Here is a 51,424-nt window from a genome sequence, read left to right as displayed (position 1 = left end):
GATCAAACTCTCCAACAAAAACTTGGAAAACTGTCCCGGCAACATAAGTTGCCAAAGGAATCCAAGCCGAAAAAACCGGCCAGGGATAAAACTAAATTGGCACTGGCTTATCAAGCACCCTGTTGAGTTCTCAAAGAACAACCACACACCGAAATCTGCCTCATTTAAGAGGCCCGATCTTGGGGCTTTCGTTCGACCCGTTGAACAGTACACGGTTAGTCACCGTGGCTATCTTCCGGGGTTCCTCCAGGACGGCCGCCGCGGGCCCTCGGAAGGCCCCGCTCGCTCGCCCGTCTCCCTGGCGGCTCGGTAAACATTACAGGGCGGCTCCCTGAACGCCAAATCGGCCCCCTGCGACGGGCGTCACAGGGGGCCGATCATGAAGAAATAGCAGGTCAAGACGCCAATTCGACGCCGGCAAAGGTCCGCTTGCCTCGCCGCAGCACCAGGAAACGGCCGTGCAGCAGTGCCGAAGCGGGAGGAACGGCCTCGCCATCGGTGATGCGCTCGTTGTTCAGGTAGGCGCCACCCTCGGCGATCGTGCGGCGAGCCTCGTTGGCGCTGCTCACGAGACCCGACTCCTTGAGCAGCGCGCTCACGGCCGGGAGCTCACCGCGTACGGAAAGAAGCCCGGCCTCCGAAAGAGCCGACCGCAACGTCTCCGGAGAGAGATCGTCGAGCGAAGCTCGACCGAACAACGCCTGGCTGGCCATGACCGCCTGGCGTGCCTCCTCCTCGCCGTGAACCAACGCGGTGATCTCTTCGGCCAGGGCTCGCTGGGCCAGACGGGCCTGGGGACGCTCGGCGGTCGCCTTCTCCAGCTCCTCGAGCTCCTCGCGGCTCTTGAAGCTGAAGTATTTGAGGTAGGTGACCACGTCGCGGTCGTCCGCGTTGATCCAGAACTGGTAGAAGGCGTAGGGCGACGTCATCTCCGGGTTGAGCCAGACCGTGCCCGACTCGCTCTTGCCGAACTTGGTGCCGTCGGCCTTGAGCACCAGCGGCGTGGTGAAGGCATGCACCGGCCCGGCCTCCCGGCGGCGCACGAAGTCGACGCCGGCGGTGATGTTGCCCCACTGGTCGGAGCCGCCGAACTGCAGCTGGCAGCCGTGCTCGACATGCAGCTGGTAGAAGTCGTTGGCCTGGAGCAGCTGGTAGCTGAACTCGGTGTAGCTGATGCCGCTCTCAAGCCGGTTACGCACCACGTCGCGAGCCAGCATCTTGTTGATCGGGAAGTGTTTGCCGACGTCACGCAGGAAGTCGATCACCGACATGGGGCCGGTCCAGTCGAGGTTGTTGACCACGGTCGCGGCGTTGTCGCCGTCGTAGGTCACGAACGGCGCGACCTGCGTGCGGATCTGCGTGGCCCAGCCCGCCGTGACCTCCTGCGAGTTGAGCGTGCGCTCGGAGGTCTTGCCGCCCGGGTCACCGATCTGGCCGGTGGCGCCGCCGACCAGCAGCAGCGGTTTGTGGCCGCCGAGCTGGAGCCGGCGGGCGGTGACGAGCTGCATGAGGTTGCCGACGTGCAGCGAGGCCGCGGTCGGGTCGAAACCGATATAGAACGTGATCGACGAGTCGTCGAGTGCTTTGCGCAGCTCGGCGGGGTCGGTCGAATCCTGGATCAGTCCGCGCCACATGAGGTCGTCTACGAGAGTCACGTCGCGATTCTCCCGCATGCGCGCGTGCGCCGGACACCGGGTTTCGGCGCGCCAACGCAAATGAGGCCATGCTAGGGCTATGAGTCGCCTGGGTAGTGCCGCTCCGCCGATCGAGATCTCCAAGAAGAAGGCGATCGCGCGCCTGGAAGAGGCGCAGCATCGTCTGCTGCGGTTGCGCCTGATCCTGGGCGGCCAGTACGGGGAGAAGAAGATCGGCCCGCCGCTGTGCTGCGTGTTCGAGGGATGGGACGCCTCGGGTAAGGGCGGGGCGATCAAGCGGTTGGTGGCGCCGCTCGACCCCCGGTTCTGCCGGGTGTCGCAGTTCGCGGCGCCGGACTACGACGAGAAAAGGCACCATTTCCTTTGGCGGTTCTGGCCGAAACTGCCCGGTTGGGGCGGGATGGCGGTTTTCGACCGGTCCTGGTACGGCCGGGTGCTGGTCGAGCGGGTCGAGGGCTTCGCGACGCAGGAACAGTGGCAGCGGGCGTACAACGAGATCGTCGAGTTCGAGCGGACCCTGGTCGCCGAGGGCATGATCATGGTCAAGTTCTGGATGCACGTCTCCCTCGACGAGCAGCAGAAGCGCTTCGAGGACCGGCAGGACGACCCGCTGCGCCAGTGGAAGCTCACCGACGAGGACTGGCGCAACCGGGAGAAGCGGCCGGCCTATGAGGAGGCGGTCGAGGAGATGCTGGAGCGCTGCGACCCGACGTGGGCGCCGTGGCACGTCATCGAAGGGGACGACAAGCACTACGCCCGGTTCGCCGTGGTCGAGGCGGTCTGCGACGCCGTCGAGGCCGAACTCAAGAAGCGAGGCCGCGAAGTCTGATCGCGGCCACCAGAAGGACGACGAAGACGAGGGCCACGCCGCCGAGGGCGGCCGCCTGCCAGGCCGTACGCCGTAGTCGCGGCGCAAGAGCGATACCGAGCCCCGCCAGCCCACCGGCGAGCAGCCCGCCCAGGTGCCCCTGCCAGGACGCGAAGCCGGCCGAGAGCACGAGCCACAGCAGAGTCCCGATGATCAGCTGCTTGGGGTCGAGCGGGCGGTCGTTCATCCGCCGGCTGAGCATGTAGTAGGCCGCGACCAGGGCGAAGCCCGCACCCGACTCGCCGATCGCGCCGCCGGTCGGGTTGAGCGCGACCACCATGACCGAGCTGCCCAGCGCGCCGAGGAAGAAGACGGCCAGGAACCGCAGGCGGCCGAGCCGGTCCTCGAGGATGCGGCCGAGCGTCCACAGCCAGATCATGTTGAACAGAATGTGGGTCAGCCCGATGCCGCTCGATCCGGGCAGTTCGTGCAGGAACGCGCCGGTGAACAGCCGCCACCACTCGCCGTGGGCCACGCCGACCGGGGTGAACCCGGCGTAGCGCGCGCCGTCGGCGACGTAGTACGCGCCGTCGGAGCCGCGCAGGGTCACGCCGATGACGTCGAACCGGTCGATCAGCGCGGGCTTGACCAGTTCGGCCGCGTAGGCGAGCACGTTGAGCAGGATGAGCGTGTAGGTCGCCCACGGCGTGGCGACCGGCCTGCCCCCGAACAGGGTGCGCGCCTGCCGGACCGTCTTGTTGTCGGTCTTCACGCACTCCGGGCAGCGGAAACCGACCGGCGCCTCGCGCATGCAGTCGGGGCAGATGTATTTGTCGCATCGCGTGCATTGCACGGCCGTGGACCGGCTCGAGTGCCGGTAGCAGCTTGTTTCGATATCGGCCGAATCCACGAGCCCAATCCCCCGTCGTCGCGATTGGCCGGTGATGATACTCATAGGTATGACGGTCGTGGTGCTCGCCGTGATCTGCGCCGTGCTGCTCGCCGGGCACCTGGTGGCACTGCTGCGCCGGCGACCGCGCGGCCTGGGCACGGCCGCCGAGCGGGCCACCTTCGACACCCTGCACACGGCTGGGCAGGCGGCCAAGGGGTTACGCGGGGGCCTGACCGCGAGCGGGGCCGAACGGGCGATCAAACACCTGCGGCCGTTGCTCGGTGCGTCGGCGGTCGCGCTGACCGATCTCGTGACCACCCTGGCGGTGGACGGGCACGGCCATTCGCATGCGGTCGATCCGTACGCCCACGGCAGCGTCGCCCTGGCGGCCCGCCGGAGCGTGGTTCTCGGGCCGGAGGACATGGCCTGCCCGGCCGACTGCCCGATCAAGGCCGCGGTGGTCGTCTTCCCGGTGTTCCCGAGGGTCTGAGATGAGCGAGACCCCTCTCCAACCTGCTGCGCGAGGAACGCCGTTTCCCGCCCCCAACCTCGTTCGCCGCGGCGGCCAATGTGACCGCCGCGGCGTACGCGGAGGCCGACGCCGACCGCCTCGCGTTCTGGGAGACCCAGGCGTCGCGGCTGACGTGGGCAAACCGGTGGACCGAGGTGCTCGACTGGTCGCAGGCGCCGGTCGCGAAGTGGTTCGTCGGCGGACGCCTCAACGTGGCTTACAACTGCGCCGACCGGCACGTCGAGCACGGGCACGGCGACCAGGTCGCCTTCCACTGGGAGGGCGAGCCGGGCGACACCCGTGACATCACGTACGCCCAACTGAAAAACATGGTCTGCCAGGCCGCCAACGCGCTGGTCGAGCTGGGCGTCGCGACCGGCGACCGGGTGGCCATCTACATGCCGATGATCCGGAGACGGTCGTCGCGATGCTCGCCTGCGCGCGGCTCGGGGCGCCGCACACCGTGGTCTTCGGGGGCTTCTCGGCGACCGCACTCTCCGACCGCATCCTCGACTGCGACGCCCGCGTGGTGATCACGGCCGACGGCGGTTACCGGCGTGGCGCGGTGTCGGCGCTCAAGCCGGTCGTCGACGAGGCGTTGGAGCGCTGCCCGGACGTGCGGTCCGTGCTCGTGGTGCGGCGCGGCGGCAACGAGGTCGGCTGGACCCCGGGGCGCGACGTGTGGTGACACGACGTGGTCGACCGGCAGACGCCCTCGATCGTCGCGTTCGTCATCCTGCGCGGCGGCGCGGTCGACGACGACATCGCCCGGGTGCTGCGCGACCACGTGGCCAAGGAGATCGGGCCGATCGCCAAACCTCGCCAGATCATGGTTGTGCCGGAGCTGCCCAAGACCCGCTCCGGCAAGATCATGCGACGGCTGCTGCGGGACGTCGCCGAAAACCGCCGGCTGGGCGACGTCACCACGCTCACCGACTCGTCGGTGATGGACCTGATCCGCTCGAAGCTGCCCGCGGCGGCGACCGACGACTAGTTTTTCCGGGCCAGACCGCAGAACTGATAGACGTCGGTGTCGGCGGTCGGGTCGCCCGCCTCGGGACGCCACCGGGTGCACGTCACGACACCCGGCTCCAGCAGCTCCAGGCCTTCGAACCAGGCTTGGAGCTGCGCCTTGGAGCGCAGCGTGATCGGCGGCGTGGCGGTCTCGTTCCACTGGGCGGCCGCGGCCCGCGACTCCTCCGGCCTGACCTCGAGGGTCGGATGGGCGATCGCGAGGTAGCTGCCGCTCGGGACCGCGGCCATCAGCCGCCGCACCACGCCCGCCGCTTCGTCGTCGTCACCGATGAAGTTGAGGACCCCAAGCAGCATCACGGCGATCGGGCGGTCGAAGTCGAGTGTCCTGCGAGCCGCGCCGAGAATTGCCGGGGTGTCGCGGGCGTCGGCGTCGATGTAGTCGGTCGCGCCCTCGGACGTGCTCGTCAGCAGGGCCCGCGCGTGGGCCAGCACCAGCGGGTCGTTGTCGGTGTAGACGATGCGGGACTCGGGTGCGAGCGCCTGCGCGACCTCGTGGGTGTTGTCGGCGGTCGGCAGCCCGGTGCCGACGTCGAGGAACTGCCGGATGCCGGCCTCGACGACCAGGTGGCGTACGGCCCGCTGCAGGAACGCCCGGTCGGCGCGAGCCGACGTCACGATGTCCGGAAGAAACTGCTGCACCTGGTCGCCCACCGCCCGGTCGGCGGCGAAGTTGTCCTTGCCGCCCAGCCAGTAGTTCCAGATGCGGGCCGTGTGCGGCACCTCGGTGTCTATTTCGGAGCTTCCCGTCACGCTGTGATCGTCTCAGCGCGCCGCCGGAACGTCCAGCGGGCCCCGCTCGACCGCCGCCAGGACGAACCGGCCGGCGTGTCAGCCGGCGGGCCGGTACGCCGGGAGGCCGAGCACTTCGCGGATCTTGGCCTGCACCTGGTCGGCCTGCGGCCGGGCATCGATGTCGTGGACGAACTCCTTGCGGCCGAACAACTCCAGCACCGGGCGGGTCTTCTCGTTGTAATCCCGCAGCCGGCCCTCAAGCGCCTCCGGCGTGTCATCGGCCCGAGTGGTCAGCTCGTGCCCGCAGATGTCGCAGCGGCCCTCGACCTTGGGGCGGTCGGCGATCAGGTTGTAGTCCATGCCGCAGTTGGGGCAGAGCCGGCGGCTGAGCACGCGGCGGCGCACCTCGTCCTCCGGCAGCTCGAGGTGGATGACGCCGTCGATGTCGTAGCTCTCCATGAAGAACTCGGCCTGCCGCCCGTTGCGCGGGAAGCCGTCGATGACGAAACCCCAGTTCCAGTCGTGCTGGTCGAGGCGCTCGCGGACGATCGACTCGACCATGTCGTCGCCGACCAGTTCGCCGGCGTTCATGATGCGGCGTACCTGGGCGCCGAGCTTGGTGTGGTTCTGCACATGCCAGCGGAACAGGTCGCCGACGCTGATGTGCACCATGTCGAGGTCGGTGCAGAGCAGCTCGCTCTGGGTTCCCTTGCCGCTGCCCTGCACTCCCATGATCACGAACTTACGCATGCTGGCCCCTTACCGGGTTTCAGTCCGCGGCACCCAGGTGTAGCGGGCCGGGCGCGGTACGCCCGGACAGGGTGGACGGGTCGATGCTCCAGGCCGCGGCGACCCCGAGCACGTCGTTCTCGCCGACCAGAACTGTCGACTCCTCGTCGAGTTCGACGGGAAGCCCGGCCGCTCGCTCCGCCGGGTTGGGCTCGCCGTGCCACGAGGTCACCTCGCCGGTCTGCCCCACATAGCCGAAAGCGCGGATCAGCTCACCGTCGGCCGCACGCTGCCACCGGTGCGACTCGGTCACCCGGTGGGTCGCGAAATATTGCACCTCGGTGTGCAGCGCGGCCGAGAGGCCGATGACGTCGACCGGCCGGTCCGGCCGCATCAGGTAGCGGCCGGTGGCCAGGATCCAGCCGTCGATCGGCGGGGTCACCGCCACCCGGTCGTCGGTCAGGTGGGCCAGGTCGATGCCGTCGCGCCACGGGACCGTACCCAGGTCGCGCAGGCCCAGCGCCGAGATCACGTCGGCCGGAGCCGCCGACCGGACGGCCAGCCACGCCTGCTTGCCGCCGAAACCGGTCATCTGTTCGGTTGCCATGACACCAACGCTATCCGCGGTCAGGCCCACCCGTAGTTACGCCGCAAAATGTCGGCGACCCGGGTGAACCGGGGCGGATCGAGAATCGCGCCCTCGCGGCGGATGCCGTCGTGGTCGATCTCGAGCACCCGGTCGAGCCGCAGCCAGCTGGGATGGTTGTCGCGGTCCCACTCGCCGGGGCCCAGGGCGAGCCAGTTGCGCTGCCCGTTCCGCTCGCTCTGGCTGGAGAGCATCAGGCCGAGGACCGTACGCTCGTTGCGCCCGACCACCAGCACCGGCCGGTCCTTGCCCTGGCGCGGGTCCTCCTCGTAGGGCACCCAGGTCCAGACGATCTCGCCCGGGTCGGCGTCGCCGTCGAGGTTCGGACAATAGTCGAGATGCCGGCCCTTACGGTGTGCCCCGGTCTTGACCTGGGTCAGGCCGGGGGCCAGGGTCCGGCGCCGCGCGCCCATGATGCGGGAGAGAAGATTCGCCACGGCGTGCACTCTAGGCTGATCGTCATGACGCCCGACATCGACGCCTGGGATTCCTGGGAGCCCTCCGTGGTCGCCTCGCGGCTCGAGGGCGTCGAGGTGCCCTGGTACGTGGCCGGCGGCTGGGCGGTCGACCTGCATCTCGGGGGCCGGCGCCGCGACCACGAGGACCTTGAGATCGCGCTGCCGTCGTCACACTTCGACACCGTCGCGGCCCGCTTCGGAGACCTGGAGTTCCACGTCCCGGGCGGCGGCGAGGTGGTGCCGATCGAGCCGGCCGCGATGGCCGCGCACCACCAGACCTGGGCCTGGGATCCGGCGGCCTCCTGCTGGCGGTTGGACGTCTTCCGCGAACCTCACGACGGCAACATCTGGATCTCACGGCGCGATTCGCGCCTGCGCCGGCCGTACGCGAATTTGATCCGACACGACCGCAACGGAATCCCCTACCTCAGCCCCGAGGTGGTTCTGCTGTTCAAGGCCAAGCACCGGCGGGAGAAGGACGAGGGCGACTACGCCGCGCTCGCTCCCGTGCTGAGCGCTTCGGAGCGGGCCTGGCTGGACGAGGCGCTCGACCTCGTGCACCCGGGCGCGCACCATCCGTGGCATTCGTGAGTCACGCCGGCTGCGGTTGCCAGGCCTTGATGACGACGCCGACCAGCAGGAGACCGCAGAACGCCTGCTCGATCTTGAGCCAGAGCGGGAAGTCACCGGGGACGGCCAGGATGACCGCGATCGCGACCAGCATGATCGTGGAGACGATGCGGAGCCTTTTGTAGGCCCTTCTGATCACGAACGACGTCATCAGGGCCGCCGACGCGGCGACGATGCAGGAGCGCACCCAGACCGCGGGATTGACCAGGCCGGCGTGGCCGCGCATCAGGAACACCGCGACCACGGTCAGGACGCTGAGGGTGAGGTAGCCGGCGACGAGGATCCGCGTGGTTTTCATGTGTCTCAGCGTGCTGTCGCCGTTCCTTCCCGGCATCGGCGCCCGGGTGGAACTCCAATCTCCAACCACGGGTTGATGCCTCCTCCGCCCCCGCCCCGTAGCGTTTTCCCCGTGACCAGCGACCCCACCCTCGACGCCCTGCAGGCCCAGCGCCGGGCCGTCATCCGGTGGCTGCGGCCGCTCGCCCCGCTGATCCTCGCCGTGGTCGCGGTGTCCGCTTTCACGTCGTCGCCGCATCCGGCCGGGCACGGCCGCGGGCTCGCGGTCGCGGTGGCCCTCGCGGTGGTGCTGCTCTCCGGCCTGACTGCGGTGGCCATCGCCGACCACGCCATACCGGTCATCGTGCCGATCGTCGTGCTGCTGGCCTCCTCGGCCGTGCTGGCGTGGCTGCAGCCGTCCGGGGCCGGCATAGCCGGCATCTTCGTCGGGTTGTCGCTTCTCGCGCCCCTGTTCCGGGGCCACCGCTCGGTCCCGCTGATCATCGTGGCCACGGTCCTGCTGGCGGTCACGTTCGCCTCGGCCCGCCACGGCTCGATCATCGCGGCGCTGCTGACCGCCATCATGATCGCCGCGTTCTACGGCATGCTGCTGCTGGCGATTCGCCTCTCCGAGGCCAACCGGCGCACCCACGAGCTGTTGGCCGAGCTGGCGGCCGGCCGCGACGCACAGGCTCAGGCGGCGAAGCTCGGCGAGCGCCAGCGGCTGGCCCGCGAGATGCACGACGTGCTGGCCCACTCCCTCTCCGGGCTGATCCTGCAGCTGGAGGGCGCCCGCATGCTGGCGGCCGAAGACCCGGCCGACCCGCGGCTGCCGGCGGCGGTCGAGCGCGCCCACCAGCTGGGGCGCACCGGGTTGGAGGAGGCCCGCCGGGCGATCGGCACGCTGCGCGACGAGGAGCTGCCGGGGCCGGAGAGGCTGGCCGAGCTGGCCCGGCAGTTCGAGCAGGACCGGGGCGTGCCCTGCGTCGTGACCGTGACCGGGGAGCCGCGGCTGCTGGCTTCGTCGGAGGCGCGGTTGGCGCTCTACCGGGTCGCGCAGGAGGCACTGACCAACGTGACCAAGCACGCGACCGGCACCGCGAACGTGGCGATCACGCTGACCTATGCCGCGTCCTCGGCCCGCCTGACCGTCGAAGACGCCGGCGACGACCACGGCATGCCGGGCGACGGAGGCTACGGACTGACCGGCATGCGCGAACGGGCCGAGCTGCTGGGCGGCCGCCTGACCGCAGCACCGACCGGCCACGGCTTCCGCGTCCAGCTGGAGGTGCCGGCGTGATCCCGCACCACGCCGACGAGCCATGGTCGCAGCCAGCGCGGCCGAGCCTCGACGCACGCCCCGGCGCGCTCCGGCCTCCCTTTGCCGCCACAATCCACGCGCCCCACGAAGATCCGGTTGCCGGAGAACCCCGCCCGTTGCGCGTTGCCGTAACAGCTGGCACCGCCGCCACCCGCCGGGCGGAGGTGGAGACCGTCCGCCGCGCCAACGTCGAGCACGGCGCAGCAGTGAACACCGTCGCCCACTCGAGCCTCATCGACCGACCCGGCCCACCGACAAACGCCGTCCCCCTGCGCGGGCACCACCGGCGGCGACAGTCCCACGGCAACCCCCAGACCGCCCACCAGTGCCACCGAGCAAGACCCCAGCACGGTGTGGTTGACGGGCACAGCGTGAAGCGTGACCGAGACGAACCCGTGCTGAATCGCGAGCCCGCCGCGCGGCAACGCCGGCGCAAACCAAACGTCGTTGCGGAATACAACGGCGGCCCACCGCGAGACGGGCGCGGCACCGAGGAGTACGACGTCATGGGCGGACCGGTTCTCGTCGCGGCGATCCTGCCGACAGCCCGGAGGCGCAGCGGGTCGAGGCTGGTGCCGCTTCAGAAGGCCGGCACATGCCCGGAGTGGGCCCAGGCCACGGCACGCGCCGATGCCAGAAGGCGCCCGGCAGAGACGACCCCGCCGACGGCAGACGATCGCCGCGCACGGACGGTGCACTTCGGGACAGTTGCCCGACCTGACCAGCTGACCCGAACGACACCGGCAGCCGCGGCCGGAAGGATCAGGCCGTGAGCGCGAACAATGACGGAGGCCGAACGAGCACCGCTGACCACGGCCGAAAGAATTTTGCCGCGAGCATCTGCGACAACGGCGCCGCGGGGCGGGACGATCCCGCCGTGAGCGCAGACGACGGCGGACGCTGGGTGGGCGCCGCCCACCGAGAGCCAGCCGGCCGCAGCCTGAGCGCAGATGGCGTCCATGAACGGCGCCTCGAGCAGGCGTTGGAAAGAGACCTACGCGGCGCCGAAACTCCGCGCCAGGGCCAGAGCGGCAAAGACACCGAACGGCGCGGCGCCGGGCCGGGCGATGCTCCGAGCGGCAAAGACGCCGAACGGCGCGGCGCCGGGCCGGCCGATGCTCCGAGCGGCAAAGACACCGAGCGGCGCGGCGCCGGGCCGGGCGATGCTCCGCGCGGAGAGCGAGAGGACCGCCCGGGTGGGGAGGGCAGCGTGATCCGGGTGCTGGTGGCGGACGATCAGCGGGTGGTGCGGGAAGGGCTCGAGCTGGTGCTCGGGCTGATGCCGGGCGTCGAGGTGGTCGCGTCGGCGGGGGACGGTGCCGAGGCGGTCGCGCTCGCCGGGGAGCGGCAACCCGACATCGTGCTGATGGATCTGCGGATGCCGCGGGTTGACGGGGTCGAGGCGACACGGCTGCTGCGGGCGCGGTGGCCGGCGATCAGGGTGATCGTGCTGACGACGTACTCGGACGACCGGTCGGTGCTCGACGCGTTGCGGGCCGGGGCCCGGGGCTATCTGACCAAGGATGCGGGCAGCGCCGAGATCCGGCAGGCGTTGCACCAGGTGCTCAACGATCAGGCGGTGGTCGACCCGGCGGTGCAGCATCACCTGGTCGACGCCCTCGTGACCGCGCCCGCCGCACCGGACGGGCTGACGCCGCGGGAGGCCGAAGTGCTGACGCTGATCGCGGCCGGCCTGACCAACCCGGAGATCGCGGTCCGGCTGGTGATCAGCGAGGGCACGGTGAAGAGTCACATCAACCATCTGCTGCCGAAGATTGATGCGCGGGACCGGGCGCAGGCGGTCGCCTATGCCTACCGCAACGGGCTGGCCGGGCCTTAGTTGACGAAGTCCTGGGTCATCCAGGTGACGCCCTTGCTGTCGCGGACGACGCTCAGGCCGATGTGCTTGAAGCCGGTGTTCAGCAGGTTCTTGCGGTGGCCGTCGTTCGGCGGCTTCTCGGCCAGCATGCTGTCGGTCAGGCCGTTCGCGGCCTTGATGATTTCGGCGTCGCTGCCGCCGCTCGAGCCGAAGCCGATGTTCTCGCCCGCCGACGTCCACTGCACGCCCTGCGCGCTGAACCGGGGGCCGATGCCGTCCTCGCCCGAGCACTGGTGCTCCAGGCCACAGCCGTTGATCATGAGCTGGTTGTGCAGGGCGGACGCCTTGGACAGGTCGTCGTCCAGGGTGAGCGCGGAGAGGCCGGCGTCGGCGCGGGCCGCGTTGATGTGGTCCAGCACCTGGCCGAGCACCGAGTCGTCGGTCGCCACCACCGTCACCTTCGACTCGCTCGGGGACTTCGGTTTCGTGGTGCTGCGCTTCGGCGTCGGCGCCTTCGAAGTGGTGACCTTCGGCTTCGGCGTTGCGGACGAACTGGCGGGCGCCGGAGAGGTAGGCGTCACCGCGGTCGACGGCAACAGGTCGGCCGGCGTCGTCGGGACGGTCGCGGCCAGCGGTACGTCGGCGGCGCGCGGCAACTGCGTCTGGGCGTCGGCGTGCCGGGACAGGCCGACCACCGTGAACCCCGACCCGATCACCACGGCGGTGGCGCCGGCCACCAACGTGTAGCGGAAGCGGGCGGCAGCGGACATCGACACAGAACAAGCACCTCAGCGAGTTGCGGACAGATTGACGTCCTCACTATGGGTGCAGGCCCGCGGTGGTTCCCGCTAGCTAAAGAGTCCTTAAGAATTGGCACACGCAGATCTAAGGGTCACGACCTTGCCGTGACCTGCAGCCCGGCCGCCAACTCGGCGTTCCGCTGGGCGAAAGACTGCCAGATGGGCGGCGTACGCGAAAGATGCGGCGGCGGCGCGCACCTCCGCTGACGCCAGCCCGCGAGCCGCCCACCACGCACCGTGAAGGACACCAGCACGCCATCCGCCCAGCCGTGGACCTCGCAATCCTCGGCCGCTGGACGAAAGGCCCGCTGCACGCTGGTCAGCCACTCGACGGCCTCGATCTCCTCCTGCACCTTGCCCGCCCGCTCGAAGTCCAGCGCGGCCGACGCCTGGTCACGGCGCTTGGTCAGCGCTTCCAGCGCCTCCCGAACCGCCTGCGGCCGGCGGTCGAGAACCTCGGCGAGGGCCCGGGCGAGTCGGTCACGGTCCTCCGGGCGTACGCCGTAAAGCGTGGCCATCTCACGCTCGGCGCCGGTCAGGGTCGCCCCGGCGTACGGCAGGGGGTTGATTTTCTGGAGTGCACGGACCGCGACCCGCGTCCGCAGGCCGCCGAGAAACGGGCCGTGCGTCGCCTTTTCCGGCAGGTGCGTGAGGTGGAGGCCGGGCGTGGCCGGGCCGGCGTCGAGGCGCAGGTAGAGCGGGACCTCTTGGCCGCCGGGGGTGCGGTTCCAGCGGGGCATGCGGTCTTCGAGGAGGTTGCGTTCGAGCCAGGCGGCCTCGTGGACGGACGCGCAGGCGACGGCCTCGACGCGGGCGATGCGGCGGACCATGTGGACGAGGTGCGGGCGGTTGCCGAGGTTGCCGAAGTAGGAGGCGGTGCGGGCGCGCAGGTCGGTCGCCCGGCCGATGTAGAGGACGCGGCCGGCGGCGTCCCGGAAGCGGTAGACGCCCGGTTCCCGGGGAAGACGCGAAATCTCGGGCGGCTGCTTCACGCAGCGATTGTGTCAGCCCACCGGCGTCAGCCCACCGGCGTCAGCCCACCGGCGTCAGCCCACCGGCGGGATGATGGAGAAGACGAGGGCGTCCGACGAGCCGTCGTTGAGGAAATTGCGGAGCCGGCCCTCCGGCTCGAAGCCGGCCCGCTCGAGCACCCGCCGCGAGCCCACATTGCCCGGCTCGACCCACGCCTCGATCCGCCGCAACCGCAACGCTTCCCACGCCCAGGGGACGATCAGGCGGATCGCGGCCGTCGCGGCCCCGGCCCCGCGCGCCGGCGGAACCACCCAATAACCGAATCCACCGACGTACGCCTGTGGACGCATGGCCAGCCACAGCAGCCCGATCGCGCGGTCACCGTCACTTTCCACGATGGCCTGCGACAGCCCCTCGCCGTCCTCCGCGCGTTTCCATTGGCGGTGGATGAAGGCGACCCCTTCGGCCGCGGTGTAGCTGGAGGGAACTGTGGTGCCCCGCGGGATCCGCGGGTCGGTGCCGGCGAGCCGAATGCAATCGAGGTCGGTCTCGCGCCATTTCCGCAGCCCGATGCGGCCGTTGCTAAGGGCGGGGTGTGGGTACACGGCTGTCCTGACTGTGGATGACGGCACGACCCGGCTGCTTCGGGGCCCACGCTCGTGCCGGGGGGATGGGACCATGACGCCGTGACGATCGCCGGCGCATATCTCGAGTTCGGTTCGCGGGAGGCCCGGGGCAACTCCCCGACCTACGACAAACTGTGCACTGCCATAGCCGCCGACGACGACCTCCTCGAACTGCTGGCGTCGTTGCCTCCGGCCAAGCAGCAGCCCAACCTGCTCTTCGGCGTCGTCCGCTTCCTGGGCGGCCCGGTCACCGTCCCGGCATTTCACGATTTCGTGGTGGACAACTGGGCAGCGGTCTCGTCCGAGGTCCTCCGACGCGCCGTGCAGACCAACGAGATCGGCCGATGCGCGGCTCTCATGCCGGTGCTCGCTTGCCTGCCGCAGCCGGTGTCCCTCATCGACATCGGCACCTCGGCCGGGCTGTCGCTCTTCTCCGACAAGTACGCCTACCGGTACGGCGATACGACGATCGGCCAGTCGACCGTGACGCTGGACTGCGACGCCGTCGGCATCACGCTGCCGGCCGCCCTGCCGACCGTCGCCTGGCGCGCCGGCGTCGACCTCAACCCGCTCGACATCACCGACCCCTCGGACGCCGCCTGGCTGGAAGCGCTGGTCTGGCCCGAGCAGGAGCACCGGCGCGAGCGGCTGCGGGCCGCGATCGCCATCGCCCGGGCCGACCCGCCGCGGCTGGTGCGCGGCGGCCTCGAGACGGTGTCCGACCTGGTCGCCCGGGCCCCCGAGGGAACGACGCCTGTCGTTTGTCACACCTCCGTGCTCTATCAGGTGCCGCCGGCCGAGCGCGCCGCCTTCATCGAGACCGTGCAGAGGCTGCCCGGCCACTGGATCTCGGTCGAGGGGCCGGACGTGGTCGACGTCGGTGATCTGCCCGCGCCGCCGGACGATTCGGCGCTCAACGTGCTGGCGCTCGACGGGAAGCCGCTGGCCTGGGTTCGGGGGCACGGGCAGGCGATGTTCGGACTCTAGAAATCGAAGTCGCCGTCCCGGACACCGTCGAGGAAGACGGTCCACTGGGTGGACGTGAAGACGAGGGTGCCGCCCGCCCGGTCCTTGCTGTCCCGCACCGCGACGATGCCGGGCAGGTTGACGGCGACCTCGACGCAGTCGCCACCGTTGCCGCCACTGCGCGTGCTCTTGTGCCAGACGGCACCGGTCAGGTCAGCCATCGTTCTCGCTCTCTTTGAGGATCGCACCGATGAGGTCGTCGGAATCGGCCTGGCTCAGAGCGATCGACTCGAGAGCGATCCAGATCGATTCGTACGCCTCGACCTCGTTGAGTTTATCCAGGTAGAGGGCACCGGTGAGGCTCTCGCAATAGATAGTCGTCGGTTCCGGTGAGGTGGTGCCGACGGCCGGGAACTCGAGGATCGTGAATTGCCCGGAGCTGGCCGCCTTGTGGGGGCCGGCCGCGAACGGGATCACCCGCACGCTCACGTTGGGCCGGGTCGACACGTTGACCAGGTGGGCCAGTTGTTTCTGCATGCCGAGCCGGTCGTCGACCGAGCGACGCAGGACACCCTCGTCGAGGATCACGTCGAGCCGGGGCGCCGCCGGGCGGCTGCGCCTGAGCAGGGACTGGCGCTCCAGGCGTACGGCCACCGCGCTCTCGACCGCATCGTCGTCGTCTCCGATCCACTCGCGGAACACGCCTTCGGCGTACTCCCGGGTCTGCAGCAGGCCGGGGATCACGCTGGGGGCGAACGACCGCAGCCGGCCGGCCGCCTGTTCCATGCCGACGTAGAGCTCGAACCAGGCCGGGACGACGTCTCCGTACGCGTGCCACCAGCCTTTCGACTTCGATTCCTGAGCGAGGCCGATCAGCACCTCGGTCATCTCGGCCGACGCCTCGTAGACCGTGCACATCGCGATGACGTCGTGCTTGCGGACGGGGACCTCGCCGTTCTCGATCCGGTACATCCGCGCACGGGAGAATTCGAGTTCCTGGGCCGCGGCCATCAGGGAGATGCCGGCCTGCTCGCGCAGTTGCCGCATGAGCCGTCCCACCTGACGACGTGGAACGGTTGACCCCAAGTCGGACATCGACACCCCTCTGACGGCCTGCCGCGGGGGGACTGTCTCGAACGAGACGATCGGATCGTCTCGAGCGAGACAGTGAGAATTGCTATTTGAGATTCTCACCGCGAACCTTTGCGGCAACAGCCTAGGGCACCGAAGCTCCTCTGTGTAGCGCCACGATCGCTGATTGTGATTCCCTAGGATCGGTCGCGTGACCCTAGAACGGTTCGACACCGGCACCCCGCACCCGGCCCGGCGATACAACTACTGGCTGGGCGGCAAGGACAACTTCGCAGCCGACCGCGAGTCCGGCGACCTGCTCGCCAAGTCGTACCCGGCGGCCCGCCTCGCCGCCCGGGCCAACCGGGCCTTCCTCGGCCGAGCGGTCGGCTATCTGGCCGGCGAGGCCGGCCTGCGACAATTCCTCGATATCGGTACGGGTTTGCCGACCGCCGAAAACACCCACGAGGTGGCCCAGCGGATCGCCCCCGAATCCCGCATCGTCTACGTCGACAACGACCCGATGGTCATGGCCCACGCCCGCGCCCTGCTCACCAGCACGCCCTCCGGCGAGACCCGCTACCTGGAGCAGGACCTGCGCGACCCGGCGTCCATCCTGGAGTCCCTCGACATCCTCGACCTGTCGCAGCCGGTCGGTCTCATGCTGCTCGCGGTCATCCACTTCCTGCCGTCGCAGGACGAGGCCCGCTCGATCGTGTCGACCCTGGTGGACGCGCTGCCGTCGGGCTCGCATCTGACGATGTCGTGCGCGACCACCGACTTCCTGACGCCGGAACTCAAGGCGAACTGGGACGAGTCGCTGCGGAGCGGACGATCCGACGTCCACCCGCGCACCCGGGCGGAGTTCGCCGAATTCTTCGAGGGGCTCGAGCTCATCGACCCCGGGATCGTCGCGGTGAGCGAATGGCGGCCGGACCCAGCCGCCGAGGAGCACCCGACGCCGGTCGAGGCCTCCCTCTTCGGAGCGTTGGCTAGGGTCCCGTAATCAGCGTGCCGAACTTGGTCGCGAGCCACGGCTTGCGACCACCGGCCACCATCCGGCCGCGGGCGATCTGCCCCCACTGCCCGACCCGGCCGAACCCCACCAGCAGAAACGCCACCGGATCGGCCGAGATCCAGCAGTCCCCCCGGCCGCTCCCCACGACGGCCTTTCCCCCGGCCACCGAGATCAGGTGACGCGGCCCGCCGCGCAGCCGCAGTTCGAAACTCGCCTCGACCCCGGCCGCCCGCCTCGGGTCGAGGTAGTCGGGAATCATCGCCACCACGCCGGCGATCACGTCCAGCGCCTCGTCCCGTCCGATCCGCCACGGCTGCCCACTCGCCCGCGCGACGTCCAGCCCGTGCACCAGCAGCTCGCCGAGCAGCGCCGACGTCATCGTCGACCAGGTCATCTGCACGCCGTTGCTGACCAGCACCCGCTCGTCCCGCGCCGGAATCGCCAGGAACCCGTCGACCGCGGAGCCCAGCCGGTCGGCCAGACTGCCGAGGTCACGGTCGGGATCCTCGCGCAGCTGCGCCGTATTCGCCACGGCGTTCCGCCGCGACGGACTCCGGTCGCTGTCGGCGACCTTCTTGCGCCCTTGCGCGTACGCCGTGTAGTCGTCGAACTCGTGCACCAGGTGAGCGGCCGTCTCCGCCACCGACCACTCCAGCCCCGGCACCCGCGCGCCGGGGTCCCCCGCAGCCCGGATCACCGCCGCCGCCCGCCCAGCAGCGGCTCGCATAGTTTCGTTATTTGACATAGCGTCACTATGTCAGATCGCTAGTCGGTGAGCAACGGACACGAACGGCTATACAAACGGGATGACTTCGCGGCCCCGACGCAACACGACCCTGCGCGACGAGCAGGTGGCCCAGACCCGGGCCGCCCTGGTGGCGGCCGGGCGCTCCCTGTTCGGCCGGCAGGGGTACACCGCCACCTCGGTCGAGGACCTGGCCCGCGAGGCCCGCGTCACCACCGGCGCGCTCTACCACCACTTCCCGACCAAGACGGCCCTCTTCGAGACCGTCTTCGAGCAGGTACACACCGAACTCCTGACCAGTTCCGCCGACGCCGCCTCCCAGGCTCCCGACGAGATCGCCGCCCTGGGCGTGGGCTTCGAGGCCTTCCTGGACGGCATGCTGATCCCCGACGTCCAGCGCATCCTGGTCACCGACGCCCCGGCCGTACTGGGCCTGGCCCGCTTCACGGAACTGGACGAGCGCTACGCCTTCGCCACCATCGCCGCCGAGCTGAAGGCAGCCGCCGAGGCCGGCCGCCTCCGCGCCGACGACCCCGACACCCTGGCGCGGCTCCTGCTGGGCGCCCTCACCCGGGGCAGCATGCTGATCGCCCAGTCCCCCACCCCGCACGAGGCCCGAGACGCCGTGGTCAAGTCGCTCCGCCTGCTCCTGTCAGGCCTGACCGCCTGACCACGCAGCCCCACCGGCCGCCATCCCCGCCGCTGCCTGGCCTGAGCCCCGCGGCCCGGGTCGCCACTGAGCCCCGCGGCCCGGGTCGCCACTGAGCCCCGCGGCCCGGGTCGCCACTGAGCCGCAACCGCCCGGCCAGCATCCCTGTGCCGCCGCCTGGCCAGAGCCTCGCGGCCAGAGCCTCGCGGCCAGAGCCGCCCCTGAGCCACAACCGCCCGGCCATCGCCCCAGGCCCGGCGGTCAGGTGGTCTCCGGCGCGATCCGGGCGTAGAGGTAGGCGTCCCGGCGGTGACCGCCGATCGGCGCGAAAGACCTCATCAGACCCTCGCGCTCGAATCCCGCCTTTTCCGCCACTCGCACGGAGCCCTCGTTCCACGGTTCGATGTAGGCCTCCAACCGCGCGACACCCGCCTCCACCAGGAGCCAGCCCGACGCGGTCCGGACCGCGTCGGCCGTCACCCCGGAGCGGCGAGCGGCCGGGCCAGTCCAATAGCCGATCGAAGCGCGGGCCGCGGACTGCGCGACCCACAGAGCGCCGACATAGCCGACCGCCTTCTCCTGCCCCGACGGCACGACCGCCCACGCCCAGCCCCGCCCCGACTCGAACCGCACACGCTGAGCGTCGACGAATGCCAGCGCTCCTGCGGCGTCGGGCCGGTCCGGCACCTGGCTGATCAGCGGGATGAGGGGATCCGTCGAGACGCTCAGAACGAAGTCGACGTCGGTCGCCCGCCACGGACGCAGCAGGATCCGGTCACCGTGGATCTCCGGCTGGCCTGGCATGCCGCGAACCTATCAGCACGCCAGTTTCCTCTCGAAATGAAATACCCGCAGACCGAATACGCCGGGTCAATGGGACCCGCCGAATTCGTGGGAATTGTTGCCGCGGCATGGGCCGACGCGTCATAAAACACCGAGGTGCCGTCGGCCGCGCCGAGGAAAAGCGCGGTCTTGTTCGTTATCGAGGCGACCCCGGGGGATGGCGCCCCTCCATCCGCCGGGTAAACGTGGGCGAGGTCGGCCCGCATGTGGAAGAGAATCATCCCGTCCAGTTTGGTCGGTCCTGTCGGCTCGCCCCGCTCGATACCTTCCACATAGGAGTCGGGCAGCGCCGACATCCTCTTGTAGGTATTCATCCGCGCGGCCGCACCGACATTACCGCTGTAAATTATTGCCGGGATTCCCCAGACGGCCAGGATCACGACGATGACGGCGAACAGTTTTTGCCACTACCCGGTCCCGGGACAGGACCGCGCACAGGAAGCGCGCGACAAACTGATGGCGCCGATCACCGCAGCCAACGCGAGCGCCGGCAACGGGACGAGAAGAATCCCGACCGAGCCGGCACTGCCTCCGCGACCTCGACGACAAGATGCCCCGGCCGGAGCTTGCGGACGGCTACCGCGTGCGGGCCATGAAAGCGGGCGCGACCTGGACCTGGTCGTCGAGGCGGAGGACGGAACCCTCGTCGCGTCGGCCCTCGGCTGGCTCGACGAGGTCACCGGGTCGGACTGCTGGAACCGGTCGGTGTCGGCCCGGGCCACGCCCGCTGCGGGCTAGGCGCCGCGGTCGGCCTCGCCTGCCTGCCTGCATGCATGCATGCCATGCGCGACGGCGGCGCCGCTCTGGCCAAGGTTTGTCCTCGCGGCGACGACGCCTACCCGGTGCCGCGCGGCTTCTCCGATGGCGCCCGCACAGCCACCTACGCCCGGAAATAGGCTTGCACGGTGACTTATGCGTGGCTCGACCTCCCGGCAGCCAAGATCGATGAGGCCGCGCGGGTGATGCTCGGCTGGCGGCTGACCGCCAACGGCGTGGTCGTCCGGATCACCGAGGTCGAGGCGTACAGCGGGCTGGGGGCCGATCCGGCCAGCCATGCCCACCGGGGCCGCACCCCGCGCAATGCGGTGATGTTCGGTCCGGCCGGATTCCTGTACGTGTACCAGATTTACGGCATGTACCAATGCATGAACATCGTCTGCGGGGAGGAGGGCGTGGCCGCCGCGGTGCTGCTGCGGGCCGGTGAAGTGGTCGAGGGCGCCGAGACGGCCCGCAGCCGACGCCCCGGCGCGCGGAACGACCGCGACCTGGGCGCGGGGCCGGGCAAGCTGACCCGGGCGCTCGGCATCAGCAAGGCCGACTACGGCACGTCGGTGGTCGATGGCACCGGCCCTCTCACGATCACCCCGCCGGTCGGCGAGGTCGGCCCGGTCGAGGCCGGCCCGCGCGTCGGCGTCACTTCGGCCCACGACGTCGCCTGGCGTTTCTGGGTGAAGGACGATCCGACGGTCAGCTCGTACCGCCGCCACGCCCCCCGCCGGCAAAAATAGCGAACGCCCGCGCCCGCCCGGCCCGGCCGGTTAGCGTGACGGCGATGGTGACGCAGCGGGGGTTGGTCGTCTTCAGCGCGATGTGCTCGGCCGGCCTGATCTGGTCGGCGATGCTGATCGCCGGCCTGTTCGTGAGCTGGCGCCCGGTCGGCTCCGGCGTGGCGGTCGGGGTAGCCGCGCTGCTCACCCTTCCCGGCGCGATAGCGGGCGTGATCGCCAACCGCCTCTATTACCGCACCACCGACGGCCGCCGCCCGTGGAGCCTGGTCTCCTGGGTTCCGCCGCACGTCCCGCACTGGGCGGCCATGCTCGCCGGTGTCCTGTTCTTCGGCTTCTGGCTGGCCGTGGTCGTTGCCTTCGCCGGCCTCGACGGCAGCGCCGAGCTCCGGGACGGCCACTACGTGATCAACAACCACGGCCGCGTGACGACGGTGACCCAGGCCGACTACGAACGCCAGCTGGACCACGAACAGCAGATCTCGCTGGGCATCCTCGGCGCCACGGCGGTCGGCGGCGCCTTCATGACCGCCGCCGTCCTGACCCACGAACCCCAACACGAAACCCAGGCGGCTCCGACCAACGCACTCTGAGCGGCCCGCCCGTTCAGGCCTGCAAGCTCCGAATGGCCAGCTCGGCGAAGCGGCGGGACGCGGCGGGCGTGGTCGCCCGCAGTCCCGCGTTGGCGCGAAGAAGCAGGATGAGGTCGTCCAGCGCGAAGTCGCGCCGCAGGTGGTTCTTGGCGCGGCCGGCCAGTTCGGCCAGGGCGACCAGCGACCGTTCGCGCGCCGGGGCCAGCTCGGCCACGTAGGGAAAGGCGCGGGCGAAGCCGTCGTCCCGGGCGTGGAGCTCGAACAGCTGGGAGATCGCCGTCCGCAGGCCGTGCCACGGGTCGGGGTCGGTCAGCCCCCGCTCGATGATGGCGTGGCAGGTCCGCAGGCGGTCGGCGAAGGCTTCGGCGGCCAGGGCCTGCTTGGTGGGAAACCGGCGATAGAGCGTGGCCGGCCCGACGCCGGCCCGGTGCGCCACCTCGCGCATCGGCGCGTCGAAGCCCTCGCTGGCGAAGACCGCGCGGGCGGCCTCCAGGATGCGGTCGCGGTTGTCCCGAGCGTCCGAACGCAGCGACTGCCGCAGGCCACGGGCGCGGCCGGCGGAGGCAGAGGCAGAGGCGGACGCGGAGGCGGACACAGAGGCAGAGGCAGAGGCAGAGGCAGAGGCAGAGGCAGAGGGAGAGGCAGAGGGAGAGGCAGAGGGAGAGGCAGAGGGCATGTGAGGCAAAGGTGCGGCCACTCTCCCAACTTAGCCTCCGGCCGGGGCCCACGCCGCTAGCGTGCGGCAGGTGAGAGCTGTGGTGATCAAAGAGTTCGGGCCGCCGGACGGGCTGGCCGTCGTCGACGTGCCGAGTCCGGTGCCCGCGGCGGGGCAGGTGCTGATTGATGTCGAGGCGATCGGGGTCGGCGGTGTGGATGTCGTCATCCGGCGGGGGGACCTCGAGGCGTACGGGTTCCGCCCGGGATTCGTCCCGGGCGGTGAGGTGGCCGGGACCGTGGCCGCGGTCGGCGACGGCGTCGGCTCGGTGCGGCCGGGTCAGCGCGTGTGGGCCGCCACCGGCACCGGCGGCGGCTATGCGGAACAGGCGGTCGCGCCGGTCGCCGACGTCGTTGCGCTTCCCGACGGGCGCACCGCCGTCGAGGCGGTGGCGCTGGGCAGCGCCGGCGTCGTCGCGCACTTCGGGCTGGCCCACGCGCATTTCCGGCCCGGCGAGAGCGTGCTCGTGCGGGGTGCCGCCGGCAGCATCGGGATCATGACGGTCCAGTTGGCGGCCGAGCGGGGCACCGTGTCGGTCACCACTTCGGAGCCGGCGGGCGAGCGTGGCCGCAGGTTGCGTGAGCTCGGCGCGACCCACGTGCTTGGCCGGGACGAGCCGAGCGACGAAACCTACGACGTCATCATCGATGTCGTCGCCGGCCCCGGCCTGCCCGGTTTCCTCGACCGGCTGAGGCCCAACGGCCGCCTGGTGATCGTCGGCGCGGTCGGCGGGCAGCCCCCGGCCGGCCTCGGTGCCCGGCTGATGGCCGCCTTCCAGCGGTCGCTGTCGGTGGCCACCTTCAGCGCGGCGACCGTCGGCCGCGAGGCGAGGAACGAGGTGCGGGCCGAGCTGTTCCGGCGGGCCGACCGGAAGGCCGTCGTCCATGACGTCCTGCCGCTGGATCAGGCCGCCGAGGCGCACCGCCGGATGGACCGCGGCGAGGTCTTCGGGCGCATGGTCCTCATGTCCGGCTTGCCCCGGCGGCCGGGCCCGCCACCCGCTGCGCCAGCCAGACCGGCAGCACCGACAGGACGACCAGCAGCGCCGCCACTACGTTGACCACCGGCGCCTGGTTGGGCCGGAAAAGGTTGTTGAAGATCCAGATCGGCAGGGTGGTGATGCCCGGACCGGCGGTGAACGTGGTCACGATGATCTCGTCGAAGGACAGCGCGAACGCCAGCAGCCCACCGGCGAGCAGCGCCGAGGAGATCAACGGGAAGGTGACGTACCGGAAGGTCTGCGTGGGCGAGGCACCCAGGTCGGCCGACGCCTCCTCGAGGGAGACACCGGTCCGGCGGAGCCGGGCCAGCACGTTGTTGTAGACCGTGACCACGCAGAACGTGGCGTGGCCGACGATCACCGAGAAGAGGCCCTTGCCGAGGCCGAGCGGTTCGATGACCGAGCGCCACGCGCTGTCGAGGGCGATGCCGGTGACGATGCCGGGCAGGGCGATCGGCAGGACGATCAGCAGCGAGAGGGTGTCGCGGCCGAAGAAGCGGAAGCGCTGCACCGCGAACGCGACCATCGTGCCCAGCACCAGCGCGATCGACGTCGCGCCCAGACCGGCCTTGACCGACGTCCACAACGCATCGCGAGCGCCCGAGTTGTCCCAGGCGGACGACCACCACCGGGTGGTGAAGTCGTGCGGCGGCCAGGCGAACGTCCGGTCGCCGTTGAACGAGTTGATCAGCACGAGCGCCAGCGGGACGTAGATGAACAGCAGGCCGAGGGCCATGAACGCGCGCAGGGCCCAGCGGGCGACGGGCGAGAGACTCACAGCTCCTCCAGGGCGCCCGAGCGGCGGACCGCGACCAGGTAGACCACCATGATCACTACCGGGACGGTGGCGATCGCGGCGGCGAACGGGAGGTTGTTGGCGGCGCCGATGTTGGCGTAGACCAGGTTGCCGATCAGCTGCGACTTGCCGCCGACGATCTGGACCGTGATGTAGTCGCCGAGCGACAGCGAGAACGTGAAGATCGAGCCGGCGAAGATCGACGGGATCAACATCGGAAGGACGACGGCACGGAACGTACGCCAGCCGCGTGCACCCAGGTCAGACGACGCGTCGAGCAGCGAGTCGGGCAGTCGTTCGAGGCCGGCGTACACCGGCAGGATCATGTACGGCAGCCACATGTAGGACAGCACCAGGATGACGGCGAACAGCCCGTACCCGGGGCCGCCGAACAGGTCATCGAACGGGCCGCCGTTGGCGAGCAGGATCCGCCACGCGTACGCCTTGACCAGATAGGACGCCCACAGCGGCGTCAAAATAAGAATCACCAGCCAGTGCCGCGAGCGGGGCGAGGCGACCTTGGCCATGTAGAACGCCATCGGCACGGCCAGCACCGTGCAGATGACCGTGACCGAGACGGCCACCCCGAGGCTGCGCAGGGCGACCGTCCGGTAGACGTCCTCGGTGACCAGCGTCCGGAAGTTCTGCAGGGTGAACGAGTGCACCACGTCGCCGGTGAACCCGTTGACCATCCAGAACGACGACACGAGCAGGACCGCGAGCGCACCGAGGTAGGCCACGACCAGCCAGAGCACGGGCAACGAGAGCAGCCCGGCCAGCTGAAGACCGGAACGACGACGCATCAGCCCTTGATCTCGGTCCAGGCCTGGGTCCAGGCCGAATAGTCCTTGCAGGTCACGTCTTTCCGGCCGTCGAGGCACTGTGCGAGCGGCGTCGTCCAGTACCAGACCTTGGAGAAGTACGACTCGTCGGTCGCGTGGAACGTCGTGCAGAAGTTCTTGTCCGACGTCTGGTCGCAGGCGAGCTTGTTGGACGGCGCCTCACCGAACCACTCGGCCACGGCCGCGTTGGCCTTCGGCGAGATGATGTGGTTCATCCAGAGGTACGCGCAGTTCGGGTGCTTGGCCTTGGACGAGACCATCCACGTGTCGGACCATCCGGTCGCGCCCTCGCTCGGCAGGAACGCCTGCACCGGCGCCTTGTCGGCCTGGGCCAGGTTGGTGATGACCTGCCAGGTGGTGCCGAGCACCGAGTTGCCGGCCTTGAACGCCTGCACCTCCTTGGTGTAGTCCGACCAGTACTCGCCGATGTTCTTGTTCTGGGCCTTGAGCAGGGCGACCGCGGCCGAGAACTGCTTGTCGTCGAGGGCGTACGGGTTCGTGATCCCCAAATCGCTGTGGGTCTTCATCAGATAGAGCGCCGCGTCGGCGATGTAGATCGGCGAGTCGTACGCCGTGATCTTGCCCTTGTACGGCGAGTTGGCGTCGAACACCGCACCCCACGAGGTCGGCGCCGGCTTGACCGTGTCGGTCCGGTACATCAGCAGGTTGGCGCCGCGGCCGTGCGGGATGCCGTAGGGCACGCCGTTGACCGAGTTCCACTGCTTGTTCTTGAGCCCGTCGAAGACGTCCGGGTAGTTGGCGACCAGGGAGGTGTTGACCGGCGCGACGTCACCGCCGTAGATCAGCCGCAGCGAGGCGTCACCGGAGGCCGACACCACGTCGTACTCGCCGGTCTTCATCAGCGACACCATCTCGTCGGAGGTGCCGGCGACCTTCGAGTTGACCTTGCAGCCGGTCTCCTTCTCGAAGTCGTGCACCCAGTCCACCTTGGGGTCGTTGGAGCCGTCCTCCACGTACCCGGCCCAGGCGATGATGTTGACCTGACCCTCACCCGCGCCGAGCGACGCCAACTTGTTGACCTTCGGAAGGGCCGCGCCGCCCGGCCCGCCCCCGCCCGATTTATCACTGCCACCGCAGCCCGCCAGCGTCATCGCGCCCAGAACGCCGGCCATCAGAAGAGCCAGTCCGCTACGCCGCATCCGCCTTCTCCTTGATCTCGATGACGTGCTGCTCATCCCAGCTGAGACGGACGATTGCGCCGCGCATCGCGGCGGCCGCCGATCCCGTACGCCGGTTCTGCTCGACAACCACAACCCGCGCGCCGGCCTCGAGATCGACCACGAAGCGGGTCACCGGCCCGGCATAGATCACCTCGGCGACGACTCCGGGATGACCCGTGTCCGAAACGTCGATCTTCTCGGGTCGCACGGAGAACGTTCCGTCCCGGCCGACCAGCTCACGGGCGACCGGGCCGGTAAGGAGGTTGGACGTCCCGACGAAGCCCGCCACGAAACTCGTCGCCGGCAACTCGTAGATCTCCAGGGGCGTTCCGACCTGGACGAGACGGCCGGAGTCGAAGACCGCCACCCGGTCACTCATGGTCAGGGCCTCCTCCTGGTCATGGGTGACGAAGACGAATGTGATCCCGGCATCCCGCTGGATCTGCTTGAGTTCGACCTGCATCTGCTCGCGCAGCTTGAGGTCGAGCGCGCCCAGCGGCTCGTCGAGCAGCAACACCTTCGGGCGGTTGACCAGGGCGCGGGCCAGGGCGACGCGCTGCCGCTGTCCACCGGACAACTCACTGGGCCGGCGGTCCGCGTACCCGTCGAGCCGGACCGTCGAGAGAGCCTGCGCCGCCCTTTCCCGGCGTTCCCGCCGGGAGACCTTGCGGACCTTGAGGCCGTATTCCACGTTCTCGCGCACCGACATGTGCGGGAAGAGTGCGTAGTCCTGGAAGACCGTGTTCACATCGCGCTCGAACGGGGCGAGCCGGGTGACGTCGCGGCCGCCCAGCGACACCGTCCCACCGGTCGGTTGCTCGAACCCGGCGATCAGCCGCAGCACGGTGGTCTTTCCGGATCCGGACGGGCCGAGCATGGAGAAGAACTCACCGTCGGTGATCTCCAGATCGATCCCGGCGACGGCCTCGACCGACCCGAAGGTCTTCCGCAGCCCGTCGAGCCGGATGGCCGGTGTGTCCTTGGTCATGGCCCACCGTAGAGTCCCGCGCTGCAGTGGGTAAATAGATCGATTGACAGTCGTTACAAGAGGCCGGTGGGCTACGGTGGGATAAATGTCAGACGGAAAGGTCGGCTTCCGGTCCGAACGTGGTCCGGTCCTCGCCGCGGTCATGCTGTCGACGGCTCTCGTGGCCGTCGACTCGACGATCATCGCCACTGCGGTCCCGTCGGTGGTCCGCGACATCGGCGGCTTCGCCGAGTTCCCCTGGATCTTCTCGGTCTACCTTCTGGCCCAGGCCGTGTCGGTGCCGGTCTACGGCAAGCTGAGCGACCTCTTCGGCCGCAAGCCGGTCGTGCTGTGGGGCATCGGACTGTTCCTGGTCGGCTCGATCATGTGCGGCGCGGCCTGGAACATCTGGCTGCTGATCGTCTTCCGGGTGGTGCAGGGGCTGGGCGCGGGCGCGATCCAGCCGACCACGATCACGATGGTCGGCGACCTCTACTCGGTGCAGGAGCGGGCCAAGGTCCAGGGCTATCTGGCCAGCGTCTGGGGCATCGCCTCGGTGGTCGGCCCGACGCTCGGCGGCGTGTTCAGCGAGTACGTGAACTGGCGCTGGATCTTCTTCGTCAACGTCCCGCTCTGCCTGCTCGCCGCCTTCATGATCACGACGCGTTTCCACGAGAGGTTCGAGCGCGTCCGCCCGGTGATCGACTATCGCGGGGCGGTCCTGCTCACCGGCGGCCTGACCATGCTGATCCTCGGCGTGCTCGAGGGCGGCCAGGCGTGGGCCTGGGACTCGCCGGCGAGCATCGCGATCCTGGCCCTCGGCGTGTTGATGCTCGTCGTCTTCTGGTTCGCCGAGCGCCGGGCGGTTCAGCCGGTGCTCCCGCTCTGGGTGTTCCAGCGCCGGCTGCTGGTGGTCAGCGGGCAACTGGCGATCGGGGTCGGCGCGATCCTGCTCGGCTTGAGTTCGTACGTCCCGACGTACGCCCAGGACGTGCTCGGCACCGGTCCGCTGGTGGCCGGCTTCGCCCTCGCCGCGCTGACCCTGGGCTGGCCGATCTCGGCCAGCCAGGCCGGCAAGCTCTATCTGCGCTTCGGGTTCCGCACGTGCGCGGTGTTCGGCACCTCGCTGGTGCTGATCGGCTCGGCCCTGATGCTTACTCTCGGCGCCCATTCGAGCGTGTTCATGGTCGGCTTGTTCTGCCTGGTCATCGGCCTCGGCATGGGCCTGACCGCGGCGCCGACGCTGATCGCCGCCCAGTCGAGCGTCGGCTGGTCGGAGCGTGGTGTGGTCACCGCCAACAACATCTTCCTGCGCTCACTGGGCAGTTCGCTCGGCGTGGCGGTGTTCGGCGCGCTCGCCAACGCGGCGATCGGGCACGGCACGGTGACGCCCGAGCACCTGACCACCGCGGTGCACCGCATCTTCATCGGGATCGTGGTCGTGGCCGTGCTGATGGTCGTGCTGGCTTCGCTGATGCCGAAGCCGGTCGACGAGGCGGCGCCGGCGGAGGGTGCGAAGGCGCAAGAGACGGTGGCCAATTAACTCAGTTTGCGGTTTCGGTACTCCAGGATATTGACAGCGGTTAATGACAGCCGACAACGTTGTCATCGAACTTTTTCAACGTGACGGGGGCTCATTCGCCCGAAGTCAGGTTGAAAAAGTTTCGCTCCCATGTCCTGGAGAAGGGGCAACCCCCATGATCCGTGCCCTCGCCGCGACGGTCCTCCTCACCGCCGCGGTCCTGTCCGTACCGCAAGCAGCTTTGGCGGCCGACGCCAACCTCACGCAATACGTCAACCCGCTCGTCGGGACCGACGACTCCAACTCCCCCAACCCGGTCGGCGGCGGCGCCGGTGGCAGCACCTTCCCCGGCGCGATCGTGCCGTTCGGCATGACGCAGTTCAGCCCGGACACGCCGACCGGCTCACCGTCCGGCTACCGCGACTCCGACCGCACGATCGAGTCGTTCAGCCTCACCCACTTCAACGGCGCCGGCTGCCCCAACAACGAGGATCTGCCGATCCTCCCGGTCACCGGAAACCTCGGCTCATCGCCGGGTTCCGCCTGGACCTCGTACGCCAGTGCCTACACCAAGAGCAACGAGAGCGCCGCCCCCGGCTACTACAAGAACAAGCTGGACAAGTACGGGGTGACCGCCGAACTCAGCGCGACCACCCGCACCGGCGCCCTGCGGCTCACCTACCCGGCCTCCACGACCGCGCGCGTGCTGATCAACGACAGCCGCTCGGCCACCGGCGACCGGTCCGGCACGGTGTCGATCAGCGGCAACCGGGTCTCCGGCTCGCACACCGCGGGCGGCTTCTGCGGCGGCCGCACATACCAGATGTACTACTCGATCCAGTTCGACCGCACGCCGACCGGCTTCGGCACGTTCAGCGGCTCCACGCTGTCGACCGGCTCCTCATCCGCGAGCGGCAACCAGACCGGCGCCTACGTCACGTTCGACACCTCGTCCAACGCGGTCGTCAACGCGACCATCGGCATCTCGTTCGTCAGCGTCGCCAACGCGCAGGCCAACGCGACCGCCGAGGCCGGCTCCTTCGACACCGTGAAGGCCAATGCCGGCTCGGCCTGGAACACCATGCTCAACAAGGTGCAGGTGACCGGCGGCGCGACGACCGACCTGCAGAAGTTCTACACCGCCCTCTACCACGTGTTCAGCAACCCCAACGTGGCCAGCGACACCAACGGGCAGTACATGGGCTTCGACAACGCGGTGCACTCCTCGGCCACGCCGGTCTACCAGAACTACTCGGGCTGGGACATCTACCGGTCGTGGAGCCCACTGGTCTCGCTGGTCGCCCCCGACGTGATGACCGACATCGTCAAGTCGATGGTGCTCGACGGCCAGCAGGGCGGCCTGCTGCCCAAGTGGTCCCAGCAGAACACCGAGGACTTCGTGATGCCGGGCGACCCCGGGCCGATCATCGTCGATGAGGCGTACCAGTTCGGCGTCCGCGGCTTCGACACCGCGGCGGCGCTGGCGCTGATGAAGAAGAGCGCCACCGGCGGCGCGACCCAGGGCTACGTGCTGCGCGGCAACGAGTCCGGCTACGAGAGCCAGCACTACATCGCGGGCAACCCGTCGGAGACCCTCGAGTACGCGTCGAGCGACTTCGCGATCAGCCGGTTCGCGCAGGCGCTGGGCGACACGACGGCCTACAACACGTACGCGACGCACTCGCAGTACTGGCGGTCGCTGTTCAACGGCGAGTCGTCCTACATCCACCCCCGCAACGGCGACGGCAGCTTCCCGTGGCCGCTCAACCCGGCCACCGAGTCGCCCTACACCGAGGGCAACGCGGCCCAGTACACCTGGATGGTGCCGCACAACCTGGGCGCGCTGGTCACCCTGATGGGCGGCAGGTCGACCGCGATCCAGCGCCTCGACCACCACTTCACCCAGCTCAACGGTGGCCTGTCGGCGCCGTACTTCTACGTCGGCAACGAGCCCGAGCACGGGGTGCCGTGGACGTACAACTTCGCCGGCAAACCGTCGGGCGCGAGCGACGCGGTGCGCCGGGTGATGAGCGAGTCGTTCACCACCGGGGCGGGCGGCCTGCCCGGCAACGACGACCTGGGCGCCACCTCCGCCTGGTACGTCTGGGCGGCCCTCGGCCTCTACCCGGTGACACCAGGTGCGGACACGTTGGCGGTCCACGGTGGACTCTTCCCGAGCGTGCTCATTCAGCGCCCGACCGGGAACCTGACGATCTCGGGCGGCAGCGCGACCAGCCCGTACGTGCAGTCGCTGACCGTCAACGGTTCGTCGACGACGCACAGCTATCTGAGGTACGCCGACATCGCGGGCGGTGGCACCATCGCGTACGGGATGGGCTCGTCGCCCTCGGCGACCTGGGGCACCGGCTCGGGTGACGTCCCGCCGAGCTTCGGCGACGGCGGCACCCAGCCCGCTGCCGAACCCGACCTCGGCCCCAACCTGGCGCTCGGCCGGACCGCGACCACCGGCTCGGCCGAGTGCGGCAGCAGCGAAACCGCGGCCAAGGCGGTCGACGGCCAGCTCAAGGGCAACAGCAAGTGGTGCACCGGCGGCACGCCGCACACCCTGACCGTCGACCTGGGCTCGGCACAGACCGTGTCGTCGGTCGTCGTCAAGCACGCCGGCCTGGGCGGCGAGAACACCGCCTGGAACACCTCCGACTACACGATCCAGACCAGCACCGACGGTTCGTCCTTCAGCACGGCGGTGACCGTGGCCGGCGCCCGGAACAGTCGCAGCTACCTGCCGTTCCCGGCGCGCTCGGCACGCTACGTACGCCTCAACATCACCGCACCGACCAACAACGGCGGCGACACCGCCGCGCGGATCTACGAGCTCGAGGCGTACGGGTCGTCCAGCGCCCCGACCGACCTGGCGCTCCGGGCGACGGCCACCGCCGACTCGTCCTGCGGAACCGGTGAGTCGCCGGACCGGGCGTTCAACGGCAGCTGGCTGGGCGGCTGGTCGGACAAGTGGTGCTCGCAGGGTTCGTCGAAGTGGCTCCAGACCGACCTCGGGTCGACCAAGCACGTCGGCTCGGTCGTGCTGCGGCACGCCGGCGCGGGCGGCGAGTACGCGTCCTGGAACACCCGCGATTTCGACATCCTCACGTCGACCGACGGCACCAACTGGACCACGCGCGCCTCGGTGCGCGGCAACACCGCCGACAGCACGACGTCGACCGTCAACGCGGACGCTCGCTACGTACGGCTCAACGTGGTCACCCCGGCCTCGGACGGCAACACCGCGGCCCGCATCTACGAAATGGACGTCCGCGGCTGACGTCCGATCTGCCCGGAAGGCCCGCGCTCCCGGGAGCGCGGGCCTTCTTCATTGAAGGTTGTTTACAAATAAGAAGACATCTGGTTCAGTCGATACCATCCCAGATTCCCCCGCTGGTCAGAGGTGCTTCCATGCCCAGAAAAAGGCTCATGGCGATGGTCGTCGCCATCGGTGTCACGGTGGCCGCGGCCATCACCGCGCTCGTACCCATCACCGCGTCCGAGGCCGCCACGGCCTGCGCTGCGGCCTACAACAACAGCTCCGTCTATACCGGAGGAGCCGTCGTCTCGTACAACGGTCACAACTGGACCGCCAAATGGTGGACGCAATACGAGGCGCCCTCGACGGGCGGCTCCGGCGTCTGGAGTGACGGCGGCGCCTGCGGCGGCACCTCCGGCGGTGGCGGCACCGGCAACTGTAACTACCCGAACTGGGCGGCCGGCCAGAACTACGCCACCGGCGCGATCGTCCGCTACCCGAACAACGGGCAGTACTACCAGGCCACGCACGACAACCCGGGCTACGACCCGACCATCTCGACCTGGTTCTGGTCGCCGTTCTCCTGCACCGGCGGCGGGGGCGGCACCACGCCGCCGCCCACCACCGGCAGCGGTGGCTTCGTCGTCAGCGAAGCGCAGTTCAACTCGATGTTCCCGGGCCGGAACAGCTTCTACACCTACCAGGGCCTGGTCACCGCGATGTCGAAGTACCCGGCGTTCGCCACCACCGGCTCCGACACGGTGAAGCGCCAGGAGGCGGCCGCGTTCCTGGCCAACGTCGGTCACGAGACCGGCGGCCTGGTCTACATCGACGAGATCAACACGGCCAACTACCCGCACTACTGCGACACCTCCCAGCCGTACGGGTGCCCGGCCGGTCAGTCCGCCTACCACGGTCGCGGCCCGATCCAGCTGAGCTGGAACTTCAACTACTACGCGGCCGGCAACGCGCTCGGCGTCGACCTGCTCGACAACCCGAACCTGGTCTCCACCGACGCGGCCATCTCCTGGGAGACCGGCCTCTGGTACTGGATGACCGGCACCGGTAACGCCGGCACCACCTCGCACAACGCCATGGTCAACGGCCAGGGCTTCGGCACCACTATCCGGGCCATCAACAGCATCGAGTGCAACGGCGGCAACACCGCCGAGATGCAGGACCGGGTCAACCTCTACAACCGGTTCGTGGGTGTCCTCGGCGTCTCCGCGGGCAGCAACCTGACCTGCTGATTTCCTCTGTCGGCTGAGCCCATCTGCTGACAGCAGATGGGCCTGGCCGACAGGGTCCGCGGCGCACGATGGTGGTCCCATGCAGCTAACCAACGGAGCAACACCGTGGACCGCGGGATCCATCGACGACCAGGTAGCCGCCCGGCTACTCCACCAGCGCATCATCGTGCTCGGGAAGGAGGTCGACGACGAGATCGCCAACCGGCTCTGCGGCCAACTGCTCCTGCTCTCGGCCGAAGACCCGCGCGGCACGATCAGCCTCTACATCAACTCCCCCGGCGGCTCGGTCAGCGCCGGCCTCGCCATCTACGACACGATGCGGCTGATTCCCAACGAGGTCAGCACCCTCGCGCTCGGGCTGGCCGGCAGCATGGGCCAGTTCCTGCTCACCGCGGGCGCCCCAGGCAAGCGGTTCAGCCTGCCGAACGCCCAGATCCTCATGCACCAGGGCTCGGCCGGCTTCGGCGGCACGGCGGCCGACGTCGAGATCTACGCCCAGCAGCTGGAACGGCTCGGCGCCCTGCTCCTGCGCCTGACCGCCGAGCACACCGGGCAGAGCGTCGAAACCGTCGAACTGGACAGCCGGCGCGACCGCTGGTTCACCGCCGACGAGGCCCTCGGTTACGGGCTCATCGACCACATCCTGGACAGCGTCGACGACGTACGCCCGTCCGTCTCCCGCCAGCCGATGGGACTCAGCGCATGAGCCAGTACACGATCCCCACCGTGGTCGAGAAGACCCCGAACGGCGAACGCGCCTTCGACGTCTACTCCCGGCTGCTGTCCGACCGGATCATCTTCCTCGGCACCGAGATCGACGACGGCGTGGCCAACGTCGTGATCGCCCAGCTGCTCCACCTCGAGTCGGCCGGCGAGCAGGACATCGCGCTCTACATCAACTCGCCCGGCGGCGGTTTCAACGCGCTGACCGCCATCTACGACACGATGAACTTCATCCGGTGCAGCATCGCGACGTTCTGCGTGGGCCAGGCGTCGTCCGCGGCGGCGGCCCTGCTCGCGGCCGGCACCCGGGGCAAACGCTCGGTGCTGCCGCACGCCAAGGTGACCCTGCACCAGCCGTCGAGCCAGGCCCGGGGCACGCTGCCGGATCTGGCGGTCGAGGCCAAGGAGGTCGCGAAGGTGCGGGCCGAGATGGACGAGATCCTGGCCCGGCACACCGGCCACTCGACGACCAAGATCCGGGCCGACACGGACCGCAGCATGGCCCTCTCGGCGGCCGACGCGGTCGCCTACGGCCTCGCCGACCAGGTGATCACCAGCCGGCCGAACACCGGCTATCGGCTGAACGCGGCCTAGCCTCTTACGCGGCCTCTTACGCGGCCTCCTACGCCGCCATGAGCATGACGCCGCCCGACACGGACGCCTGCGGGCTCTGCCGGCGCCGGGCGGCGTCGAGCCGGAAGACGTTGGACGGGGCGATCTCGGTGACGAACGAGAGCCGCACCTCGCCCAGCAGGTCGGACAAGTCGACCCGAAGGGAGTCACAGACCGCGGCGACGACCTCGGAGCTGGGCTCCTTGAGCCCCCGCTCGACCTCGGAGAGGTATTGCACGGAGACGCACGCCTCGCGGGCCACCTCGGCCAGCGTGCGCTTCTGCTCCAGTCGGCGGCGGCGCATGACCTCGCCGACCACGGTGCGCAACAACGGCCGCTTCTCCATGGCCTCACCGTACCGAATCCACCGCGAATAGTGGTTAAGCCAGCAGCGTAGTGACGGCGGCCGTGGCCAGCACGGCACCGAGAGCGAGCGCGACCGGACCCCACCGCACCCGGGTCACCACGACGCGATGGTCCGTGTCGAGGGGCGGCACCTCGCCCAGCGCCCGGACGATCCCCTCGACGGTGCGGAACTGGCAGCGCACGTTGCTGCGAGAATGGCGCCCACGCAGGTCGAGAAGTGGCGTGTCGACCCGGAACTTCCGGGAGTCGCCGTCGGTGAGCTCGACCAGCACTTCCTGGGGCCCCCGGAGGAATCCCGCGAGCAGCGCCCGCGGCACGCTGGTCCGGCGGAACCCGGTGTCGATGTGCAGGTACTCCCGCGTGACGACGAACCGGGCGGCCGGCCCGACCAGCCAGCAGGCGGCGATGGCCAGCACCGAGCCGGTCATCGCACCCACCTTTCCCCCCGCCGGCTCGGTGTTCCAGTCCGTCAGAATGGACACCGGCAGGGAGCCGATGATCGCCATCATGAGGTACGCGAACCCGCTCCACCGCCGGACCACCCGCCGCCGCGCCGTGAGGCTGGGTGGCCCAGGGACGTACGCCGGTATTGCGCCAAGCGGCCGGTCGCTGTAGCGCAATTTGATGGCCGCGTCGATCCGGATGATGATCACCACCATCAGGACGAAACCGGCGAGCACCAGCACAAAACCGAAACGGCCACTCCGGACGATCTCGTGAGCCGGCGTCCGCAGCAGCCACCGCACCTGCACGCCGGCCAGCACCAGCGCGCCGGCACCGCCGACCACCAGGGCCAGCCGCCGGCTCCGGCGCGCGGCGGCGCTGCTCGCGATCGAATGCCGCCCCATGACGATCACGATAGGGCGGCCCTACAACGGAATATGGTCCCGGCGGGTCAGGCGGCCGCGGCGGCAGACCGGGCACTCGCCGCCCGGCCCGACGACCGCCGGTTCGCCGCAGAGGGTGCACGGTTCGGCACCTGCCCGCGGCGCCGGGCAGCCCGCGCACGGCGGCGAACCCCCGTCGCCGAACACGCTGTCACACGCCGTGCAGCCGCAGGCCGGCCCCGGCACCTCGGTCGCCTCCGACTCGGTTCCTCCCGGCAGGTGGCTGACCAGGGCCAGGTTCCCGCGGGCCAGCGTCAGCCCCGGATTTTCGGCCAGCGCATCTTGAAAGCAACGCTCCGCCCTCGCCAGAGCACCCAGGTGCAGATAGACGACGCCGAGCTGGTTGACGACCTGGGCCGAGCGGCCGGGCGTCCGCGCCGCGAGGAGCAGGTGGTTACGGGCGGTCCACGGACGGCGCAGATCGTCGAGCAGGGAGCCGATCACCAGCCGGGCGAGCCAGTTGCGCTCGAAATCGCGTACGGAAGTCACCGCGGCCCGAAAGGCCGCCTCGAACTGCCCGTCGTCGTAGAGGTGGCGCATTTCCGCCTCGGCGAGGCGCTCCCGGCTTTCCCAGATCGGAGCGTTCGCGGCACCCCGGCGGGCCGCCGCGATCGCGCCCGGCTCGTCACCCAGGCGCTGCCGGATGTCGATCAGCTGCAGCCACAGACTGCCCAGCCACGGCGCGTTCTCGACCAGCGCGGAGACGATCAGCGCGTGCTCGGCGGTCGGCGGGCGGGACACCATGGCCAGGCGGCCCTCGCAGCGGATCGTCCGCTCGGCCTCGGCGGTCAGCTCACCGCCCCGATAGCGGTAGAGCCGGTTCAGCTCGGCCTGGTCACCGGGCCGGATCACGCGGTCGAAGCCGGCCTCGTCGCGTGCGCTGATCGCCAGCGTGTGCACGTAGGGCAGGCTCATCGCGACCTGGATCTCGTCGAAGAAGTCCGACCGGCGGGGCGTGGTCACGAACAGCCGGCACTCGGCCAGCCCGTTCGCGAACTCGGCGACCGTCATCGGCTCGTTTTTCGGCAGCTCCGTGTGCACGATCCACCCGAGCGCGGTCAGTTGATCCGCGGTGCCGACCGGCGCGTCGTAAACGACGGCGTGCGGCGGCGAGCTGTGCGGCTCGGTCTCCCGGGCCCGCCGATGCACGGCATCGGCCAGCAACGCCGTACGAAACCCGAGGTCACCAACCTCACGCAGCACATCGTCGTCGGGGCGGCGGCGGCCGGCGGGGTCGTAGAGCAACTGCCGACCTAGAGGCACCGACATTCACCGAGCGTATGTCTGACCTCTACGCAGAGGTGTCGGACACTTGACGGACCGCCACCCGCCGCTCGACCCGCAACAGATATTCCGCCCGGTCCAGCGGGTTATCGTCCCAGCGTGCGCGGGTCGGCGGCGGCCCGGCGACTTGCCGGTAACCGGCGAATGTGCTCTCCACCACTCCCTCGCCCCGGGTCAGGCCGGGCAGGGCCGGTTCCAGATCTTTCAGGCGGGCGGCCGGGACCAGGCCGCTTATGACGTACGCATCCAGATCGGCCTCCTGTTTCTCGGGCACGGCGCCCAGTTTCCCGAGCAGCCCGAGCACCGGGCCGAGCGTGTCGGCCGGGCCGTCGAGGTCAAACCGCTGGATCGGCTCGCAGACCGTGGTGCCGGCGTCCTTGAGGGCCGCCATCAGCACCAGCGGCAGCAGCTTGCGGTAGTCGGCCGGCGTGGTCAGCGGCGCCCCGAACCCGCAGCGGGTCACGGTCACCTTGACGTCGATCACCTGCCAGCCGTACAGGCCTTGCTCGAGCGTGCGCCGCGCGGTCTCCTCGAGTGCCGCCTGGAACAGCTCGGTCGTGCGGAACAGGTAGATCGGCAGCTGCTCGGCCGGCACGTCAAGCTCCATCGTGAACCCGTCGGCCGGCTCCACCCGGAGCTCCAGCGTGGCGAAGTACGGGTTGCCGTCCTTCTTCATCGTCTCGCCCGCCACACCGACGCTGATCGGCCGTTCAACGTGGATGGTCGTGGTCGGCCGGAAGCCGACCGTCAGCCGGTAGTCCTCGGCCAGCGTCGTCTCGATGACCTCCTTCTGCACCTCGCCGTAGAGCGAAACCGTGAGGTCGGACCGCAGATTGATCAGTGGATCCTGCTCGGCCAGCTGGGTCAGCGCGTCGTGCAGAGCCGGGCGGTCGGATTCCCGCGCGGGCACAATCGCCGTCTCGAGAGTCGGCGGCGCGAAAACCTGCATGTTGCCGCGCTCGTGGGGGCGCCCGATCGGGTCACCGATCCGCACGGCCTTCAAACCGTGCACCCGGCCGATCTCGCCGGCTCCGATCTCCCGGCAGGGCCCGCTCGCCGTCTCGAGAGCCGTCACGACGGCGTCTTTGCCGAGGTGGTCGCGCACCCGCAGCGTGCCGTCGAACAGCCGCACGTAGGCGACCTTCGCCCCGGCGCGGTCACGCTCCACTTTGAACACTGTGCCGCTGAGCGGCTTTCGGGAATCGCCGGTGGCGCTCGGGAGCAGTTCGGCGAGGCCGTCCAGAAGCTCCGGGATGCCGGCACCGGTCACCGCCGAGCCGAAGAAGACCGGATAGGCCTTTCCGGCCCGGGAACTCTGAGCGAGAAGCTCACGCATTTCCCGGTACGCGATCTGACCGCGCACGTAAGCACCCAGCAGTTCGTCCCCGCCGTCGATTTCGACGAGCTTCGCGACGAGCTCGTCGTCGGCGCGCGGTTGCACGGCGGCGTCGGAGGTGCCGAGACCACGGACGGTGCTCACGGCGACGGCCCGGTCGGTGAGCCGCCGGGTGATGTCGCGGAGCAGGCTCTCTTCGCGGGCACCGCTGCGGTCCACCTTGTTGACGAAGATCAGCGTCGGCACCGCGAGCCGCCGCAGCGTCCGCATCAGCACGCGGGTCTGCGCCTGCACACCCTCGACTGCGGAGACCACCAGCACCGCGCCGTCGAGCACGCGCAGCGCCCGCTCGACCTCGGCGATGAAGTCGGGGTGCCCGGGCGTGTCGATCAGGTTGACGGTGGTGCCGCCGACCGGGAACGATGCGACGGCCGTCTTGATCGTGATCCCGCGGCGCCGTTCGAGGGCGAGCGAGTCGGTCTGGGTGCTGCCGGCGTCCACACTGCCGATGGTGTCGATGACACCACCCGCGTAGAGGAGGCGCTCGGTCAGGCTGGTCTTACCGGCATCGACGTGCGCCACGATGCCAAGGTTGAGAACGGTCACGCAGATCCTTCGCGAAAGAGGTGGTCAGGAACACCGGGAACGCGAAACCTGCGCGCATCTCTCCTCCTTCGACGAACATCTGAATCCCCGCAACCTACCCGAGCTACCGGGGTACCGCCCCCGATTAACGCCTTTGCCGCATCGCACAAGGTGTGCGACAGTGTGATTACGGCGTGAAGTCATCCAAATACTTTACGTAGTAGTGACGAGGGGGTGACACCATGGCATCACCCTGGGCGCTGGACCGATTCGGCGGCCTGACCGGCGCACTCAGCAAGCGCCTGCCACAGGCCCTCGGCGCGGCCCTGGAACGCACCTTCGCAAAGCGGGCCACCGCCGATCCGCAGCCCGACGAGGCCCCCGGCAGCCGCCGGCAGGCCCTGCGCCACACCGTCCTCTTCCCGGGCGCCTCCAACCAGGCCTTGCTCGACACCCGCTGGGGCGAACCCACCATCACCGACGACCGCCACTGACCCACCGGCGCAACGTGGGCGCAGCCGGGCTGCGCCCACCACAGCCCCGTACGGCCGGCCACAAGCCACCACACCCCAGCGCGGCCCCGCTTCGGTCCCCCGCTTCCCGGCCGGCACCGCACGGTCCACCATGACCGCCCGCAGCACCGACCTCCGCGTGACGCCCCTCCCCCTGCCGGTCAACACATCGGCGCAAGCCAGCAGTGTTTCCCGCACCGCCGCATGCGGCCGGCGTCACCACCCGCACCCCAACCAGTCGCCGACCCACCGCAGCCCGCCACCCGCGATGCCCCACGACCTATCTGGCCGGCATGGGCCCAACCACGATCCGCCCACCAGAAACCGGCGGGCTGAGCAGGCCACCACCGAGCCCATTGCCCGGCCGAGCAGACTGCCACCCAGCCCACCGGCCGGCCGGACTGACACCCAGTCCCACCAGCGGGCCGAACAGGCTGCCACCCAGCCCACCGACCGGCCAAGCGACACCGACCCGCCCAGCGATGCCGAGCACAACGGCAGACCACGGGCGAAACCGGGAACCCCGACACCACTGGCCGGGCAACCCGTCACCTACCCCACCGATCGGCCGAGCAGGCCGACACCCACCCCACTGCCCGCCCGAGCGTCACCAACCCGCCCAACGGCGGCCGAGCACAACGCCAGACCACGGGCGGGCCGGGGAACCTCGACACACCACAGCCAGGCCCAGCAGACCGCCACCCACACCACCGACCAGTCGAGCGACACCACCCGGCCACCGGAGCCCCGCCGTCGGGCCACGGCACCGCCACGCTGTCGAGCCAAGGCACCGCCGCCGGCCAGGTTCATTCCGACGCAGCAGCCCGAGCGGGAGCCGCACGGACGCCAAGCGAACATGTCCACCGCGCCCCAGGCCAGGTTGGCGCCGGCTGAAGCGACGCACCCAGCAATCGGACGCCGTCGACGGATCCCACAGCTCGCGCCGCATCCCCCACCGACGCCGACTGGACGCGACGCACCCGGCCCGGATATCGAGCAGCTCAGCGCATCGGCGGCGACCGTCCCGCGTGCCCATCCGTGGCGGCCATATCCTCATCACCGGTGACATCCCTCTGCGGGGCGCAATGACCGGATGAGGAAGGCTTCATCGCGCGGTCGGTTGACGCGATCCTCCTCCCGCCATGCCGCGCAGTCCGGGCCACGGCCGCGGCGACCCTCGACTTGAAGATGGCCATCACGACGGCGCACTCGGGCGAAAATACCATCCGAATCGACCGTTCCCGAAGCGGGCCAGAAACTCGGATCAGACCCTTGGGAACAGTAACAGCTTCCCGCACCCGCGAAGGCCGAACAATGGTTGACCTCACCCGCGGCAACTCTATTTTAGGCCCTGCCCGACCGATGGCGCTTACAAGCGGGCGGGCCGGAGGGGCAACTCGCGGTTTCGAATCGGCTCGGACCTCGACCTCCGGGGCAGCCGGCGCCGCGCACGCCTCCACAATGATCGGCGACTGGTCCGAGGCTTGCTGAGCCGAGGCAGCAAACCGCAGGCGGCGCCGCTTCTCGCCGTAGCGTTGGGTCAACCCCCACTCGCGATGCCGCTCGTGATCGCGACGAAACTCCACACCCTCGGCAGAATAGTTTCGCGCGCGGGTGCGGTCGCGCATCGTCGCCAATTGCCCCCGCGAAAACAATTGAAGCTGCCCCATGCGTAAATTATCTCGCAGCAATCTACGCCACGCCAAAATGTCGATCATGCCAATCTAGATGCCCGCCTGAATCATTGTTCTTGACGGGTGTCGGACGGCTTGTCCACGGTAATGTTCGGGAGTACTTCCAGCGGTGGAGGCAACGCGGTGTCACCGAACGGGCCCGCGACGGACCGCGTGAGCAGATCCTCTCGGCCGAGGGCCGTGACTCGGAGCCGTCGGCCGGACCCTCGGCTCGCCGTCGGTCAAGGCAGCCGACACCGTCAGCCGCAACACGCGCGGCTACGACGCGGGTAAGAAATAAGCGACTCATCGTCACCGACGACCCCGGCCTGCTGGTCGGCGTCGCTGTCCTTGCTGGGGGCTTATCAGCGTTTCAGGCTTACGTCGATCCGGTACGTGCTCGACTGGGCTGCCCGCGCGCGCAAGCCACCCCCAACGATGGGTTGACCGCCCACCGCCTGCGGGCTCGCGACTCCGAAAGTCCCCGAGAAACTGATCCGCTGGGCCGCGATCAACCAAACGTTGCGTCGTATCGCCCGCGTCGGGCGCTGCAACACATCCCACTAAAGGCCAAGCGGGCGGTAGCGGACCTCGCTGCCCAGGGCGTGGATGTGCAGCCAAGTGAGGGGCTGGTGTCCGACGCGGGCGTGGGGGCGCTGGCGGCTTCAGCCGCTACAGGGCACCGGCGGAGAGCCGGCCCGGTCACCCGCCACGGCGAGATGGGCCGCTGTGTGGCGCAAGCGACGTCCGCGTCCACTCCAGGTCGGACAGTGCGGCCTGATGGCTCGCCATCGAATGCAGTGTCGGCCACGGCTCGAGGTCTCGGGTGACGACCCGCCTTGCGAACTCGCGCTGAGCCCTGAAGCCCAGTTGCAGCACCCGCGAAGCATCGAGCCCGGCGCCGGACGCGAACGCGGCCAGCCGGGCCGCGCGGTCGGGCGGTGCGGGGAAGCCGCGAGCCTGCGCCCGCGCATCGTCCATGAACGGCATGGTGTACCAGGCCAGGAACCCTGTGTCGTAAAACGGGTCGCCCGGCTCGGCCAGGTCCTAGTCGATGACGCCGGTGACCGCCGACGTCGGGCCCCACAACAGGTTCCACGGGCCCAGGTCGCCGTGCTGCATCGACTCGCCCGGGGCGGGGGGCCGGCGCGCGAGTGCCAGCGGGCGTCCGCCGGGCACGGGTAGGTGGCCATCGCCTCGCGCAACCTTGTGGCCAACCGGCCCAGTTCGGACGCGCCTTCCGTGGTCAGGATTTCGGGTAGGAACGGCCACCCTTGGTCGCGTCCGGGAAGGTACCGCAATTTTTCCCGGCCCGACTCGTCGATTCCGAGCGGTTCCGACACGATCTTCAGGCCGGTGCTCAGCAAATGCCGCAGCAGATCGTGCACCGACGCCCGCCAATGACCGGCCGGACGGCGGACCGTGTCGCCGATCCGCACCACGCCCCGGTCCTGGAGTCCGAACCCCCGCAGGGGGCTTGAAGCGGCATGTACGAGCGGCGGCGCCCTCGGGGGAGCGAGGGCGCCGCCAATAGGGGGATCGCTTACATCGCGGCCGGGGAGGCAGCGGAGTCGGCCACCTCCGCGCGGCTGGCGCGGACCAGCAGGAACGCGATCAGGGACGCCACGCCGATCAGGGCGGCGCTGACCCAGAACGCGACCGTGTAACTGTGCACGGTCGCCACCGCCTGGAGGCCGGGCAGCTGGGACGGACTGGTGATGTCGTGCTGGTGCGCGGTCAGGTAGCCGGCGACCGCCGAGGTGAAGATGGTGTTCAGCAGGGCCGTGCCGAGCGAGCCGCCGATCTGCTGGCTGGTGTTGATCAGGGCGCTGGCCACGCCGGCGTCGTGGTCGGCCACGCCGACCAGGGCGGTGTTCGACATCGGGCCGAAGGTGACGCCGATGCCGAAGCTGATGACGAGTTCGGCCGGGAAGACGTGGCTCCAGAAGCCGGTGTCCACGCCGATCCGGGTGAGCATCACCATGCCCACCGCGGCCAGCAGCAGGCCGCCGGCCATCAGGATCCGCGGGCCGACCCGGGTCAGCAGTTGGGCCGACAGGCCGGCGCCGAGGATGATGCCGAGGGTGAAGGGCAGGAACGCCACGCCGGTTTGGAGCGCCGAGTAGCCCAGGGTGATCTGCAGGTAGAACGTCAGGAACAGGAAGACGCCGAACAGGCCGACGCCGAGCAGCAGGGCCGAAAGGTAGGAGCCGCCCCGGTTGCGGTCGAGGATGACCCGCATCGGCAGCAGCGGGTGCGAGGAGCGCAGCTCGATGATGACGAAGCCGATCAGCAGGAGGCCGGCGGCGACCAGGGATTCGACGGTGGCCGCGGCGCCCCAGCCGTCGCTGCTCGCCTTGGTGAAGCCGAAGACGAGGGCGACCAGTCCGAGGGTCGAGGTGAACGCGCCCGGCAGGTCGTAGCGGGTGTTGCCCTCGGCCCGGCTCTCGCCGACGAAGCGGTACGCGGCCAGCGCGGCGAGGATCGCGATCGGGGCGCTGACGAGCAGGGTCCAGCGCCATGAGGCGTACTCGGTGAGCAGGCCTCCCATCAGGAGGCCGACCGCACCGCCGCCGCCGGCGATGGCGCCGTAGACGCCGAACGCCCGGGCTCGTTCCTTGGCGTCGGTGAAGGTGACCGTGAGCAGCGACAACGCGGCCGGTGCCATGAGTGCGCCGAACGCGCCCTGCAGGGCCCGGGCGGCGAACAGCATGCCCTCGTTGACCGCCGCGCCGCCGAGCGCCGAGGCGGCGGCGAAGCCGAGCAGGCCGATGATGAACGCCCGTTTGCGCCCGGTGTAGTCGGCGATCCGGCCGCCGAGCAGCAGCAACCCGCCGAAGGCCAGGGCGTACGTGGTGATGACCCACTGCCGGTTGGCGTCCGAGATGTGCAGGGCCTTCTGTGCGGTCGGCAGGGCGATCGTGGTGATCGTCGCGTCCAGCACGATCAGCAACTGGGCCACCGCGATGACGGTGAGCGCCAGCCAACGGCGATTTCCTGAATCAGGCGATATATCCGGCGCGACACGAGTGTCAGAGGTGGTGATGGACACGGACGTCCCCCCAATGGGCGTGCGAACAGGAGCCCTCGGGCTGGAGCCCGGGGCAAGCAGTGAGAAAAGCTAGGCTTGGAGCAGCGGCAGGATGATGTCGTCGACCAGGTGGTCGACGAATTCGGCGTCCAGCGGCTCACCCAGGGCGAAGGCGCGCATGAACATCTGGGCGGGCACGATCTCGTCGACCAGGTCGGGGTTGTAGCCGGGACGCAGCTCGCCCCGTGCGAGGGCCCGGGAGCAGATCACCTCGGCGTAGACCGCCTTCGAATCCCGCATCGATCGCAGCTCGGCGGCGAGCTCCGGCTCCGACTGCAGGGCGGCGAACAGACCGGCCAGCAACGGCCCCTGATCACCGTTCATCAGCGTGGCCATCTCGGTGAACCAGGCCACTAGGTCGCCGCGGAGACTCCCGGTGTCCGGGAGGTCCTCCGGCGCGGCCTTGCAGAACTTCACCGCGTCGATGACCAGGCCGGCCTTCGTGGGCCAGTGCCGGTAGAGGGTGGCCTTGCTGGCTTGTGCCCGGGCGGCCACCGCATCGACGCGGAGCCCCTGGTAGCCGCACTCGGCGAGCAGGTCATAGGTCGCCCGGAGGATCGCGCTTTCGCGCTCCTCATCGAGTCGTCGAGTGACCATGCCTACCCCCTCCCGAGAGAACCTACCGGAGACCGATGCGAAACGAAACTGTTTCGTACACTAGCGCGGCCCACCACGTACCTCAAACGCATGTGACGGAGGCGACGCAAACCGAAACGGCGCCGCCCCGAAGGGCGGCGCCGCCTTCGAACTGGCATTACTTCTTGATCGCGCCCGTCGTCGGGTTGAGCACGACCGGCTTCGTGTGCGGCTTGCCACCGAAGTTGAGCATGCCGTTCAGCGAACCCGCCCGGCTGTCGAACGAGTAGTCGCCGATGCGGCCCAGACCCCAGTTGTCCTCGACGAACTTCAGAATCGAGGTCTGGTCGGTCAGGGTGTGGTCGACGTGGTTGACCTTCGACCACGGGCTGATGACCAGCAGCGGGGTGCGCGGGCCATAGCCGCAACGGTCGGCGTAGCCGCCGTTGGCCGACCTGGTCTCGCAGGCAGCGGCGTCGTTGGCCGCGTCGTGCGAGCCGTTGACCACCTTCGGCATCACGTGGTCGTACCAGCCGTCCGAGTCGTCGTAGGCGACGACGACCGCGGTCGACGACCAGAACTTGGACTTCTCCAGCTGGTTGATCTCCTTCACGAGGAAGGCCTGCTCGTCCAGCGGGTCGGAGTAGCCCGCGTGACCGTCCTGGAACTCGCCCGCCTTGAGGTAGCTGACGGCCGGCAGGTTGCCCGCCTTCAGCGCGGCGTCGAAGTCGGTCAGGTCGTACTGGTGGTTGGCCTGGTCGGTGTGGCCGATCGCCTTGACCGAGGACGGCGCCAGGTGCTTCGGGTTGCTCGTCGACTTGTAGTACGAGAACGGGTTGTGGTGGGGGCTGTAGTCCACCACCGAATTGCCACCCACGTTCGTGTGCGTCGCGCCGCAGACCGAGTAGCCGTTGGCCGTGCCGGTCGGCTTGAACCCGCCCTGGAACCAGCCCCAGCTGACGCCGGCCGCGTTGAGCTTGTCACCGATGTTCTTGCCGGTCATCGCACCCAGCGCGTTGGTGCTGGTGTGGTTGTTGTCGGAGCAGTCGTCGAACGCCGGATCGGGGTCGTTGATGACCGTGCCGACACCCTTGGCGTCCGGCGAGGCGACGGTGTACGCGTCGGTCACCTTCTTGCCGGTCTTCGAGTCGACGGCGTAGACACCGTGCGTCTGGCCCGAGATCAGGTTGAGCGCGCCCGGGGTCGACGGCCCGTAGTTGGTGTCGAACGAGTTGTCGTTCAACGAGTAGTTCTGGGCGTAGTTCCAGAGGCCGGTGACGGTGTTGCCGTCGTAGTAGTCCATGACCAGGCCCGGCTCACCGAAGATCACCGGCGCGCCGGTGCAGGTGTCGTGGCCGGTCTTCTGGACGAACTGGTCGATCTTGCCGTTGTCGTACGCCTGCTGCTCGTGCAGGTAGCCGTGGTCCTGGTCGCAGGTCAGCGCCTGCTCGTGGGTCAACCGGCCGGGGTTGTAGGTGTTGGGATTCTTGGTCAGCAGCTGCTTGGAGAGGCCGTTGACCGACGGGGTGCCCTTGGCTGCCTTGAACGTGGTGCCGTCCGTGTTGGCGGCCTTCGGGTAGGTGCCGAAGTAGTGGTCGAACGAGATGTTCTCGTCGAAAAGGACCACGACGTGCTGGATCGGGCTGCGGGCCTGCGGCGCCTTCTTGACCTTCAGCAGCTGCGGGGCCGGCTGGCCCGCGAACGCTGGTGTGGTCGCGGTGGCCGCGAGGACCACGGCGGCCGCTACCGCCCCGATCTTCGTCGTGCGATTCCAGGAGATGGGTCGGAAACCCATGCTCGCCTCCCTGTCACTGTGGATCTCTGCGACAAGGACTCTCGTCTGCGGCCACCGACGATCACCGCCCCCGACGCGACCGGAGGCATAAGTTTGTATGAATCAATCGTGACTTAGGGCAGGCTCAGCATGGCGGAACCCAGGTAATCATTCGCATCTCGGACACCGGGCAGGACCAGGAAGTATCCGCCGCCGACCGGCTGGATGTAGTCGACCAGAGGCTCACCTTCCAGGCGGCGCTGGATCTCGGCGAACTGCTTGTCCGGGTCCTGCTGGAAGCAGACGAAGACTAGGCCCTGGTCGAGGTTGCCGACCTCGTCGATGCCCTTGTCGTAGTTGTACGGGCGGCGCAGGATGCGGCTCGGCTCGCTCTCGGGCGTACGCGGGTTGGCCCGCCGCATGTGGGCGGTGAGTGGAATCGCCTCGCCGACCGGGTCGGCGGCGAAGTTGGGGATGTCCTTCTCGTGGTTGCCGTCCAGCGGTGCCCCGGTGTCGCGGCGGCGGCCGAACATGCGCTCCTGTTCCACCATGCTGACCCGGTCCCAGAACTCGACCAGCATCCGGATGATGCGGACCACCTGGTAGGAGCCGCCGGCCGTCCACGGCTGCCCGGCCGCCGCCGGCAGCCACACGAAACGGTCCATCTGAGCCGGTTGGGTGATCTCCAGGTTGGACGTGCCGTCCTTGAAACCCATCAGGTTGCGGGGCGTGCCCTCGGGCCGCGGCGGATTCACGAACCCGTCGGCCCGCCAGCGGATCTGCATGCCGCCGCGGGTGTGCCGGGCGATGTCGCGCAGCGCGTGCACCACGGTGTCGCGGTGGTCGGCGCAGAGCTGCAGCGAGAGGTCGCCGTGTGCACGCGCCGGGTCGAGGTGGTCGTCCGGGAACATCGGCATCGGGGTCAGTGCGGCCGGCCTGTGCGCGGCCAGACCGAAGCGCTTGTCGAACAGGGACGCGCCGACACCGACGGTCACGGTCAGGTTGTCGGCCGGGACCGTCGGGCCCACCACGCCCGAGTCGGCGGGCGGCCCGGCGATGCCGATCTCCGGCGGGGTGCCTCCGGCGGTCAGGAAGCGGGCCCGGTCGGTGATCGTGCGGAACAGGTCGGTGAGCTCGGCGCGGCCGGAGGCCAGCACGTCGAACGCGACGTGAGTGGCGTGCGCCTGCGCCGGGTTGACGATGCCGGCCTGGTGGACGCCGTGGAAGGCGACCGCCGAGGTGCCGGCCGGTGCGGCGTCGGCCGACCGGTCGCCCCGGGCGCCGGCCAGGGCGGCACCGCCGGTGCCCCCGATCGCCACGCCCGCTGCGCCGGCTCCGATTCCCCGGAGAAAACCACGACGGTCGGTGCTCACTGCGTCCTCCGTACCTCGCCGATCGCGGCGATCGGGGCGAGATCTTCCAGCAGACGGCCGAGCTTGCCGTCCAGTTCCGCACGGTCGTGCGCCGACAACGATTCCAGCGGCGCCCACACGCCGCCCCGGTGGTGGGCGTCGACCAGCCTCTTCAGCTCGGCCAGCTCACTCTGCACGGCCGCCCAGGCCGGGTAGCGCGGCTGCAGTTCGGGCGCGATCGCATCGAGCACCATCTTAGTGCCGTCGAGATTGGCCGACATCACTGCCAGCTCGGCGTGCGCGCCCTGATCCGCGGAACCGCTGAGCTCGAACTGCAAGGTGTTCTCGAGAATCTCGTGCGACCGCAGCGGCAGGTCGTTGGGGTCGGTGCGCTCCTTGTCGAAGCCGCTGCGCAGGCTCGCCACATCACTCGACAAACGGCCGGCCAGAGCAGCGAGCCCGGGCATCGGCTCGTTGTGCCACAGGCCGTACTCGATGCGGCGCAGGCCGGTCCAGCCCTTGTCGTGCACCCCGCCCGGCCGGCCGGCCGGCAGGCCGTCGATGGCGTCGGCCGAGTCACCGAAGGTGTCGTAGGCCGCGCCCAGGCGGTTGTAGGCCAGCTGGGCGGTCAGCCACGCCGGGCGGGACCGCTCACGGTTTCCCGACCCCAATTCCGTACGCAGTGAGCCGACGCTCGCGGCCAGAGAGGCGAGTCCGGCCGCCACGTGCGAACGGTAGATCTTGACCGCGGGCGCCAGGTCGGTCTCCGAGACCGGGGCGACCGCGGCGGCACCCTTCGCCGGACCGTTGCTGATCGTCACGCTCGGCCCGGTCTCCAGGTCGGCGCCGTCGGGCAGGCAGGTGAAAGCGTAGGTGCCGTTGCCGAGCACCAGATGAAACGCGCGGGTCGTGCCGGGCGCCAGCGACTCGATCTCGGCGTAGATGCCGTGGGATGCCGGGTCGACCAGCTCGACCTCCATCGTCACCGAGTCGGTGTTGTTCACGTCGATGGTCTGCTCGCCGCCCTGTGGCCGGTCCCAGCCCACGCCGCACCGGCCGCGCGCGACCTGGACGCCGGGCTCCCTGGGCGGAGGTGACGCCGGCGAACTGCAGGCGGCCGTGGCGGCGACCGTGAGGACCGCCGCCACGGCTAGACGTCCGGCTTGCCGCATTTTCCTCGGCTCCTCATGGCGCACGTGCATCGAGACAGCGGGAAGGATAAAACGTCGCCGGGTCCGCGCCGGATATCCGCGAGAAGGTTCACCGGCTGGTCACCACACGTTCGGCAACCAGGACCGCAGGGTCAGCACCCGGGTGAACTGGGTCGCGCTGAAGTTGTCGTCGCTGACGATCGTGATGACGTCGCCCGCCGGCGTCGGAGTGACCGCCATGCCCTCGTAGTTGTCGAGCAGCGGGTTGGTCTGCGTCTCGCGGGACGGCGCGCCCAGGGTGGGGCACTTGACCAGGTCGGCGATCAGCTTCTTGCGCAGGATCGCCCGGCTCGGCGCGGTGGCCAGGTCGGTCACCGCGCTGACGTCGGCGGCCCGGCTGGTCGTAGGCACCGCGTAGAGCTTGACCGCGTTGCCGGTGTCGGTGCTGAACGACGCCTCCATGACCAGCAGCGAGTCGTTGTCGTAGGCGACGACCTCGGGGATGCGCTGCCCGGCGTCGGCCCGGTAGGCCCACTGCGCGGTCAGCTTCCAGCCACGCCGGCCCAGGTCGTAGACGAGGAACCGGTGCAGGGTGGCGTCGGTGTCGCCGGCGAGCGCACCCTCCATCGCCGCGACGACGCGGTTGCCGGCGGGCGTGATGGTCAGACCCTCCAATGTGGCGTTCGAGGTGGCCTCGCCGGCCGGGGCGACGGCGAACCGGGCCGGCACCGGCAGCGAGGACTTCTGTACGCCGTCCCGCCCGAAGATCCGGATCGAGGGCTCGGTCTCGGAGCTGACCAGGAAGTCGCCGTTCGGCAGCACGGCCAGGCCCTCGTTGTCGGCGGTGGTGCCGTCGTACGGCGTGCCGTCGGCCTTCTCGAGCACCAGCGGGTCGCGGACGATCGCCGGGTCGGCCGGGTCGCGCCAGAACCAGAGGCGGGACGGGTCGGAGCCGTGGTTGTCGACCGAGGACACCCAGGCGCCGGAGCGCTTGTCCCAGGCGACGTTCGACAGGCCACCGACGGTCGCCCCGTCGCGGACCAGCTTGTCGAGGCCGTCGCTGTACGAGACCGCGGTGGCGTCGGGCGCGCAGGTGCGGTTTTCGTGGGCAACGGCCGGGGTGGCCGGCAGCGGGACAGACAGGGCCAGCACGGCCCCGAGCACGAGCGGACGCTTCATGCGGTCCTCTGTATCAGCTCCCGCTGATGTCCGCCCGCCCGGCAGCCGGATATTCGCCGTTTTTTCACTCTGATCTCGTCCGAGCGACGCAGGTCACATTTCCGATGGAAATTCCCGTCGTCAACTAATCTTCTCGGCATGGCTTCGTTCAATGACACGGTGATCGAGAACTTCCGGGCCAACGCCGGCGTACTCGGCGGTCACTGGGAGGGCAAGGAAACCCTCCTGCTGCACACCCCGGGCCGCAAGTCCGGCAAGGAGTTCATCAACCCGCTCGTCGCGGCGCCGGACGGCGACTCGTACATCGTCTGCGGCAGCGCCGGCGGCGCGCCCGCCGACCCGGAGTGGGTGGCCAACCTGGAGGCCCTCGACGGCACCGTGACCATCGAGCTGGGCGCGGAGACGCGGACGGCCGGCTACCGCGTGGTCCGCCCGGGCCGCGACGACGACTGGGACCGGCTGTACGGCATCTGGCGCGCGTACTGGCCCGACGCCGCCGACTACGAGACCAAGACCGACCGGAAGTTCCCGGTCGTCGTGATCACCCCTCGCTGACTCCCCCTGGACGCCGGCCGCGGTCCAGGAAGTCCTCGCCGAGCAGGGAGCGCAGGCGGGGCAGCGCGCGGGCGTTGCGCATCTTGACCACCGAGACGGAGACGCCGAGGATCGTGGCCACGGTGTCGACGCTGTGGTCCTCGGCGTGGCGCAGCACCAGGACGGCTCGGTCCTCGACGCTCAGCCGGGCCAGCGCGTCGACCAGGGCGAGGCGCAGCTCCGGCGTGCCGGCCGCGGCGTCGTCCGGCCGGTCAGGCAACTCGGCCAGCACGACCTCGGAGCCGCTGCGCCGCCGCTGCTGGTCGAAGACGAGGTTCATCAGCACCCGCCGGCTGTAGCTCTCGAGGTTGGTGCCGTTGTGGATCCGGTCCCAGACCGCGTACATCTTGGTGAAGGTGTGCTGGGTCAGGTCCTGGGCCAGATGCCAGTCCCGGCACATCAGGTAGGCGCTGCGGCGCAGCCGGGTGGCGGTGGACTCCACGAACGCCGTGAACTGCTCGTCCCGGACCGCTCTGGCCCGGCGGCGGCCGGCGCCCCAGCCGGTCATGCCTGGAGAACCGGTGCTGCCGGCGGGCCGGGACGACGTCACGGTGTCGGTCACTGGACCCCTCCGACCGGGGCACTCGTCGCGCATTTGCGGCCGTCGATGCGGGCGACGCCGGTCATCGCCGCGTACTGCGCGCGGAAGGCCGCGTACTGCGAGGCGTCCACCAGGCGCAGGCGGAACGACTCCGACAGGGCCTTGGGGCCGGCCGACGCGACGGAGTGCGGCGAGTTCGCCCAGCGCTGGCGGAACCGCTGGTAAGCCTGCTCCCGGCTCTCGAAATGCACGGTGCCCACCCGCGCGTCATCATCCAGCGCCGCCTCCAGCGCCGGCCGCTGCCGGTCGTCGTCCAGGACGATGACCACGTCGGTGGCGTCGCTGTCCACCGG

General features: G+C 69.6%; 54 protein-coding genes and 1 pseudogene (1 of these 55 cut by a window edge). 21 read left to right on the top strand and 34 right to left on the bottom strand.

Features of this window, described 5'->3' with window-relative positions; all coding sequences use genetic code 11:
- Positions 1-395: 395 nt before the first annotated feature.
- Entirely contained in the window at positions 396-1,673 is a 1,278-nt protein-coding gene (tyrS, locus tag ACIA5C_RS25590) for a tyrosine--tRNA ligase (RefSeq protein WP_396058756.1), read from the bottom strand.
- A gap of 61 nt (positions 1,674-1,734) precedes the next feature.
- Between tyrS and ACIA5C_RS25585 the strand changes: the two genes are divergently transcribed.
- Complete coding sequence (locus ACIA5C_RS25585) at positions 1,735-2,484, top strand: polyphosphate kinase 2 family protein (protein WP_396058754.1); 750 nt, start codon at positions 1,735-1,737, stop codon at positions 2,482-2,484.
- Here the strand turns inward: ACIA5C_RS25585 and ACIA5C_RS25580 are convergent.
- Positions 2,459-3,373 carry a rhomboid family intramembrane serine protease gene (locus ACIA5C_RS25580; protein WP_396058752.1) on the bottom strand — a complete coding sequence of 305 codons (915 nt, stop codon included), beginning with the start codon at positions 3,371-3,373 and terminating at the stop codon, positions 2,459-2,461. The two genes, ACIA5C_RS25585 and ACIA5C_RS25580, sit on opposite strands and share 26 nt — an antisense overlap.
- Before the next feature lie 49 nt (positions 3,374-3,422).
- On the opposite strand from ACIA5C_RS25580, the gene ACIA5C_RS25575 reads away from it, so the two are divergent.
- From ACIA5C_RS25575 to ACIA5C_RS25565, 3 genes and pseudogenes are all read left to right on the top strand, one after another.
- Positions 3,423-3,845 carry a hypothetical protein gene (locus ACIA5C_RS25575; protein WP_396058750.1) on the top strand — a complete coding sequence of 141 codons (423 nt, stop codon included), beginning with the start codon at positions 3,423-3,425 and terminating at the stop codon, positions 3,843-3,845.
- Between the two features lies 1 nt (position 3,846).
- Positions 3,847-4,551, top strand: a pseudogene (locus ACIA5C_RS25570) (AMP-binding protein); the annotation flags it as partial.
- 9 nt (positions 4,552-4,560) lie between these two features.
- A complete protein-coding gene (locus ACIA5C_RS25565) occupies positions 4,561-4,860 on the top strand; it encodes a hypothetical protein (RefSeq protein WP_396058748.1) in 300 nt (99 codons plus the stop codon).
- On the opposite strand, the gene ACIA5C_RS25560 is transcribed toward ACIA5C_RS25565, so the two are convergent.
- The 4 genes from ACIA5C_RS25560 to ACIA5C_RS25545 form a co-directional block, all read right to left on the bottom strand.
- Entirely contained in the window at positions 4,857-5,651 is a 795-nt protein-coding gene (locus ACIA5C_RS25560; RefSeq protein WP_396058746.1) for an SAM-dependent methyltransferase, read from the bottom strand. The genes ACIA5C_RS25565 and ACIA5C_RS25560 overlap by 4 nt on opposite strands.
- Positions 5,652-5,729: 78 nt before the next feature.
- Positions 5,730-6,383, bottom strand: coding sequence for an adenylate kinase family protein (locus ACIA5C_RS25555; protein WP_396058744.1), 654 nt, complete (start codon positions 6,381-6,383; stop codon positions 5,730-5,732).
- 19 nt (positions 6,384-6,402) lie between these two features.
- Positions 6,403-6,969: a hypothetical protein gene (locus ACIA5C_RS25550; RefSeq protein ID WP_396058742.1), complete on the bottom strand. Its 567-nt coding sequence runs from the start codon at positions 6,967-6,969 to the stop codon at positions 6,403-6,405.
- A 20-nt stretch (positions 6,970-6,989) separates the two neighbouring features.
- Positions 6,990-7,445: a type II toxin-antitoxin system PemK/MazF family toxin gene (locus ACIA5C_RS25545; RefSeq protein WP_396058740.1), complete on the bottom strand. Its 456-nt coding sequence runs from the start codon at positions 7,443-7,445 to the stop codon at positions 6,990-6,992.
- Positions 7,446-7,469: 24 nt separating this feature from the next.
- Between ACIA5C_RS25545 and ACIA5C_RS25540 the strand changes: the two genes are divergently transcribed.
- On the top strand, positions 7,470-8,057 hold the full coding sequence (locus ACIA5C_RS25540) for a nucleotidyltransferase domain-containing protein (RefSeq protein ID WP_396058738.1): 588 nt from the start codon (positions 7,470-7,472) through the stop codon (positions 8,055-8,057).
- Between the two features lies 1 nt (position 8,058).
- On the opposite strand, the gene ACIA5C_RS25535 is transcribed toward ACIA5C_RS25540, so the two are convergent.
- Complete coding sequence (locus ACIA5C_RS25535; RefSeq protein ID WP_396058736.1) at positions 8,059-8,394, bottom strand: hypothetical protein; 336 nt, start codon at positions 8,392-8,394, stop codon at positions 8,059-8,061.
- A 111-nt stretch (positions 8,395-8,505) separates the two neighbouring features.
- Here ACIA5C_RS25535 and ACIA5C_RS25530 point away from each other — a divergent pair, with 111 nt between their 5' ends.
- A complete protein-coding gene (locus tag ACIA5C_RS25530; RefSeq protein WP_396058734.1) occupies positions 8,506-9,672 on the top strand; it encodes a histidine kinase in 1,167 nt (388 codons plus the stop codon).
- Between the two features lie 898 nt (positions 9,673-10,570).
- Entirely contained in the window at positions 10,571-11,533 is a 963-nt protein-coding gene (locus ACIA5C_RS25525) for a response regulator (protein ID WP_396058732.1), read from the top strand.
- Here ACIA5C_RS25525 and ACIA5C_RS25520 read toward each other — a convergent pair.
- The 3 genes from ACIA5C_RS25520 to ACIA5C_RS25510 form a co-directional block, all read right to left on the bottom strand.
- Positions 11,530-12,282 carry a CAP domain-containing protein gene (locus ACIA5C_RS25520; protein WP_396058806.1) on the bottom strand — a complete coding sequence of 251 codons (753 nt, stop codon included), beginning with the start codon at positions 12,280-12,282 and terminating at the stop codon, positions 11,530-11,532. The two genes, ACIA5C_RS25525 and ACIA5C_RS25520, sit on opposite strands and share 4 nt — an antisense overlap.
- Before the next feature lie 122 nt (positions 12,283-12,404).
- Entirely contained in the window at positions 12,405-13,304 is a 900-nt protein-coding gene (locus tag ACIA5C_RS25515; RefSeq protein ID WP_396058730.1) for a GIY-YIG nuclease family protein, read from the bottom strand.
- Positions 13,305-13,358: 54 nt separating this feature from the next.
- The gene (locus ACIA5C_RS25510; protein WP_396058728.1) at positions 13,359-13,889 is read right to left on the bottom strand and encodes a GNAT family N-acetyltransferase; all 531 of its coding nucleotides are present in this window, start codon (positions 13,887-13,889) and stop codon (positions 13,359-13,361) included.
- A gap of 81 nt (positions 13,890-13,970) precedes the next feature.
- Here ACIA5C_RS25510 and ACIA5C_RS25505 point away from each other — a divergent pair, with 81 nt between their 5' ends.
- Entirely contained in the window at positions 13,971-14,897 is a 927-nt protein-coding gene (locus ACIA5C_RS25505; protein ID WP_396058726.1) for a DUF2332 domain-containing protein, read from the top strand.
- Here the strand turns inward: ACIA5C_RS25505 and ACIA5C_RS25500 are convergent.
- Both ACIA5C_RS25500 and ACIA5C_RS25495 read right to left on the bottom strand, forming a co-directional pair.
- Positions 14,894-15,097, bottom strand: a complete 204-nt coding sequence (locus ACIA5C_RS25500) for a DUF397 domain-containing protein (protein ID WP_396058724.1) — start codon at positions 15,095-15,097, stop codon at positions 14,894-14,896. The two genes, ACIA5C_RS25505 and ACIA5C_RS25500, sit on opposite strands and share 4 nt — an antisense overlap.
- Positions 15,090-15,971, bottom strand: a complete 882-nt coding sequence (locus tag ACIA5C_RS25495; RefSeq protein WP_396058722.1) for a helix-turn-helix domain-containing protein — start codon at positions 15,969-15,971, stop codon at positions 15,090-15,092. Before ACIA5C_RS25495 ends, ACIA5C_RS25500 begins: the two co-directional genes overlap by 8 nt.
- A 187-nt stretch (positions 15,972-16,158) precedes the next feature.
- Here ACIA5C_RS25495 and ACIA5C_RS25490 point away from each other — a divergent pair, with 187 nt between their 5' ends.
- The gene (locus ACIA5C_RS25490; RefSeq protein WP_396058720.1) at positions 16,159-16,953 is read left to right on the top strand and encodes an SAM-dependent methyltransferase; all 795 of its coding nucleotides are present in this window, start codon (positions 16,159-16,161) and stop codon (positions 16,951-16,953) included.
- Here the strand turns inward: ACIA5C_RS25490 and ACIA5C_RS25485 are convergent.
- Positions 16,940-17,710 carry a maleylpyruvate isomerase N-terminal domain-containing protein gene (locus ACIA5C_RS25485; protein ID WP_396058718.1) on the bottom strand — a complete coding sequence of 257 codons (771 nt, stop codon included), beginning with the start codon at positions 17,708-17,710 and terminating at the stop codon, positions 16,940-16,942. The genes ACIA5C_RS25490 and ACIA5C_RS25485 overlap by 14 nt on opposite strands.
- A gap of 61 nt (positions 17,711-17,771) precedes the next feature.
- Between ACIA5C_RS25485 and ACIA5C_RS25480 the strand changes: the two genes are divergently transcribed.
- Positions 17,772-18,380 (top strand): TetR/AcrR family transcriptional regulator, encoded by a 609-nt coding sequence (locus ACIA5C_RS25480; protein WP_396058716.1) that lies wholly within the window; start codon positions 17,772-17,774, stop codon positions 18,378-18,380.
- Between the two features lie 240 nt (positions 18,381-18,620).
- Here ACIA5C_RS25480 and ACIA5C_RS25475 read toward each other — a convergent pair whose 3' ends face one another.
- The gene (locus ACIA5C_RS25475; protein ID WP_396058714.1) at positions 18,621-19,163 is read right to left on the bottom strand and encodes a GNAT family N-acetyltransferase; all 543 of its coding nucleotides are present in this window, start codon (positions 19,161-19,163) and stop codon (positions 18,621-18,623) included.
- Complete coding sequence (locus tag ACIA5C_RS25470) at positions 19,085-19,582, bottom strand: hypothetical protein (protein ID WP_396058712.1); 498 nt, start codon at positions 19,580-19,582, stop codon at positions 19,085-19,087. The genes ACIA5C_RS25475 and ACIA5C_RS25470 overlap by 79 nt, the downstream gene beginning before the upstream one ends.
- A gap of 4 nt (positions 19,583-19,586) precedes the next feature.
- On the opposite strand from ACIA5C_RS25470, the gene ACIA5C_RS25465 reads away from it, so the two are divergent.
- The 3 genes from ACIA5C_RS25465 to ACIA5C_RS25455 all read left to right on the top strand — a co-directional run bounded on the left by ACIA5C_RS25465 (position 19,587) and on the right by ACIA5C_RS25455 (position 21,300).
- Positions 19,587-19,940 carry a hypothetical protein gene (locus tag ACIA5C_RS25465; RefSeq protein ID WP_396058710.1) on the top strand — a complete coding sequence of 118 codons (354 nt, stop codon included), beginning with the start codon at positions 19,587-19,589 and terminating at the stop codon, positions 19,938-19,940.
- Positions 19,941-20,164: 224 nt separating this feature from the next.
- Complete coding sequence (locus ACIA5C_RS25460; RefSeq protein WP_396058804.1) at positions 20,165-20,710, top strand: DNA-3-methyladenine glycosylase; 546 nt, start codon at positions 20,165-20,167, stop codon at positions 20,708-20,710.
- 44 nt (positions 20,711-20,754) lie between these two features.
- The gene (locus ACIA5C_RS25455; RefSeq protein ID WP_396058708.1) at positions 20,755-21,300 is read left to right on the top strand and encodes a hypothetical protein; all 546 of its coding nucleotides are present in this window, start codon (positions 20,755-20,757) and stop codon (positions 21,298-21,300) included.
- Positions 21,301-21,313: 13 nt separating this feature from the next.
- Here ACIA5C_RS25455 and ACIA5C_RS25450 read toward each other — a convergent pair whose 3' ends face one another.
- Complete coding sequence (locus tag ACIA5C_RS25450) at positions 21,314-21,895, bottom strand: TetR/AcrR family transcriptional regulator (protein ID WP_396058706.1); 582 nt, start codon at positions 21,893-21,895, stop codon at positions 21,314-21,316.
- A 151-nt stretch (positions 21,896-22,046) separates the two neighbouring features.
- Here ACIA5C_RS25450 and ACIA5C_RS25445 point away from each other — a divergent pair, with 151 nt between their 5' ends.
- The gene (locus ACIA5C_RS25445) at positions 22,047-23,075 is read left to right on the top strand and encodes an alcohol dehydrogenase catalytic domain-containing protein (protein ID WP_396058704.1); all 1,029 of its coding nucleotides are present in this window, start codon (positions 22,047-22,049) and stop codon (positions 23,073-23,075) included.
- On the opposite strand, the gene ACIA5C_RS25440 is transcribed toward ACIA5C_RS25445, so the two are convergent.
- Genes ACIA5C_RS25440 through ACIA5C_RS25425 form a run of 4 tightly spaced genes read right to left on the bottom strand, consistent with a single transcriptional unit; the run spans position 22,978 to position 26,822 of the window.
- Positions 22,978-23,793: an ABC transporter permease gene (locus ACIA5C_RS25440; protein WP_396058702.1), complete on the bottom strand. Its 816-nt coding sequence runs from the start codon at positions 23,791-23,793 to the stop codon at positions 22,978-22,980. The two genes, ACIA5C_RS25445 and ACIA5C_RS25440, sit on opposite strands and share 98 nt — an antisense overlap.
- Positions 23,790-24,614: an ABC transporter permease gene (locus tag ACIA5C_RS25435; protein ID WP_396058700.1), complete on the bottom strand. Its 825-nt coding sequence runs from the start codon at positions 24,612-24,614 to the stop codon at positions 23,790-23,792. Before ACIA5C_RS25435 ends, ACIA5C_RS25440 begins: the two co-directional genes overlap by 4 nt.
- Positions 24,614-25,813: an ABC transporter substrate-binding protein gene (locus tag ACIA5C_RS25430; protein ID WP_396058698.1), complete on the bottom strand. Its 1,200-nt coding sequence runs from the start codon at positions 25,811-25,813 to the stop codon at positions 24,614-24,616. Before ACIA5C_RS25430 ends, ACIA5C_RS25435 begins: the two co-directional genes overlap by 1 nt.
- A complete protein-coding gene (locus ACIA5C_RS25425; RefSeq protein WP_396058696.1) occupies positions 25,803-26,822 on the bottom strand; it encodes an ABC transporter ATP-binding protein in 1,020 nt (339 codons plus the stop codon). Before ACIA5C_RS25425 ends, ACIA5C_RS25430 begins: the two co-directional genes overlap by 11 nt.
- Before the next feature lie 85 nt (positions 26,823-26,907).
- Between ACIA5C_RS25425 and ACIA5C_RS25420 the strand changes: the two genes are divergently transcribed.
- The 5 genes from ACIA5C_RS25420 to ACIA5C_RS25400 all read left to right on the top strand — a co-directional run bounded on the left by ACIA5C_RS25420 (position 26,908) and on the right by ACIA5C_RS25400 (position 34,152).
- A complete protein-coding gene (locus ACIA5C_RS25420; RefSeq protein WP_396058694.1) occupies positions 26,908-28,344 on the top strand; it encodes an MDR family MFS transporter in 1,437 nt (478 codons plus the stop codon).
- A 154-nt stretch (positions 28,345-28,498) separates the two neighbouring features.
- Complete coding sequence (locus ACIA5C_RS25415) at positions 28,499-31,606, top strand: GH92 family glycosyl hydrolase (RefSeq protein WP_396058692.1); 3,108 nt, start codon at positions 28,499-28,501, stop codon at positions 31,604-31,606.
- 131 nt (positions 31,607-31,737) lie between these two features.
- Positions 31,738-32,835: a glycoside hydrolase family 19 protein gene (locus ACIA5C_RS25410; RefSeq protein ID WP_396058690.1), complete on the top strand. Its 1,098-nt coding sequence runs from the start codon at positions 31,738-31,740 to the stop codon at positions 32,833-32,835.
- Positions 32,836-32,914: 79 nt separating this feature from the next.
- A complete protein-coding gene (locus ACIA5C_RS25405) occupies positions 32,915-33,541 on the top strand; it encodes a ClpP family protease (protein WP_396058688.1) in 627 nt (208 codons plus the stop codon).
- Positions 33,538-34,152, top strand: coding sequence for a ClpP family protease (locus ACIA5C_RS25400; RefSeq protein ID WP_396058686.1), 615 nt, complete (start codon positions 33,538-33,540; stop codon positions 34,150-34,152). Before ACIA5C_RS25405 ends, ACIA5C_RS25400 begins: the two co-directional genes overlap by 4 nt.
- Positions 34,153-34,180: 28 nt before the next feature.
- On the opposite strand, the gene ACIA5C_RS25395 is transcribed toward ACIA5C_RS25400, so the two are convergent.
- From ACIA5C_RS25395 to ACIA5C_RS25380, 4 genes are read right to left on the bottom strand one after another with little or no spacing between them, the layout of a single operon-like run.
- Positions 34,181-34,516 (bottom strand): helix-turn-helix domain-containing protein, encoded by a 336-nt coding sequence (locus ACIA5C_RS25395; RefSeq protein WP_396058684.1) that lies wholly within the window; start codon positions 34,514-34,516, stop codon positions 34,181-34,183.
- Positions 34,517-34,550: 34 nt separating this feature from the next.
- Positions 34,551-35,384 carry a hypothetical protein gene (locus ACIA5C_RS25390; RefSeq protein WP_396058682.1) on the bottom strand — a complete coding sequence of 278 codons (834 nt, stop codon included), beginning with the start codon at positions 35,382-35,384 and terminating at the stop codon, positions 34,551-34,553.
- Positions 35,385-35,405: 21 nt separating this feature from the next.
- Positions 35,406-36,692: a hypothetical protein gene (locus ACIA5C_RS25385; protein ID WP_396058680.1), complete on the bottom strand. Its 1,287-nt coding sequence runs from the start codon at positions 36,690-36,692 to the stop codon at positions 35,406-35,408.
- Positions 36,693-36,714: 22 nt separating this feature from the next.
- Positions 36,715-38,649: a GTP-binding protein gene (locus ACIA5C_RS25380; protein ID WP_396058678.1), complete on the bottom strand. Its 1,935-nt coding sequence runs from the start codon at positions 38,647-38,649 to the stop codon at positions 36,715-36,717.
- 221 nt (positions 38,650-38,870) lie between these two features.
- On the opposite strand from ACIA5C_RS25380, the gene ACIA5C_RS25375 reads away from it, so the two are divergent.
- Positions 38,871-39,122: a hypothetical protein gene (locus tag ACIA5C_RS25375; protein ID WP_396058676.1), complete on the top strand. Its 252-nt coding sequence runs from the start codon at positions 38,871-38,873 to the stop codon at positions 39,120-39,122.
- A 2,393-nt stretch (positions 39,123-41,515) separates the two neighbouring features.
- Here the strand turns inward: ACIA5C_RS25375 and ACIA5C_RS25370 are convergent.
- From ACIA5C_RS25370 to ACIA5C_RS25335, 8 genes are all read right to left on the bottom strand, one after another.
- A complete protein-coding gene (locus ACIA5C_RS25370; protein ID WP_396058674.1) occupies positions 41,516-41,794 on the bottom strand; it encodes a hypothetical protein in 279 nt (92 codons plus the stop codon).
- Between the two features lie 66 nt (positions 41,795-41,860).
- Positions 41,861-41,992 (bottom strand): hypothetical protein, encoded by a 132-nt coding sequence (locus ACIA5C_RS25365; protein ID WP_396058672.1) that lies wholly within the window; start codon positions 41,990-41,992, stop codon positions 41,861-41,863.
- Between the two features lie 364 nt (positions 41,993-42,356).
- The gene (locus ACIA5C_RS25360; RefSeq protein WP_396058670.1) at positions 42,357-43,865 is read right to left on the bottom strand and encodes an MFS transporter; all 1,509 of its coding nucleotides are present in this window, start codon (positions 43,863-43,865) and stop codon (positions 42,357-42,359) included.
- A 69-nt stretch (positions 43,866-43,934) separates the two neighbouring features.
- On the bottom strand, positions 43,935-44,501 hold the full coding sequence (locus tag ACIA5C_RS25355; RefSeq protein ID WP_396058668.1) for a TetR/AcrR family transcriptional regulator: 567 nt from the start codon (positions 44,499-44,501) through the stop codon (positions 43,935-43,937).
- Positions 44,502-44,658: 157 nt separating this feature from the next.
- Entirely contained in the window at positions 44,659-46,275 is a 1,617-nt protein-coding gene (locus tag ACIA5C_RS25350; protein WP_396058666.1) for a phospholipase C, read from the bottom strand.
- Between the two features lie 113 nt (positions 46,276-46,388).
- Entirely contained in the window at positions 46,389-47,627 is a 1,239-nt protein-coding gene (efeB, locus tag ACIA5C_RS25345) for an iron uptake transporter deferrochelatase/peroxidase subunit (protein ID WP_396058664.1), read from the bottom strand.
- Positions 47,624-48,778, bottom strand: coding sequence for an imelysin family protein (locus ACIA5C_RS25340; protein ID WP_396058662.1), 1,155 nt, complete (start codon positions 48,776-48,778; stop codon positions 47,624-47,626). The genes efeB and ACIA5C_RS25340 overlap by 4 nt, the downstream gene beginning before the upstream one ends.
- A gap of 99 nt (positions 48,779-48,877) precedes the next feature.
- The gene (locus ACIA5C_RS25335; protein ID WP_396058660.1) at positions 48,878-49,936 is read right to left on the bottom strand and encodes an esterase-like activity of phytase family protein; all 1,059 of its coding nucleotides are present in this window, start codon (positions 49,934-49,936) and stop codon (positions 48,878-48,880) included.
- Positions 49,937-50,074: 138 nt separating this feature from the next.
- Between ACIA5C_RS25335 and ACIA5C_RS25330 the strand changes: the two genes are divergently transcribed.
- The gene (locus ACIA5C_RS25330) at positions 50,075-50,491 is read left to right on the top strand and encodes a nitroreductase/quinone reductase family protein (RefSeq protein WP_396058658.1); all 417 of its coding nucleotides are present in this window, start codon (positions 50,075-50,077) and stop codon (positions 50,489-50,491) included.
- On the opposite strand, the gene ACIA5C_RS25325 is transcribed toward ACIA5C_RS25330, so the two are convergent.
- Together ACIA5C_RS25325 and ACIA5C_RS25320 are read right to left on the bottom strand one after the other, a co-directional pair.
- Positions 50,478-51,092, bottom strand: coding sequence for a SigE family RNA polymerase sigma factor (locus ACIA5C_RS25325; protein WP_396058655.1), 615 nt, complete (start codon positions 51,090-51,092; stop codon positions 50,478-50,480). The genes ACIA5C_RS25330 and ACIA5C_RS25325 overlap by 14 nt on opposite strands.
- On the bottom strand, positions 51,089-51,424 hold the 3' portion of the coding sequence (locus ACIA5C_RS25320) for a permease-like cell division protein FtsX (RefSeq protein WP_396058653.1). The gene runs 270 nt beyond the window's last position; only the last 336 of its 606 coding nucleotides appear in the window; the start codon falls outside the window, past its right edge; the stop codon is at positions 51,089-51,091. The genes ACIA5C_RS25325 and ACIA5C_RS25320 overlap by 4 nt, the downstream gene beginning before the upstream one ends.

The organism is Actinoplanes sp. NPDC051343 (assembly GCF_044455125.1).
In the GTDB taxonomy this organism is placed as follows: domain Bacteria; phylum Actinomycetota; class Actinomycetes; order Mycobacteriales; family Micromonosporaceae; genus Actinoplanes.
The sequence above is the reverse complement of the archived record's forward strand: the minus strand, read 5'-3'. Positions and strand labels throughout refer to the sequence as shown.

Bases quoted from the DNA above. Each gene is read 5' to 3' on its own strand.
- ACIA5C_RS25435 (WP_396058700.1), bottom strand. From the start codon at position 24,614: ATGCGTCGTCGTTCCGGTCTTCAGCTGGCCGGGCTGCTCTCGTTGCCC.
- tyrS (WP_396058756.1), bottom strand. From the start codon at position 1,673: ATGCGGGAGAATCGCGACGTGACTCTCGTAGACGACCTCATGTGGCGC.
- ACIA5C_RS25385 (WP_396058680.1), bottom strand. From the start codon at position 36,692: ATGTCGGTGCCTCTAGGTCGGCAGTTGCTCTACGACCCCGCCGGCCGC.
- ACIA5C_RS25350 (WP_396058666.1), bottom strand. From the start codon at position 46,275: ATGGGTTTCCGACCCATCTCCTGGAATCGCACGACGAAGATCGGGGCG.
- ACIA5C_RS25535 (WP_396058736.1), bottom strand. From the start codon at position 8,394: ATGAAAACCACGCGGATCCTCGTCGCCGGCTACCTCACCCTCAGCGTC.
- ACIA5C_RS25540 (WP_396058738.1), top strand. From the start codon at position 7,470: ATGACGCCCGACATCGACGCCTGGGATTCCTGGGAGCCCTCCGTGGTC.
- ACIA5C_RS25425 (WP_396058696.1), bottom strand. From the start codon at position 26,822: ATGACCAAGGACACACCGGCCATCCGGCTCGACGGGCTGCGGAAGACC.
- ACIA5C_RS25520 (WP_396058806.1), bottom strand. From the start codon at position 12,282: ATGTCCGCTGCCGCCCGCTTCCGCTACACGTTGGTGGCCGGCGCCACC.
- ACIA5C_RS25330 (WP_396058658.1), top strand. From the start codon at position 50,075: ATGGCTTCGTTCAATGACACGGTGATCGAGAACTTCCGGGCCAACGCC.
- ACIA5C_RS25410 (WP_396058690.1), top strand. From the start codon at position 31,738: ATGCCCAGAAAAAGGCTCATGGCGATGGTCGTCGCCATCGGTGTCACG.
- ACIA5C_RS25335 (WP_396058660.1), bottom strand. From the start codon at position 49,936: ATGAAGCGTCCGCTCGTGCTCGGGGCCGTGCTGGCCCTGTCTGTCCCG.
- ACIA5C_RS25495 (WP_396058722.1), bottom strand. From the start codon at position 15,971: ATGTCCGACTTGGGGTCAACCGTTCCACGTCGTCAGGTGGGACGGCTC.
- ACIA5C_RS25375 (WP_396058676.1), top strand. From the start codon at position 38,871: ATGGCATCACCCTGGGCGCTGGACCGATTCGGCGGCCTGACCGGCGCA.
- ACIA5C_RS25465 (WP_396058710.1), top strand. From the start codon at position 19,587: ATGACGGCGAACAGTTTTTGCCACTACCCGGTCCCGGGACAGGACCGC.
- ACIA5C_RS25390 (WP_396058682.1), bottom strand. From the start codon at position 35,384: ATGGGGCGGCATTCGATCGCGAGCAGCGCCGCCGCGCGCCGGAGCCGG.
- ACIA5C_RS25500 (WP_396058724.1), bottom strand. From the start codon at position 15,097: ATGGCTGACCTGACCGGTGCCGTCTGGCACAAGAGCACGCGCAGTGGC.
- ACIA5C_RS25585 (WP_396058754.1), top strand. From the start codon at position 1,735: ATGAGTCGCCTGGGTAGTGCCGCTCCGCCGATCGAGATCTCCAAGAAG.
- ACIA5C_RS25550 (WP_396058742.1), bottom strand. From the start codon at position 6,969: ATGGCAACCGAACAGATGACCGGTTTCGGCGGCAAGCAGGCGTGGCTG.
- ACIA5C_RS25370 (WP_396058674.1), bottom strand. From the start codon at position 41,794: ATGGACGATGCGCGGGCGCAGGCTCGCGGCTTCCCCGCACCGCCCGAC.
- ACIA5C_RS25340 (WP_396058662.1), bottom strand. From the start codon at position 48,778: ATGCGGCAAGCCGGACGTCTAGCCGTGGCGGCGGTCCTCACGGTCGCC.
- ACIA5C_RS25555 (WP_396058744.1), bottom strand. From the start codon at position 6,383: ATGCGTAAGTTCGTGATCATGGGAGTGCAGGGCAGCGGCAAGGGAACC.
- ACIA5C_RS25415 (WP_396058692.1), top strand. From the start codon at position 28,499: ATGATCCGTGCCCTCGCCGCGACGGTCCTCCTCACCGCCGCGGTCCTG.
- ACIA5C_RS25485 (WP_396058718.1), bottom strand. From the start codon at position 17,710: ATGTCAAATAACGAAACTATGCGAGCCGCTGCTGGGCGGGCGGCGGCG.
- ACIA5C_RS25475 (WP_396058714.1), bottom strand. From the start codon at position 19,163: ATGCCAGGCCAGCCGGAGATCCACGGTGACCGGATCCTGCTGCGTCCG.
- ACIA5C_RS25480 (WP_396058716.1), top strand. From the start codon at position 17,772: ATGACTTCGCGGCCCCGACGCAACACGACCCTGCGCGACGAGCAGGTG.
- ACIA5C_RS25405 (WP_396058688.1), top strand. From the start codon at position 32,915: ATGCAGCTAACCAACGGAGCAACACCGTGGACCGCGGGATCCATCGAC.
- ACIA5C_RS25355 (WP_396058668.1), bottom strand. From the start codon at position 44,501: ATGGTCACTCGACGACTCGATGAGGAGCGCGAAAGCGCGATCCTCCGG.
- ACIA5C_RS25575 (WP_396058750.1), top strand. From the start codon at position 3,423: ATGACGGTCGTGGTGCTCGCCGTGATCTGCGCCGTGCTGCTCGCCGGG.
- ACIA5C_RS25430 (WP_396058698.1), bottom strand. From the start codon at position 25,813: ATGCGGCGTAGCGGACTGGCTCTTCTGATGGCCGGCGTTCTGGGCGCG.
- ACIA5C_RS25400 (WP_396058686.1), top strand. From the start codon at position 33,538: ATGAGCCAGTACACGATCCCCACCGTGGTCGAGAAGACCCCGAACGGC.
- ACIA5C_RS25420 (WP_396058694.1), top strand. From the start codon at position 26,908: ATGTCAGACGGAAAGGTCGGCTTCCGGTCCGAACGTGGTCCGGTCCTC.
- ACIA5C_RS25395 (WP_396058684.1), bottom strand. From the start codon at position 34,516: ATGGAGAAGCGGCCGTTGTTGCGCACCGTGGTCGGCGAGGTCATGCGC.
- ACIA5C_RS25460 (WP_396058804.1), top strand. From the start codon at position 20,165: ATGCTCGGCTGGCGGCTGACCGCCAACGGCGTGGTCGTCCGGATCACC.
- ACIA5C_RS25455 (WP_396058708.1), top strand. From the start codon at position 20,755: ATGGTGACGCAGCGGGGGTTGGTCGTCTTCAGCGCGATGTGCTCGGCC.